We start from the raw sequence: 55,719 nt of genomic DNA, 5'->3' as shown, positions 1-55,719 counted from the left end.
AGGCAGTTTCGTCCTCGAGTGCGATGCGCCTCCATCGTGTGTGCGGGAGAATGGCACGATGATTGATCGGATAATCGCCCGCCTGCTCGGCACGCGGTGGCTGATGCGGTTGCCCATCCCGATCTACCGCGCCGGGCTCGGTCGGCTCCTCGGGCCGCGCTTCGTCATGATCGAGCACCTCGGACGGTCATCGGGTGAGCCGCGCTTCGTCGTCGTGGAGATCGTCGAGCGAGAAGGGCGCGCCCTGCGCGTCGCTTCCGGGTTCGGCACGAAGGCCCAGTGGTATCGCAATCTGCGGGCGAACGGCGTGGCCTACGTCAGCACCGGTGGCGTGCGACGCGCGCGCGTCGCCGTCGAGCTGCTCGACGAAGAGGCGTCTGACGAGGTGCTCGCTCGCTATCGTGACGCCCATCCCGACGCGGCGCAGCGACTCAAAGGCGCGATGGACGTCGTGCAGGGGCATGATGCCCGGATCCCCATCGTCGAGTTCCGGCCACTCGGGTAGCAGTCCATCGTTCGCGAGTGCGGATCCGCCCAACGCCACACCTCGAAGTGAACCGTCTCCGGTGCTGGCACACCCGTAGCGGCGACACGGCGCCGAGCGGCCGGTTACCTCTAGGACGTGGGGAGCACCGGATTCGTCACATCGTTGCGGTCTCGTTGATGTGGACGACGGTGATGCGGATATCTGCTGGTGCGGGGTGCTGTTCTGCGAGGACGGCTCTCGCAGCTGCTTGGACACGTCGGATGGTCTCCACCGCACCTGCATCCTCCTCGACGCCGATCACGATGTCCGCCCGCAGGCCGTCTGAGTCCTGCTCGACACGGATGAGCGGTGCGGATTTGTCGCGGATGCCGATGACCCGCGCACCGACATCGATCGCGTTGGAGGCGAGTGTCCCGGCGCGGAAGAGGGTGGAGACTCCGGGGACCGCTCGGACCGCAACTTCGACATCGGTCGCGAGGGTGTGCTCCTGTGAAGCGGTCATCGGTCCTCCCCGATCCGGTTCGGAAATTGCCGGAGGTCTGTGGCCGTGATGTCGATTCCTGTCACATTCAGTGTGGTGTGTGCGGCGAGACGGGTGCTGATCTCGGCGCGCAGGCGGTCGAGGAGGTCCGGGATCGGCGTCCCGTATGGCACGCTCACGTCCACTCGTACGAGGACAGGCTCGCCGGGAACGGTGACGTCACCGTCGAGCCGGCATCTGCCGACCAGGGCGCCGGGTACGGTGTTCTCCGCCGCGCGGATCACGCCCCGGACGGCTCCTTCCGTGATCCCCGCGTCCGCGTCCGAAGGCTCGACGACGAGAGGGATGCGGCGTCCAGCGCGCGCGTCCAGAGCGATACCCGCCAGGATGCTGTGCACCCAGCTTTCGTCAGCTTCCGGCTCGGCGGCCGTGTCGGCAGCAATCAGCTCCGGCGTGAGCGTCCGCAGACGTTCCAACGCGTCCAGGGCGATCTGACATCCCGCAGATTCGTCAATAGATCGGTCCGCAGGAGAGCGCCCGGAGTCGAGGTAGTCGGAGAGCTCTTCGATGGTGTGTCCGTCGAGGTGCTCCGGCTCCATGCCCAGGGGGCCGGAGGTGTCGTGCGTGTTCATCGCCAGTCCTCCATCCGGACAATGATGTCCTTTCGCGCCCGGGCCAGCAGCCCGCGCACCGTGGCGAGGGGGATGCCGAGCTCCTCGGCGATCTCCTCATACGTGTACCCGCCGATCTCCCGCAACACCCAGCACTCGCGCTGCGACCCCGGCAGCTCCTGCAGCGCGTCGCTCAACGCTGCTACCCCGGCTCGCGCTTCTGCCTGCCTGGCAGGAGCGGACACGTCCGGAGCGGGCGGGTCGATTCCCTCAAGGTCGGCCCGTGGACGTGTCGCGCGGATGCGGTCGATGGCCTTTCGGCTGGTGATTCGCATCAGCCAACTCTTCACCCTGCCGAGGTCGTCGAGTTTCGGCAACTGTCCCCAGGCGGTGATGAACGCATCTTGGACCACATCATCAACATCCGCGGTGCCGGACAGGATTCGGCGGGCGTACGCGCGCATCATCGGCGTATACCTGCGCACGAGCACGGCGAATGCTGCGGCATCGCCGTCGGCCGCGCGGCCAGCAACGATTCTGTCGTCCGCCGATTCCAACGGATCACGGTAGTCGCTCATCCTTCGTCCCCCCTCTGCGAAGGCGCCCTCCCCGAGAAGGGCTAGCGGACAGCGTCGTCGCTGCCCGCTGACTCCAGCTTGTGTCGAGAACCATCAGCACGTCGCTTGGCATTGTGCGAATCGTCAGTGCTTCGCGCGCCGTCGAGTGAGCAGGCCGTAGATCAGCAACACCACGATGGATCCGCCGATGGCGAGCAGCCACGTGGAGAGGTGGAAGAACCCCTGCAGATTGACATCGAAGATCAGCCCGCCTGCCCACCCACCGAGCATGGCACCGACGACACCCAGCAGCAGGGTGACAAACCATCCGCCGCCCTGCTTGCCGGGGAGGATGAGTTTCGCGAGGGCGCCGGCGATCAGACCGAGAAGCAGAAAACTGAAGAAGCCCATGAGAGCAGTCCTTTTGAAGGAATCGGATGAAGATGTGGAGGGGCGGGGTGGGGTGGGCGATGATGCCCACCCCACGGTGGCTACTTCTTGAAGGCGTCCTTGACGTCTTCAACCTTGGCGTTGACCGCACCCTTGGCCTGCTCGGCCTTGCCCTCGGCGACGAGCTTGTCGTTGTCGGTGGCCTTCCCGATGGTCTCCTTGACCTGGCCGGTGGCCTTGTCGGCGGCGGCTTTGATCTTGTTTTCAGCACCCATGGTGTTGTTTCCCTTTCTTTTGTTTCCGCTCATCGCGGTGTTCTCTTCTCTGTGCAAATGAGGGGTCAGTCGACCCGTGACTGATCGGCCGCGAGCCGTGCTCGGACGCTGGAGTGGATCGAGATCAGCGTCGGAGTCTCTCGGCCTGTCAGGGTCGCGAGATTGTCCACCAGTCGGGTCACCGTTGCGGCGACATCGACGGGCGAAGTGTTTCGCCTCGGTGTGACGCTCACATGCAGCACGTCCGTCCCACGCACCCTGCTCGCGCTCACCTGGGACGTGAGGATCTCTCCCCGAGCGGCAAGCGAGCGGGTGATCGCGTCGGATGCGAAACGCTGGCGGATCACTACCGGCCCCTGAGCACCGTCTCCGGTCTCGTCCCGGACCACCACGCTGCTGCGACCACCGCCCAGACTGACGATCACCACCATCGCTCCCACGACGATGACCAGCACGAGAGCCAGCGCGGCGATCGTGACCCCGCTCAACGTCGTCGCCTCAGACACGCGGGACGCGTGAGCTGCGTCCTGCATCCAAGACACCGCGGTCGCCGTCCAGCTTTCCCAGATCCCGGTCGCGACCGACCACACGGACGCCAGAACCGCGCCGCCTCCGGCCACGAGAAGAACCAGTCCGAGACCGAAGAGGACAGTCCGGTTCACGCCCCGATTCGTCGAGTTCATGACACACCGCCCCTCTCCGCGCTTCGCCGTACCCGTGCCCGCGCCTTCAAGCGAGGAGACGACGCGTACCCATCCAGTTCGCGCTCCACGACCGAACGCACACGCGCTCGGTCGACAACCTGGCCGGTCGCCCGACGAACCGTCACATCCGCGGTGCGGTGACCGACCCCCACGTTCACGGCCCCCTTCGGGAGGTCGAGCTCGAGCCGCACCCGCTCGGCGACCGCTGATGCGATCACCCCGTTGTCCACGATCACCGCGTGCCCCGACACCCCCAGAGCATGCTGAGGACGGCGGCCCGGAGCGACCGCGAACCAGAGCAGGATCACACCGGCCACCGCCACCACTCCCGCGCCGAGGATGATTGCCGCGCGCGACTCGGCCGTGGGCAGCGCCGCCAGCCATGCGAGCGCCGCACCTGGCGTGACCAGCAACGGAGCCGCTCGCAATAGATGCAGCACGATCTCGATCCCCGCATAGACGGCTGCCGCCACGACAAGGACGAGGACGACCACCGTCATCACCGTGCGCGGAGAGTGCGCCTCGCGACGCACGACACGCGTCAACACCGGGTTCGTCATCTATCTCACCCGCCTTCGCTCCGGAACCACCGCGCCCGTCACAATGAACGACACTCGCTGAATATCCCGCCCGGACAACCGGCCGAGCTCGCTGGCGAGCTCGGCCTGCATTTCCCGAACTCTCTCGATCACGGGCGTCGCGGCCTGGATGGCTCCGGTGTCGTCCAGTTCTGGGATCGGCAGTCTCGCCGCGACACGCACGGCGAGACCGCCACCCCACTCGGCCACCTCGACGTCCACATCCCCACGTGAGACGCCGATCGTGGCCGCAGACACTTCGCGGAAGGTCTTTTCGAACACCCGCTCTCGCACGTGCACCGAACCCCGAACCACGGGCACGGCCCCCCTGGGCGAATCAGCGATCAGCGTGCTCACGACGAGGTGCGCCGACCTGTGAACGCGCCCGCAAGAGCACGCAGATCCAACTGCCGGGACAGCATCCGTCCGGTGAGAGCACCGATTCCCATCAGCAACGCGACCAGCAGGAATCCCCAGAATCCGAAGATCAGCCCCGTGAATGCCAGGATCGCGCCGACCAGCGCCCCGGTCAGTGTCGCGCTCATGAGACGCGGGACTCGGTGTCGTCGTCAGCGTCGTCGTTGGGCAGGTGCACGTCGTTGACATTGACGTTCACCTCGACGACCTGCAGACCGACCAGGCGGATAATCGCGTCCGTCACGGCCGTGCGGACATCCTCCGCAACGGCCTGAATCGGCGCCAGATACTCCACGACGATGGTGATGTCGGCCGCAGCCTGGGTCTCCCCGACCTCGACCTTCACGCCCTGCGACAGATCCGTCGCGTTTACCGCGTCACGGATCGCGCCCAGAGCCCGCGCGCCGCCCCCACCGAGGGCGTGGACACCGGGCACCTCGCGCGAAGCGATACCCGCAATCTTCGCAACGACGCCCTCGGCGATCGTCGTACGACCCGCCGGCTGAGCTTCGCCGCCTGCAGGGACACGCGCGGTCGAAGGCGCGCGGTCAACCCGCGAAGTGTAGCCCGGAGCTTTCGCGGGCCGCGTCTCCGGCACGGCGTCCTCAGCAGTAACCGCCGTGCTCGTCTCATCCGCAGCCATCTGAACTACCTCCACAATCAATTAGCACGGCTTGGAACCGCACCATCCAACGAGCGAAGGGAAACGCTCTACAACTAGGACGAGGCGACAGGGCCAAACGTCACAAGAAAGCCGGAACGATAAAGGGTCTGATGCAGGAACAGGTGACAGTTCCTGCATCAGACCCCACACCGCCGGGGCGTGGAAAGGCCTACTCGGGGTCAACGCACGCCAGTTATGACCCCCGCGGCCTCGGAAAGTGACCTACTCGCCTGCCTCCGCGATCAGATTCGGCACGAGGTAAAGCAGTTGGAGCGCAAGAAGGATCGTGGTTGGCCGCTCACTCACGGGTTGCGGCAGGAGTTCGTTCGCCTGACCCACCCGGTAGGCGATCGTATTGGGGGCAAGGTGCAGCGCGTTAGCCACCGCGAGGCGACTGTTGCCGCTGCTGAGGTACAGCCGCACGGTCTCACGAATCTCGACGACGCGAGGTTCGGTCGATGCGAGGCCCCCGAGTTCGCGGCGCACAAACCGAGCTGCACGTCCGTGGTCGGCGAGCATCAGCAGGAGGTGTCCGACCTCGTCAGAGAAAAAGACCGTGTCGACCGTGTTGTACGCACGAATGTCGGCGACCTGCACCGCCGCCCCGTAAGTGTCACGAAAGCCTTCGACGCCGCGGGCGGCGGGCCCGACCGCGAGCCGCAGCCAGTCGGGCCGCTCGACTCCGAGGATCGCCTGAACCTCGGGCTTCGACGCTCTCGCCTCGACGTTCCACCACAGGTGCGTGAATCCGTCGCGCTCGAAGATAAACACGTTCGATGCATCGAGCATGGTCGCAACAGCGGCGGTGAACTCGGCAAGCTCGGTATCGTACTTCTTGGCGAACCCAGGGTCTTCGATCCAACTCACGGCATAGACATGCCAGCCGCTCCAGTGCGCGGGAAGCACCCCGTCCGAGTCCGAAGCCGCGTCAGATCCCAACGCCACGGCTTCGGCGATCTGAAACTGTTCCTCACCGCGCCGTCCGCGCCATGCACGCTGCTCGGCGTCGTATGCGGTCGACACATGCCGCACGAAGTCGTTGGCGAAATCGAACGCGGCGTCTCCGACGCTTCGCATGACCTGCGGAAACTCGGTCGGCTCCACCACCTCTCGCAGCGACTCAACGAGGATGTCTTTAGCCATCGAATGCACGCTCCACACCCGGTTCATGAGGGCGTCGAGGGGGATGCCATGGCGCACATCCGCGCGGATGATGTCGACGAATTCCTCCGGCAACCCCGATCGGAATGCCGACTTTCCCTCGCGCATCGACATCAGCATCGTCATGAGTGCTCGTTCGGTGGCCTGCCGGGCACGGCCTGTCGTCGATGCGGGGAGACCGCGCACACGCTCCCGCTCGAAGAAGCTGGTTGACGCGTGACTGCTCGCTTCCACCGCCCACGCGGTCGCTTGCCGACCGAGCGTCTCGAACGCTTGCGCAAGCAAGACGGGAGTGCTGGCGCTGAGTTCGTGTAGCTGATCGTACGACCACTCACCGCCACGGGGCTGTAATCGCGTCAGCCACTGCATGTGTGCTCCATCCCGTTCGTCTTCGTACCGGTGGCGTGGACAGTCTAAGCCTTTGCCCATAGTGATCTCTGCCCACTGTCGCCCGCGACATGAGCATCGAGAAAGTCATGTCGTGGGCACCGTGACACCCCGAAGTCGCGGCTGGTTCACTCAGTGCCGTCGGGCTCCGAACGCGCTCGACGGCACACACTTCAACGACGAGGAGACGGGTGCGATGGTGAGCGCACGAACGCTTCCGGTACGAAACCCCCGCACGGGTACGCCCGACACAACGATCACGGTGGCCACGCCCGATGAGGTCGCAGCCAAGGCCGCAGCGCTTCGCGCGCAGCAGCCCGCGTGGGAGGCCCTCGGCATTGCCGGGCGCGTCGCCGTGATGCGCCGGTGGTTGGGCGAGGTCGCTCAACGTGCGGTTGAGATCGGCGAGCGTGATGCCGCTGATACGGGTGGTGTCTCCACCTCGTGGTCACAGGGGTACATCACGATGACCAACATCGACGGCTGGGTGCAGGATGCCGAAGAGGCGCTGAATCGCGCATCCGTGCACCGGCATTCGGCATCCATGCCCGACGTCGAGGTGCGCACGCAGCTTGTGCCTTACTCGCTCGTCGGAGTGATCTCGCCGTGGAATGCGCCGATGATGCTCGCTCTTCTCGATGCGATTCCCGCCTTGTTCGCGGGCTCGGCCGTGCTGCTGAAGCCCTCGGAGGTCACACCTCGATTCTTGGAGCCGCTGTTCGCGTCGGTGCGCGCGGTGCCCGAGCTGGCGGCCGTCTTTGATTACGTCGAGGGCGATGGGCCGGTCGGTGCGACGCTGATTGAGCACGTCGACATGGTCTGCTTTACCGGGAGCGTCCCGACCGGCCGCAAGGTCGCCGTAGCGTGCGCCGAACGCCTGATTCCGGCGTATCTCGAACTGGGCGGCAAAGATCCCGCAATCGTCACGGCGTCAGCAGACCTCGACCGTGCTGTGATGGCCGTGCTCCGCGGCGGCGTCTACGCCACCGGCCAGGTCTGTTACTCGATCGAGCGCGTCTACGTGCATGAGAGCATCCATGACGAGTTCGTAGCGCTGCTCGCCGAGAAGGCGCGCGCAGTCGCGCTTAACGACGAGGATGTCAAGGTCGGCCACCTCGGCCCGTTCATCTTCGAACGCCAGGCCGAGGTCGTGCAGCGCCACCTCGATGACGCGGTGGCGCGGGGGGCGCGCATCGTTGAGGCCGGTCAGATCGAAACGCTCGGCGGGGGCCTATACCTGCGACCGACGATCCTGGTCGACGTCACTCACGACATGCTGATCATGCGCGATGAGACGTTCGGGCCGACGATCCCGGTCATGGCTTACAGCGACATCGACGAGGCCATCGCGCTCGCAAACGACACCGACTTTGGGTTGACGGCATCCGTCATCGCGGGCGACGAGAGCGAAGCTCTCGCGATTGGGCGACAGATCAATGCAGGGTCACTCTTCTTGCAAGACACGTTTCTCACGTTCGGCAAGATGCGCACGGTCGGCACGAATGCGTTCGGCAACTCGGGGATCGGCGGCGCGCGCACCGGGCCCGACGCGATCCTGCGGTTTCTGCGGCGCAAGGCGCTCATGACCAACCACGGCACGCCCGCCGATATTCAGAACGACCGATTTGGAGTGAAGCAATGACCGCCGATTGGAAGCTGACCGCAGAAGACCGCCTTGAGATCATGGAGCTCTACGCGCGGTACGCGTGGGGCATCGATCTCGCCGATGAAGAGATGGCGCTGTCGGCGTTCGCCGACGACGGTTGGTTTGAGCACCTCTGGCAGGGGCGCGTGCAGGGTCACGATGCGATCCGCGAGAACCTGCGTTCGCTGTGGAACGACCGCCAGCACTGGTGGTACGGACGCCAGCACCTGATGGATCACTTCATCATGGATCCCCTCGATCAGCCTGGCGAGGCGAAGGTGCGGTGCTTCTTTCAGATTCTGCAGTTCAACGTCGACTACGGCACGAACTTTGTTTTCGGCATCGGCACTCGCACCGATCACGTGACCAAGCGCGACGGCCGGTGGCTGTTCCAGTCGCTGACCGTGAACGCGTGGACCTCGCTCGACCAGGTGCCCTGGCAGGGGGAACTGCACCTCAAGGGCCGCCCGAAGTACACGATGCCGCCCGCGAGCGACGTGCATCGCACGGCGTGACACGCGCTCGAACCCGCTCGCTTGACAACCGCACTCAACGATGAGGAGTACCCACTGATGACCGATCGCACTGCCTCGGCTTCGTACCGGCAAGCCGCCTTCCACCCGATTCCGAGCTTTTACGGCAAGAGCCTCCCGACCGTGCGGTTGGAAGCGGATGTCTACGACTGCGAGATCGAGGGCATCGTGCCGGCCGAGCTCAACGGCACGCTCTACCGTCTTGGTGGCGACACCCTGTATCCGGTGCTTGGCGACGACGACAACATCATCAACGGCGACGGGCTGATGCTCAAGTTCCGCATCGAAGACGGGCACGTCGACTTCCGTTCGCGGTACGTCAAGACCGAGCGCTACCTCACCCAGCGCGCTGCGCGCCGCCGCCTTTACAACGAATACCGCAACCCTTACACCGACGAGCCCGACGCCCCGCAGATCGCCGACCGCGACAACACCGGCAACACGTTCGCGCAGTGGTTCAACGGCAGACTCTTCGCGTTGCGTGAAGACTCGCACCCGTACGAGATCGACCCGGACACCCTTGAGACGCTCGAGAAGTTCGACTTCGACGGCAAACTCAAGAGCAAGGCCCTCTCGGCACACACCAAGATCGACCCCGTCACCGGTGAGTGGTGGGCGTTCGGCCTCTTCGCCGACCGCCGTTTCGATGGCGAGGTGGCGCTGATCGTGGCGGATGCCGATGGCAACCTGATCCGCGAAGAGCAATTCCAGGCTCCGTATCCGGGCCTTATGCACGACTTCGCCGTCACTCGCGAGCACGTCATCTTCGACATCCAACCGCTGACGGTTGACATCGAGCGCGCGAAGGCGGGCGGAGATTTCTACGCCTACGATCCCGAGTTGCCGTCGATGTGGGGCATCATGCCGCGCTCTGGAACCGTCGCCGACATCCGTTGGTTCCGCGCCCCCGACGTCGTTGTTGGTCACATCATGAACGCGTACACCGAGGGATCGACCGTCATCGTAGATGCTCCCGTCTCGCCCGGAAACCCATTCCCCTTCTTCACCGGAGTGGACGGCAACCCGACCCCGGTCGACGAAAGCTTCGGTCTCATCACTCGCCTCACCTTTGACCTGGGCGCAGACGGTGACGAACCCACCGTCGAGCCCATCGAGGGTGCAGTGGGCGAGATGCCCCGCATCGATGACCGCTTCGCGATGGAGAAGTACCGCTACGGGTTCTTCAAGAGTGCCGAGGGGATCTCCCGCATCGACTGGGCCACGCGTGAGATCGCGACGTTCCCCATGGCTCCCCCGTCACTCGCGCACGAGCCGATTTTTGTGCCGAGATCGGCCGACGCAGCCGAGGGCGACGGGTTCATCGTGACGGTGGTCAATCACTATCACACCAACCGCGGCGAGCTTTTGATCCTCGATGCGACCGACCTGGCTGCCGGCCCCATCGCACGGGCGAAGATCCCCTTCGCACCGCACTTCACATTCCACGGCAGCTTCGCGCACAACGTGTGAGGCGGGGTGCAGCACCTCTGATCCTTCAGCGGGTGCTGCGCCGGGGGCTCAGGGGCGGTGAAGCTCCACCCCGCTGCCGCCGAACTCAGTGAAGTGAATCTCGACACCGCTCGGGGTGAGGCTGACCTCGTTTCCCGGACAGGTGGTTGGTTGGTCCGGCTGCCAGCGTGAGCTGGCGTCGTTCGTACGATAGCGGGCTGCGGTAGCCGATCGCGGAGTGGCGCCTCTGGGCGTTGTACCAGCCGTCGATCCAGACGTAGGCGCCGCGGCGGGCGGCGTGGATCGATGTCTATGGGTGCCAGGTGGCCGGACTGATTCCGGTGATCCCGTCTGCCTGCATGAGTTTCGCGACGGTCTTACGTGCGATCGCCACCCCGGCAACCTGCAGGTCCGCATGGATCAGGGGAGCCCCAGCTGCCATAACCGTAACGTCTCCGGACTCATCCCCAGCACACCCGCGACGTGCCGGACTGCGCTCATCATGCTCGGATGCTCGGGCCGCGCCTCCACGAGCATCCGCAACGCCCGCTCACGCATCTCCGGCGAATACTTCCTGTTCATCGAGTTCCATCGTTGCTTGAAAACGGAACGAAATTCAGGCCGATTCACCGACCGCACGGTCGGGGCGTTTGTCGCCGCCTACAGCCGCGGGGGCTACAATCGCGGCAGCTTGAACACCCGCTCCGCGATCCCCTGGAAGAACTCGTACCGCTCCTGCTCGCTGTACGACAGCGCATCCATCTGCGCCACCTCGTCCAGCTCGTACTGGTACGGGTAATCCATCGCATACATCACCCGGTCGTTGCCGAGCACCGAGCGCGCAAAGGTAATCGCGGGCTCCCACGGCATCCCACTCGTCGTCAACCAGATGTGCGTGCGCAGGTACTCACTCGGCTTCTGCTGCAGAGGCTTGATCGCCTCATAGCGACCGGATGCCACCTGCTTCTGATGCATGTGATCAATACGCGACAAGAAGTACGGCAACCCCTCACCCAGGTGCCCCACCACGACACGCAGATTCGGCACGCGATCGAACAGGCCGCTCGTGATCATGCGCAGCAGGTGCAGGCCGGTCTCAGCGGCGAAACCCCACACGGCACCGTCGAGACCAGCCTCGACATACGGCGAGATCGCCGCATCAGGAAGCGTCTGAGGATGCAGGTACACCGGCACATCAAGATCGGCGGCCGCCTGCAGAATCGGCAGGTACTGCGGCGCATCGAGGTAGGTGCCCTTGATATGCGAGTTCGCGATGAGGCCCTTCAGGCCAAGCGTTGTCACAGCGCGTTCGAGCTCTTCAACGGCCGACGGCGCGTCTTCGAATCCGACGGCGGCAAGGCCCGAGTAGCGCGTGGGATGTGCCCGCACCGCCTCTGCGATGCGGTCATTCGCGAGTCTCGCAAAGTCGCGGGCGGCATCCACCGACAGCACCTGAGTGCCGGGCGAGGTGAGCGAGAGAATCTGGTGGTCGATGCCCGCAGCATCCATGTCGGCGATGCGTCGCTCGCCGAGATCGGCGAGACGCGACACGACCTGCTGGGGTTGCGGGTGGGACGACTGCAAGAAGTAGCCCATGAGTGATCGAAAGCCGATCTCGACGTTGTCCGTCTTCAACAGACGCAGATATTCATCGATGAGTTCTTGCGGCGCGTAGGCCTCTTCGGTGGCAATCCGGCGGTACGCGCGCGCGGTTGAGCTTTCAGTACTCATTTCTGATCTCCCTTGACCGTGGTTTCTTTCTGGGCGAGCTGCATCCAGCGGTCCAAGCCCGGTAGCGTCCGAGCGGCATCCTCAAACCCGACAATCGCGTGCTCCTGCGTGCAGTGGTGCAGTGAGTACAGGCCGTGCGTGCGCCCGAGCCCCGACTGCTTCACCCCGCCGAATGGTGTACGCGGCACCGAAGCGCCGAGGCGGTGCGCGTTGATGAAGGTGCTCCCGGCCTCAATGCGGCGCGCCACAGCCTCGGCGTGCCTGAGGTCGTCTGACCAGATGCTCGACGCCAGTCCGAACTCCGTGCGGTTGGCCTCTCGCACGGCGTCGTCATCGTCGTCAAACGCAATGATCGGCAAGATCGGCGCGAACTGCTCGTCGAGCACCAGCTCGTGATCGGCGGCGATGTCGGTGACGAGGGTGGGGCGCACGTAGAACCCGTCTTCCCACCGGGCGGTCGCGCCGCGAGTGCCGAGCTCTTCGACTCGCGCTCCGGCATCCCGTGCGGCGGCAAGCAGGCGCAGTGCGTTCTCATACCCGTCACGGGTGGTGAGCGGGCCGATATGTGTGGCTTCGTCGTTGGGGTCGCCCACAACGACTCGCGAGAGCACGTCGCGCAAACCCACCACGACCTCGTCGTAGCGGTCGCGGTGCACATACAGTCGCTTGATGTTGAAGCAGATCTGACCGGTCATCGAGAACGCGCCGGCGATGAGTTCGCTTATCAGCTGCGGCGTGACAGTCGCGGATTCGAGAACGATCGCGGGGTCGTTGCCGCCAAGTTCGAGCGCCACCTTCTTGACCGTGCTCGACGCGGCAGCGGCAATCGAGCGGCCTGTCGCGGTGCCACCGGTGAAGATGACGGCGCGCACGTCGGGATGCTCTGCAAGTCTCTGCCCCACGACGGCACCCCGTCCGGGCACGATGTTGAGCACGCCGGGTGGCAATTCAGCGGCGAGAATGCGCACGAGTGCGGTGAGCGCCAACGGTGCCTCGACGGGCGGCTTCACGACCACGGTGCAGCCCGACGCGAGCGCGGGCGCCACACCATTGAACGTTAAGAAGAGGGGTGTGTTCCACGGCCCGATCACGCTCACGGGGCCCACCGGCACGTGACGGATTCGCACGAGAGTCGCCCCCGACGTGCCGTCTTCGCCCGTGTAGTCCTCGCGCCCAGATTCCTCGTCGACAAGCCGGATGAAGCCGCGAAGCAGCGCGAGCGACCCCGCGACATCGCCGAACGCCTCGTGTCGGATCTTTCCGACCTCGAAGCTGACGGTCGCGGCGAGCTCACCGACCTCCTTCTCGGCCACCGTGATGGCGTGGCGAAGCTGCTGACCGCGCTCCGCCGGGGAGAGGTCTCGCCATGCGGGAAAAGCGGCGACGGCCGCCGCGACGGCGTCGTCGGCGGCATCCGCATCGCCCAACTGAACACGACCGACTTGCTGGCCGGATGCCGGATCAAGCACGGGCACATACGCGCCCTCGTCGCGAGAGATGCCGTTGATGTAGGCGGTTGCATCGCGCCACTGCGGGCGCACCATTGCGCTGGGAATGTGTGTCACCCGCACACTCTCATGCAGCGACCTGCGCCCCGTCACTGTGGGCGGCGCGCAGAAACCGGCGCGACCTCGGGTGTCGACGACAGTGATCGAGTGTCGGAACTCCACCACCATCTCAACCGATGGGCGCCGATGCCTTCCGGTGACCATCGCTCACCGGAAGGAGCCCGCGCATGCTGACCTCAGCTGCCATCGCCGTCGAACCGGGTCAACCCCTTCAGATTGCAGACATCACGCTCGACGACCCGCGCGATGACGAAATACTCGTCGATGTGCGCGCCACCGGCATCTGCCACACCGACATGTCGGCCGCGGCGGGACGCCTGGGGGTCCAGATGCCGGTCGTGCTGGGGCACGAAGGAGCGGGTGTCGTGGTGGCGGTGGGCTCGCTCATCACCAGCGTCGCCCCCGGCGACCGTGTGATTCTCGCGCCCGACTTCTGCGGGCGCTGCGACCAGTGCCGTACCGGCTTCACGACTTACTGCGAGAAGTCGCGCGCACTCATCTTTGCCGGCACGCGCGAAGATGGCTCCACGAAAGCGCACCGCGATGGTGCGCCCGTGCGGGCGGGCTTCTTCGGTCAGTCCTCCTTCTCGCGCTACGCATTGGTCACAGAGCGCAACGTTCTCAAGGTGACAACGGATGCCCCGTGGCACGAGCTCGCCGCACTCGCGTGCGGCGTCAGCACCGGGGCAGCATCGGCCCTTCTCGCCCTCGATGTGCGTCCGGCGCACTCCTTCACGGTCTTCGGTGTAGGGACAGTGGGTCTAGCTGCGATCATGGCCGCACGGATGGCGGGGATGCGGTCGATCATCGCCATCGATCGGCATCCCGAGCGCCTCGAGCTCGCCAAGACACTCGGCGCGACGTCCACCCTCAACACAGACGAGGCGTCCGACATCGCCACGGCACTGAAAGACCTCACTCGTGGAGGCACCGATCGCGCCCTTGATACGACCGGTGTCCCCGCGCTCATCGCGTCAGCCGTCGATGCGCTCGCCATCCGCGGCGTGTGCGGATTCGTCGCAGGGATGGGCGCGCACATCGACATCGATCTCGGCCCGATGCTCGTCAAGGGCGCGCAGCTTCGCGGCATCATGGGCGGCGACGCGACCGGACTCGTCTTTCTCGCCGACCTGGTCGCCGCGTACGAGGCGGGGGACTATCCCATCGACCGCCTGATCACCACCTATCCGCTGGCAAACATCAATGAGGCGTTCGCCGATATGGCATCCGGCCGCACGGTCAAACCCGTGATCACCTTCGCTGACGCCGGGTGAACTCTCGACTGGTGCGCAGACACAACGACTCGCGGCCCCTTGGTGCGAGACACCAGCGAAGCCGCCGCCCGCCGCAGTCATACTGACCACACCCCGATCCCGCACGATACCTCCGGCACGTCGCGATCGCCGAGTTCACACCTCAATGGAGAGGAAGCGATGACCCGCACTTCTGCACCCCCACCTTCGCATCAGGCGAACTGGTGGCGGCGCCAGTGGGCGCTCTACCCCGTGCGCAACATTCAGATCGCGATCGCGATCGTTGCCCTTGCGCTCTTCGCCTCGCCCGTCATCGCCGTTGTCATCAGCGCCTTTCGCACCACCCCGTTCAACGGTGAATGGTCACTCGAACCCATCACTCAGGTCTTCTCCGATTCCGACACCTGGGTCGCTCTCGGCAACTCCGTGTTGCTCACGGTCGCCAGCGTCATCCCCAGCATGATCATCGCGACCTTCTTCGCGGTGCTCGTGACCCGCACCGACTCGCCCCTCAAGTGGGTCGTCACCATCACGATGGCGATTCTGGTGGCAACCCCGCCGATGTTCTATGCCGTGGCGTGGGGCCTGCTCGGCAACAGCACGGTCGGCATCCTCAACGTGATTTTGCGCGGCGGTGAGCCGTGGGGTTCGGGTCCCCTCAACGTCGAATCGTGGTTGGGTCTCATTCTCGTGTCGATCTTCCGCGGCACGGGGTTTATGTACCTGCTGCTGCTCGGGCCATTCAGCCAGATGGATCGCTCCCTCGAAGAGGCAGCGCGCGTGAGCGGCGCCGGCGCCATCCGCACCTTCTTCGGCACGCAGCTGCCTTTGCTTCTGCCGACACTCACGAGCGTGCTCATCATCGCCACGGTGGCATCGATCGAAGCGTTCGACGTTCCGGTTGTGCTCGGGGTTCCCGCGGGCATCTACGTGTTGCCCACTGAAGTCTTCACATATCTGTATGACTCCACGAGGCCTCTCTACGGGCAAGCGAGCAGCGTCGCCGTCATCCTCCTGCTGATTTTGATCGCGCTGCTCATCGTCGAACGAAGACTCCACGGGCGACGGCGCTTCACCACGGTGAGCGGCAAGGGCGCACGCACCGCGCTCTGGAAGCTTGGCGCATGGCGGATGCCGATCGCGATCACCATCATCGTGTTCTCCCTCGTCGTCGTCATCATGCCGACACTGCAGCTCGTGTTGACCTCGCTTGCCCCGTACTTCGGCGCTCAGGGAGTGTTCACCCTCGACAACTTCGCCACTGTGCTCGGCGACCCGGCAATTATCGGCATCCTCGCTTACACGGCGAGCGTCGCTGCGGCCGCCGCCGCCATCGCCGTCGTCGCCGTGATCGTCTTCGGGTGGGCCACGCGGATGCGCCGCGGCCCCCTCGCGACGGTGATCGACACCAGCCAGGTCGCACCGATGATCGTGCCCGGTCTGCTGCTGGGTATCGGACTCATCACCGTGGTGCTGTTCACCCCGCTCGCGAGCGCATACGGCACGTACTGGCTGCTGATGGTCGCTCTCTTTATCGCCATCGTTCCGCTCGCGAGCCGCGCAGTCGCCGGCGCCCTCGCGCAGATACCTGAAGAACTCGAAGAAGCCGCTCGCGTCTCGGGATCATCTCGCGGTCGCGCCCTGGTGGGCGTCGTCTTCCGCCTGTTGCTTCCGAGCGCCCTCAACGGCTGGTTGCTCTGCTTCGTCGTCGTTTCGGGCTCGCTCGCCGTCCCGCTGCTGCTTAGCCCCCGTGGGCAGACCCTGCTCGCGGTCAAGGTGTACGACCTCTACACGTCAGCCAACGTGGTAACCGCCGCCGCCATCTTCGTGCTGTTCGTCGTCGAGATCCTCGTCATCACCCTTCTCGTCGAGATCGCCAAGCGCCTCCTCACCCGCGCGCGCCTCCCCCGGCGACTCCCCTCAGCAGACGTCGACCGCGACTGGACCGGCGCCACCCGCGTCGCCCTTCCCCCGCACGACTCGAAGAGCGCGCTTGCACCCGCGGCTCCTCGAGGTCAGACATCCACCCACACCCGATAACCACCCGGCCACCCCGATGGAGTAGTAATTCACATGAAATCCAAGAAACTGTCTACCGCAGCGCTCTTACTCGGTGCCGCCCTCGTCATCTCTGGATGCGCGGGCACGACAGACGCACCCAGCGACACCAGCACCCCCGATGACACCGACTACATCGTCGATGCCGCGGCCGAAGGCATCACCGAAGAGCAGGCCGCATACCTGACCGAACTGTATGAAGCCGCACAGGACGAGGGTGGCCTCACCATCTACTCCGGCACCCCAGACGACCTCGTCGAGGTCTACGCCCTCTTTGAAGAAACCTTCCCGGGCGTCTCGGTCACCGCCGAGGGCCTGATTGGCGCCCCGCTCGTGCAAGCGCTCTCGACCGAAAATGCATCCAACAATCACGTCGCTGACATCCTGCACAACCCCGACGCGCAGCTCTACGTCAACGAGAACGCGGCGGGCGACTTCGGCGAGCCGTACGAAGTGCAGACGCTCGAGGTGCCGGAGGCACTCGCGGGCTCTGCCGACTCGATCATCGACCCCGAGCACCGGTTCAATGTGCCCTTCCTCGGGTATTTCGGGTTGGGCACCTTCTTGCCGCGGTCGAGCGAAGCCGGTGCGCCACCCGAGTCGTTCGCCGACCTCTCAGACCCGCGATTCACAGGGCTGATCGGCATGGGTGACCCCACCATCCCCGGCCCGCAGCAGGCCGCGCTTCTCTACCTGCTCAACAGCGGTGGGCTGACCGAAGAAGACCTCACAGGTCTCGGCGCAAACGCCAGCCTCAAGGGCGATTACGGTCAGGCGATCGGTGGCCTCATGCAGGGCGAGTTCCCGTTCATGTTCGGAGCTCCTGTATCGGCCGTCGTGAAGGCAGCGGATGCCGGCGCCCCGGTCGAGTTCCGCGTCTTCTCGGAGTACAACCCGCTCATCTCGCACAAGCACGTGCTGCTGCAGGGCGCACCGAACCCAAACACCGCCAAGCTCTACATAGAGTTCATGAACCTGCTCAGCGCGCAAGAACTGCTCGCTGAGGTCGGCTTCATGCCTCTCGACGAACGCGCCGCCGACCCGGCCGCACCGTGGACCTCGATCACCGAGAGCGGAGCGACCGAAATCGTCGACCACACCGTCATCGACGAGTCACGTAGCCGCCTGCTGCCACTCATCGAGCAGGCGTTCAAAAACTAGTCCATCGCTGTCAACGACCACTTCTCCGGAGCAAACAACATGCATGCGCTCAGCATCGAAGGTCTCGCCAAGCACTTTCCGGGCGGCAGCGTCGCCGTCGAAGGCATCAGCCTCAACCTGCAGCCGGGGTCGTTCACGACCCTGCTCGGGCCGAGCGGGTGCGGAAAGACGACAACCCTGCGCTGCTTGGCAGGACTCGAGGTGCCGGATGCCGGGCGCATCACCTTCGGCGACGACGTGTTCGTTGACGTGAAGGCCGGTCACTACACCGCCCCGAACAAGCGTCACCTGGGCATGGTGTTTCAAAGCTATGCACTCTGGCCCAACAAGAGTGTCATGGCGAACGTTGCCTACCCTCTGCGTCTGCGCGGCACCGGCCGCGCCGACGCAGAGGGCAAGGCGCGGGATGCGCTGAGCACGGTAGGGCTCGTCGGATACGAGCACCGCTACCCGCACGAATTGTCGGGCGGCCAGCAACAGCGAGTGGCTCTCGCCCGAGGGCTCGTTTCGGCACAGGGCCTTCTTCTGTTCGATGAGCCTCTCTCCAACCTCGATGCCAAGTTGCGATTGAGCATGCGCACCGAAATCCGTCGCCTGCATGACGCACTCGGCTACAGCTCGGTGTACGTCACGCACGACCAAGAAGAGGCGCTCGCGATTTCCGACTACATCGTCGTGCTCAATCAGGGGCGCGTCGAGCAGGCAGGCAGTCCGCACGAGATCTTCGCAAAGCCGGTCTCACCCTGGGTCGCCGACTTCGTAGGCTTTGACAACATCTTCGAGGTCGACACCGCGAACAGTTCAGAAGAGCGCATCGCTCTCGTGGGCGGTGGAGAACTCGCGGGCGATGTGTCACAGTCAACGCTCCGGCGGCACGGATCCATCGCATTCCGGAGTGCTGACGTGCGGTTTGCCCAAGAGCTGGCGCCTTCGTCGTGCGTCACATTCCGAGGAGTCGTGCGTGCGTCAAGCTACCTCGGTGACGCGTACCGCGTCGAAGTCGAGGTCGCCCCCGACACTCGCGTTATCGCGACGATTCCCGACTCGTCTCGCGAACAGGTGCAGGAGAAGTATCTGGGCGCAACGCACGAGTTCGCCGTGGAGACGACGTCGCTTATCGGCTTGGACTGATCGCCAGCGCTTCGCTGATGAATGTCAGCAGGGGGGGTCCGAGAATGTCATCCGTCGAACCGAGCCGGTACACCGTCGAGAGGTGATTCTCGCCCGGCACGAGATGCAGCGGCGCGAAGGTGCCGTGAGTGTCGGTCCACTGCTGAGCCATTGTGAGCGCGTGCGCGAGAAACTGCGGCTCATCGAACTCCGCAACGGCGAGAAACAGCGGAGTGGTCGTTTCGATGACCGTCGAGAGCGACCCCATGTCGGCCCATCGGCTCAACTCATCGCCCCAGTAGGCGCGGTGCATGGGAAGGTCTGCGGCCGAGCCGACGTCGTACAGGCACGAAATCAGCGCCGCCCCCACGAGCTCGAGTGGCGGGGCAACGCGAGACGCCCGACCGAGGTAGTCGGCCACGTGCATGGCACCGGCCGACTGCCCGATCAAAAACGCTGAGTCGGCGGAGCCGCCGAACGATCCGATTTCATCGCGTACCCATTCCAGCGCCGCCGCGATGTCATCCGCGCCGTCGGGCCACGACGCCTCGGGGGCGAGTCGGTAGTTGATTCCGACCGCGACCAGGCCATGGCGCACAGCCCACACCCCGATGTTCGTGCCGAACGGGGAATCATCGCTTCCCTTGTTGCCCGCGACGAATCCGCCGCCGTGCACAAACACAACCACTGGCCGTCCACCAGGCGAGGCCGGGGGTGCCGGTGAGTACACATCGAGAACGTGGCGCTCGTGCAAGCCGTATGCGATGTCGCGCACAATTGCGACGTCATCAAAGGGGGCCGTCGGCAGCGCTTCGGCGCAAATTTTCTGCGTGCCCACCACCATGTCGGGGCTCAGATTCTGCCCTAGTTGGCGAATTCGTGCGGTGCGCTCTGCGCGCGCCCGGGCGTCATGAACGACATCGGTCATGGTGGGTCTCCTCGACAGATCAGTGGTGCCGCCCACGCTATCGAGCGGCCGCACCCGCCCTGATAGCTCGAACACCACCGTCGGAGACGGGTGACTGACGCTCGCGCCAGCAGAACGGGATGGCCCGGGTGAGCGCCCGTGCGTTCGGCAGGCCATTCTTTCTCTGCGCCGCGGCGAATCCGCGTGATGCCGTGCGTTCGCCTCGATATCGGCGCCAAATGGCCTCCCAAACGCACGACGGTCCGGCGGAAGACGCAGCTTCTTCTTCGATGCGAAGAAGGCGGCCGTTTTTCCCCAGGAACTCGTTGTCCATCCGCAGTTCCTGCACCTCGCGGCGCAACCGTTCCAGCTCCGACCGCTCATCCAGATCCAGCCGCGCGTCAACCCATCCCCGGCGCGGGCACATTCTTGCTGGACCCACCAGCCCAGCAACTGCTTACCGACGCCGATCTCCCGCGCGACCGCCGCGATCGTGCGACCAGTATCGATCACCAAACGCGCAGCCTCACGCCGATACTCCGGCGTATACGTCTTCCTCTTGCTCGTGCCCATCACGGACGACCTCCCCGACAAGCCCGCGAACACGCAGAACCCGCCTGGTCAGTGTCCGGAATTCGGGGTCAACCCCAGAACCTCACTCGCGAACGGACGCGGGGCGGATCCGCACTCGCGAACCCGCCCCACATCGCCGCCACGCCTGCCGCTTACGCGACCTCGCGCCGCGCGGTGCGCCAGAGGCCGAGGGCGAGCGGCACGCCGCACCACAGCGCCGTCGCCGTCGCGAGGCGCGCCCACTCCTCACCGGCCAACGTCCCGGCAAGCAGCGGCATGCTCGCCGTTGACAGATCGATCCACGGGATGACGTCGCTGAGCGCCGGCACGAGGACGAGCACGCTCAGCAGCACCGGGGCGATGATGAACGTGACGATCGCGAGCGGGGTGCTCAGCAGGGCGAGGCCGAGACCGACGCCCATCGTGACGTAGATCGCCATGCCGCCGACGTACCCGAGGGCGGATCCGAGTGACAGCGACCAGGACCCGCCGCCGTCGAACGCCGCGATGCCGACGAGATTCGCGATCGCCGCGGCGCCGAAGGTCGCCACGAGCATCCCGAGACCGAGAATCAGCGACGCGACGAGCTTCGCGATGTTGACGAGCGTGCGTCGCGGTTCGAGCGTGAAGGTGCTCAGCCCCGTGCGCTGCGACCACTCGCTCGTCGCTGCGAGGACGCCGAGGAACGGCAGCAGGAGCGCCCACCCCGCCGAGGCGAAGTCGATCAGCGCGGACCAGGTGAGTCCCTCCGCGGGAAGGATCCAGAGAGGCAGGGCCGACGCGCCCGCCGTGATGATGGCGATCGAGATCAGGATCCACAGCCCGGCACGCGTGTCGACCATCTTGCGCAGCTCGACGCGCACGAGGCGCGCGAACGACGGGCGGGTCCCCTCGAGAGCCGGTGTGTGTGTCGTGGTCATGGTGCTCATGCGGCACTCTCCGCGCGGTCGGTTCCCGCCGTGGCGGTGAAGAACAGGTCCTCGAGTGATCCGTCGGCGGTGAGCTCCTGGTGCGACCCCTGCGTGATCACGCGGCCGTGGCCCATGATCACGATGTCGTCGGCCGTCTGATCGACCTCCGCCAGTTGGTGCGAAGACAGCAGGACGGTTCCGCCTTCGCTCGCGAAGTCGCGCACGATGTCGCGCATCCAGCGGATGCCGGACGGATCCAGACCGTTGGCTGGCTCGTCGAGGATCAGCACGGCCGGGTCTGCGAGCAGCGCTTGCGCGATGCCCAGCCGCTGACGCATGCCGAGCGAGTAGCCGCCGGTACGACGCTTCGCCTCCTTCTGCGACAGCCCGACGCGGTCGAGGGCGCGGTCGACGGCACCGCGCCCGAGGCCCATCGTCATCGCCGCGAGCGTCAGCGTCTCGTGGCCGGTGCGGCCATTGTGCATGGCGGACGCGTCGAGCAGCACGCCGACATGGCGACCGGGATTGGGGACGTCGACGAACGGCACCCCGAGGATCCGGGCTTCGCCCGAGTCCGGTCGGGCGAGACCCACGAGCATGCGCATCGTGGTGGACTTGCCCGCGCCGTTCGGCCCGAGGAATCCCGTGACCCGGTAGGGCTTCGCCGTGAACGACACGTTGTCGACGGCGACGGTGTTTCCATACCTCTTGGTGAGTTGATTCGCTTCGATCATGTCTCCACGTTCCCGCGGAACGACCCCCGGCCACATCGCGCGGCAGGCTGGTTCGTCTCCACCGATGGGCGGAGCGGTTCGAGCCTCGAGGCGGAGGAGACGCGCGCACCACCTCAGTAGGCTCGACGCGTGACGACAGCGGATCCACGATTCGAGTACGCGACAGGCACCCGCCTGCGTGCCTGGTCGCGCGTGTGGCGCTATCTGCTCGTCGTGCTGATGGCCGTGTTCGGCCATGCCATGATGTACGGATCCCTGATCCTGGTCGCGGAAGTCGGTGCGCTCACCGTCAACGCCGAGGACGTTCCCGAGATGGCGATCGTTCTGCTGATGGCGGGCGTCGACGCGCTGGTCTGCGTACTGGCAATCGCTCTCCTCCCGCTGCGGCGGCGGGCGCCGGCGACGATCGCGACGATCATCGCCGCATTGAGCAGCATCTCGTCGGCGACGGGATCCGGGCCGGCGATGCTGGCGGCAGTCTCCAACGCGACGCATCGCCGGTGGGGCCCGATCGTGATCAACGGCGTCGTCTTCGTCGCGGCGCTGATGACCTTCTACGTGCTCTTCCCCTCCCAGGCGTTCGGTCCGACGCCCGACATCCTGATGTTCGTCGGCGCGATCATCACCTTCCTCGTTCCGGCGGGGTTCGGGCTGTTCATCGGCGCGCGCCGCGCGCTGCTGGCCTCCCTGCACGAGCGCGCCGTCAAGGCGGAGCGCGAGCGGGCGCTCGAGGTCCACGCGGCGCAGGCGGGAGAGCGCACGCGGATCGCACGCGAGATGCACGACGTCCTCGCACATCGAATCTCGCTCGTTGCGATGCACGCCGGCGGCCTTGCCTATCGTGACGATCTCTCGCGGGAGGAGACCGCGTCCGCGGCGAGACTCGTCCAGGACAACGCCCGACGCGCGCTCGCCGAACTGCGACAGGTGCTCGGCGTGCTGCGGCCCGATGGGTCGGGCGTTGAGCCGCCGCAGCCCACGCTCGAGGTGCTTCCGGCCCTGATCGCCGAGGTGCGCGAGGCCGGCGTCGACGTCGACCTCGAAGGCTCGCTCGCGGAGGGCGACCCGCCCGACCTCGTCTCCCGCACGGCGTTCCGCCTCGTGCAGGAGGCGCTCACGAACGCGCGCAAGCATGCACCCGGCGCGCCGGTCCGCGTGCGCGTCGATGGGCGACCCGGAGGTCTGCTCGCGATCGAGGTGACGAACGGCTCTGCCGCGCCTGGCGTGCGCCCCGTTGTCGCAGACGGGTCGGGGCTGGGGCTCGCAGGCCTGGCCGAGCGGGTGGACCTCGCGGGCGGCACGATCGACTACGGCCCGGACGGCAAGCACGGCTTCGCCGTGAGAGCCTGGCTGCCATGGGAAGGGGAGACCGATGACTGACGTCACGCGCGTCGTGCTGGTGGACGACGATCCGCTGGTGCGCGCCGGCCTCACGATGATGCTCGGCGGCGGCTCGGGGATTGAGGTCGTCGGCGAGGCTCCGGACGGTCGCGCGGGCGTCGAGCTCGTCGCCCGCCACACACCGCACGTCGCGCTCATGGACATCCGGATGCCGATCATGGACGGCCTCGCCGCGGTGCGCGAGATCGTGGCGGCGGGGTATCCGACGCGCGTCATCGTGCTGACGACGTTCGACACCGACGACATGGTGCTGAACGCGCTCCGGGACGGCGCCGCCGGCTTCCTCCTCAAGGACACGCCCCCGGCCGACCTGGTCGACGCGGTGCATCGGGTCGCGCGGGGCGAGCCGATGCTCTCGCCGAGCGTGACGACCCAGCTCATCGCCGCCGCGACGAATAACGCCCACGTCCCGAACGACGGCGTGCGCGAGGTCGTCGCGTCGCTGACCGAGCGCGAGCGCGAGGTGGCCGCGGCGGTTGCACGCGGCCTGTCCAACAGCGAGATCTCCGCGGAGTTGTTCATCGGCGTCGCGACAGTGAAGACCCACGTCGGCAACCTGTTCACGAAATTCGGAGCGGCGAACCGGGTGCAGCTTGCGCGCCACGTCCACGACGCCGGTCTGCGATAGCCGGTATGGGGGTGGGGTACCGGCCTACGTCACATGTGTGTGCAGGCGATTCAGCGCAATCAGGTCCACGAGCGACGGGTAACGTGAGGAGCGGGCGCTGGCTCTACCTCACCGCATCAGCCTCGCTACGTTGAGGGGCCCGTCGTCGACTCGATTCGATCCAAGAGTCGTGTCTTCGCGCGCTCCAAATGCGCGAGCAATGCCGCTTGCGCTGCTGCAGAGTCTCCTGTGGCGATCGCAGCGAGGATCTGGTCGTGTTCGCTCACGATCGTCTCCGAGGGGCTCGTTCGATGGGCGAGATACTGCCCCATCGTCAATTCCACTTCACCCATAATGAGTTCGTGCATTCTTGCCAGGCGGGTGCTGCCGGAATCGGCGACGAGAGACCGGTGAAAACGCATGTCGGCAGTCACCTGATCGGAGAAGTCGGAGCGTTCCACGGCTGCCTCCAAGTCCGCATGAGCCCGCAATGCGGCACGGGGTGCCATGTTCGAACCCGCCAGGAGACTGACGGCGCAGGATTCGACCGCCTGACGACCCACGAAGATATCGACAACGTCAGCCCCATTCAGCGTTGGCACGGTTGCTGTCTTGTGGGCCGATCGAGTCAGGAGGCCTGTGGCGGCGAGACGTTCCAATCCTGCGCGTGCTGTCGGACGAGCCACGTTGTACTCGGCCGCCAGGCGTGCCTCGGTGACCTTCTCTCCCGGCGCGATGTCGCCTTCGACGATGCGTCGGCGTACGGCGTCATACAGTGCATCCGTTAGCGATGCAGTACTCAGCATGAATCCTGAATCTGCTGCCATTTGCTTACCTTCTCACACTCCAGATTTGATCATTGAATATCTCACGCGGGCAGCCGACCACGACGCTTGCCCACCCGGACACGGCCGCCCTGTGACGAAAGCGACTTGCTTCGCCGGCGCGTGCTGAAGCGGTGTTTAACGCGACTGAAGGTGCTTCGAAAGCGTTGGCGTTGACAAACTGGAGCGTTTCGAGGGCCACGAGAATTCTATCCGCCCCGGTGTCTTCCGAGTCGACGAGGATTGGGTCTTCGCACCCGATCTGAGTCATGGCGAACGCTTTGTGACGTCCGATCGCCTCGAGGGCGCGCTGGGTTGCCGTGATGCCGCGGTGATCTTTGGAGGATGGACTTTGTGCGTGGATCGCCGACCGTACGGGCGCGCCGCGTGCGCGAACCCATGCCCCCATATCACCACCCGCAACGTCGTCGTCATTGAGACCCCAATGTATTGATTGTTATACAAGTGCATTTGCAATACACTCTAACCAATCTGGATGTTCAAGCCAACATTCCCAGCCGTCATGATTGGAGAACGTGTGCTTCCACGGATCGGGTTCATTGGTGCTGGCGTGATGGGTGCGCCGATGATCGCCAACCTCACCAAGGCAGGGGTCGAGGTGGTGACTCTGCCGCGTTCCGACAGGTCGCGAGAACGCGCCGCCGAGGCTGGGGCGATGGAGGTACACGGAGTTGTCGAATTTGCTCAGCAATCCGACGTCGTCATCACGATGCTTCCCGACAGTCCGGACGTGCACGACGCCGTGATTGATTCTGGCCTCATCGACCATTTGCGCCGAGGCACGATTGTCGTGGATATGAGCACGATACGGCCAGATATGGCGCGGCAGATCCACGCTGCGCTTGCGCCCGCATCAGTTGGAATGCTGGATGCCCCGGTCAGCGGCGGCGAGGCCGCCGCGATCGATGGAACTCTGAGCATCATGGTTGGTGGCGATGCTGGCCTACTCGATCAGGTCCGGCCGATCTTGACGTCTTTAGGGACAACTATCACTCATGTCGGTGGCCCCGGAGCAGGACAAGCGACGAAAGCCGCGAATCAGCTTGTCGTCGCCGCGAACCTTCAGGCTCTGGCCGAGGCGATCGTCTTGCTCGAGGCGACCGGTGTCGATGTGGAAGCCGCTCTCACGGCGATCGGTGGAGGGCTGGCCGGTTCGACTGCGCTGGAGCGCAAGAAGAAGGCATTCCTCTCGGATGACTTCAGGCCGGGGTTTCGAATTGCGCTTCATGACAAGGATCTTGCGATCGTCGAATCCACCGCGCGAAGCGCAGGAATCGCACTGCCGCTCTTCGCGGTTGTGAGTCAGATCGTGGCCTCTCTCAAAGCCACCGGGCGGGGCGACCTCGATCATGGAGCTCTCCTTCTTCTGGCCCGTGAGCTAAACGGGACTACGCGATGAAGCAGCGGAAAGTGGGCGACCGCCTCGTCGGGCCGATTGGTCTCGGGACGCAGAACTTATCGGTCGCGGGTCGACCAGACCGAGAGACGGCCGTTGCGACGATCCACGCGGCGCTCGACTCCGGTATCAGCCTGCTCGATACATCCGACGCCTATACGACAGAGGCTGATGGCCAGGGGCACAATGAGTTGCTGATCGCCGAAGCACTTGCATCGTATTCCGGCGACTCTTCGCACGTATTGGTCGCAACCAAAGGCGGACTCATCTTCCGAGATGAAGGGCCGTGGATTCGGGACGGGTCACCAGCGCATCTCATCGATGCCGCAGGGGCGTCCCGCCATCGTCTCGGCGTCGACACTATTGACCTTTACCACTTCCACCGTCCGGATCCCGATCGCGACTTCAGTGCCTCAGTCGATGCACTGGCGTACCTCGTCGCGAACGGCACGGTGAGGAGGGTGGGCCTTTCGAACGTCACCGTGGCGCAGATCGAGATCGCTCAGTCGGTTCTCGGTGAGCACCTGGTGTCGATCGAGAATCAGTACTCACCTTTGGCACGTGTTGATGAGGCGGAGTTACGGTATGCGGACAGCCGAGGCCTCGCCTACCTCTTGTGGGCACCGCTTGGCGGCGTCGGACAGGCTGCTGTTCTCGGCGAAGCTGCGCGCGCGTTCCGGTCGGTTGCCGAGGAACTGGGCGTGAGCCCGCAGCGCGTCGCGCTGGCGTGGGAGTTGACGGTGAGCGGCACGACAATACCGATACCAGGAGCAACGACACCGGAGCAGGCCATCGATTGCGCGGCTGCCGTTGACTTGGTCCTCAGTGCGGAACAGCTTGCGCGCCTCACCGCGCCGTGAAGTGAACTTAGTCCTTTCCTCGTGCGAGGAGACCATTGCGGGACCAATTCTCGAGGACCTGGCGAGTCGACGCATCCGCCTCGTCGTGAAGGGCATCTGCCAGAGCCTCGTTGAGCAGGTCCGCGATGATCACGCGCTCCCCCGTCTCCGACGCGCGGACGGCGGCTTCGACCATGAGTAAGCTCTGGATGTTTTCGCCGATCTCGCCGCGCGTCGCCTTGCCGGTTCGAAGGGTTCGGACGAATTCGATCAGGGAGCCGTGGATGCTCTCGCCCGGTACGTCGGGAACTTCGGCCACTTGCTCGGGCCCGTCGTCATATTGAATTCGAGGGGCTCCCTCGCCATCCCAGAGCGTCGTGCCACGCTGTCCGCTGAGCCGCCACTCGCCGTTCCACGACGTCTCGAGTCCCGGACTACACCAGCTCGCGGTATAGGCGAGCCGTGCGCCGTTCGACATCGTGAACGTGGCCACGACCGATGCGTCGCCGGCGTACCAGCTCCAGGACGGGTTGAACTCCTCGCACACCACGGAGACGGGTTCGGCGTCGAGGAGATAGCGTGCGGTGTCGAACGGATGGATTGCCATGTCCAGCAGGAGCGGGTGCGACATCGACTCCCTGAATCCGCCGAAGTGCGGTGCGCGGAAGAATTGGACTGAGATGATGCCCACCTCCCCGACCGCACGCGCGGTCCCGCGGAGCGCGTGCACGTTCCGGTTATAGCGACGCGACTGGCTGACGACGAACAGGGTTCCGCTGTCTCGCGCCGTCGCGGCGAGCGAGAGAGCTTGCGCCGCGGTCGCGGCCGCTGGTTTCTCGCCGAGCACCGGAATGTGTGCACGCAGTGCCTTCCAGGTGACAGCGTGATGAGCAGTTGGGACGGTAGCGTCCACAATCGCATGCGCTCCTAGTTCCGTGGCCAGTTCCGTTGCGTCCGAGCCAACGCGTGCTTCCACGCCGAGTTCGGTGAGCGCGCGTTCTGCTACTTCCGGGACCAGATCTGCCACTCCGACGAGGTCGACTTCGCGGTTGCGCGCAATCGCATCGATCCACCGCTTTCCCATCGGGCCGGCGCCCGCGACGACGAGTCGTAGCGGGCCGTCATCGACCACGGGTGAGAATTTACCGGGCTCGTCCAGCTTCAACGACGTCACGCGTCCACCTGCGACTCGAACCAGCCCTCGGAGAAGCGGGCGAGCGTCGGCACGTCCCTTTCGCGCGAATCGGGACGCGCCCACCTCACCGCGTTGGCGAGAACCTGCCGGACATTCGAGTGAAAGTACACAGGGTAGGCCTGGTCGCCGGGGCTGAAAAAGAAGATCCTCCCCTTCCCGCGGCGAAATGTGCACCCACTGCGGAACACCTCGCCTCCCGAAAATGAACTGATGAAGACAAGTTCATCCGGGGTGGGGATGTCGAAGAACTCACCATACATTTCCTGCTCTGGAAGGACGATGGGGCTCGGCACTCCTTGAGTGATGGGGTGACTGGGGTCGACCGTCCATACGAGTTCTCGGTCGGCTTCGTTGCGCCACTTGAGCGTGCACGTCGTGCCCATGAGCGACATGAAGATCTTCGACCAATGCCCAGAATGGAGCACGATGAGTCCCATTCCTCCGAGGACGTGTCTTTTCACCCTCGCGACGACTTCGTCGGACACCTCATGATGAGCTTTGTGGCCCCACCACAGCACAACATCCGCGTTGGCGAGGGCACTTTCGCTGAGCCCATGTTCAGGTTCGTCGATCGAGGCCGTGCGGATCGAGATCGGACCATCGAAATGATTCTCAAGGCCCTCGGCGATCGCGGCTGCCATGCCGTCAGGGTAGAGCTGCTGCACGATGGCATCGGTCTGCTCATGGCGCCCCTCCACCCAGACGATGACGTTGGTGGTCGTGCGTGTTGAAGTGGTCAACATTACGTGCCTTTCGGTTGTGAGGTCACTTCAGCGCGCCCGAGGACGTGCCAGCCGCGATGTATTTCTGGGCGAAAAGGAGGAATGCCAGAGCGGGGATGGAGGCAAGTGTCGCTGTTGCCATCACCGCATTCCACTCGATGTAGTCGGAACTGATGTAGTTGTACAAGCTCAGCGTCACCGGTCGCACGTCGTCGGTCGTGGTCAGTGTGAGCGCGAAAAGGAAATCGCCCCATGCATCCATGAAGGTGAAGATGGCGGCTGTCATGATCGCGTTCTTGCTGACCGGTAGCACGATGGACACGAACGCGCGAAAGTAACTGGCTCCGTCGACGCGGGCGGCTTCGATCAGCTCTCTGGGAAGGGCCTGCATATAAGCGCTCATGACAAGCACGGCGAACGGAATGCTCGTGGTCGCGTTCGCGAGGACGAGCCCCGGTATGGAATTGAGCAGACCCCACGAGTTGTAGAGGGTGTACAGGGAGTTGGCGACGATGATGCCCGGGATCATCTGCGTGATCAGGATGAACCCGAGGATGAGTCGTATGCCTCGTAATCGGAAGTGCGCCACGGCGAACGCGGCCGGTGCGGAGATGGCCAGGCATAGCACGACCGAACTCACCGCGATCGTGGCGCTGGTCGCGAGCGCCTTTCCCTGCTGGGAGAACGCCTTGATATAACCGTCGAAGGTCGGCTCGAGCGGAATGATGCTGCGGGTCAACGTGGTGCCGGTAGGGGCGAATGAACTGTTGACCATCCAGTAGAACGGGAACAGCATCGCTACCACGAGGGCGAAACCAAGGACAGTGTTGCCGATGCGCCTTGCCTGGCGCGGACTGAGTCGGCTGCGCCGATCAAGGGACGGTGACGTTCTCGCATGCGCCATGGTGGTGGTCATGAGTTCATCGCCTTCCGATTCAGACGCAGATAGACAGCCGCGAAGATGAGTGAGATCACGATGAGGACGTTGCCGAACGCCGCACCCAGGCCGAAGTTGAAGTTGACGAAGGACGCTTCGTACGCCTGCAGCGCCAGTGTCTGGGTTGCGTTCGCCGGGCCTCCGCCAGTCAATGCCAGGACGATATCCAATACCTTGACCGTGTAGATCACACCCAGCAGCAGGACCACCATCACGACCGGACGAAGCATCGGAAGCGTGATCCACCAGAATGTCTGCGCGCGTGATGAGCCATCCAAAGAGGCGGCCTCGTACAACTCGGTCGGAATGTCTTGGAGCCCCGAATAGAGGATGACGACGTTGAATGGGATGCCGATCCAGACGTTGACCAGGATCACCGCCAGCAGCGCGACATCTGGGTTCGTCAACCAAGGTATGGCAGACAGCCCGAGTGATTCGAGCGCCGCGTTGAAGATGCCGCTGTCGGTGTCGAGAATGCCGCGCCAGACAGTGCTCGAAACCAGCAAGGGTAGCAGCCAAGGCAGCAGGAGCAGAGAGCGCAGGATGATGCTGAGCGGAAACCGGCGATTAAAGAACAGCGCCAGCCCCAATCCGATGCAGAACTGCAGGGCGATGCTGCCGACGGTGAATAGGAAGGTATTCATCAGAGCCCGAGGAAATACGGGGGCGGTGAAGGCGTCGATATAGTTCTGAAGGCCGATGAAGGGCGCTTCACCCGTAAAGAAGGTTCGCGTCGTGTACTCCTGGAAGCTCATGGCCGCGTTCTGCACGATCGGATACCCGAAGAAGATCGCGACGAAAATCATTGCGGGCAGGAGGAAGGCCCATTTCACTGACCTGTCGCGCACGATCGCGCGCCGGCGTAGTGAAATGACGGAAGGATCGCTCATTGTCGACCTCAGCGGATCGTGCTGGCGGCAGAGTTGAGAGCTTCCTCAGCGGTCTGCTGCCCTGTAAGAGCGGATTGGAGTGCCGTGTGGATGGCGGTCGCTGTCGCAGGCCAATCGACGCCGAGTTCGCGGGTGCGGGCGCGAACATGCTTAACCGCTTCAACGGACGTTTCGATGTAATCCAACTCATTTTGCTTGGCGAATTCCGCCGCAACGGAGACGTTCGACGGAATCGCACCGTTAGATTCTGCGTTCGCCGTCTGGTTCTCGTCGGAGTTCAGGCATTCGAGAATCTTCGCCGCGGCCGCTGCCTTCTCAGGGTCGCCGGTGACAGGCAGAGTCCAGACTTTTCCGCCCAGTGGGGTGGCGAGATTACCGCCGTCGGGCGTGGGGAATGTCGACACACCCCAGTTGAGGTCCTCCACAGCGTTCAGCGTTTTGAAGGTCCAAATTCCACCCTCGACCAAGGGAACTTCACCAGCGGTGAACTGGTCAAGCACATCGCCTTGACCCCAGCCGACGACGCTTTGGGACATCGATCCGTCCTTCATGAGGTCAACTACGAATTCGAGCGCCTCCACGGTCTCTGGGCTTGTGATGTCCTTCTCGTCGCCGCCATTCGACCAGATGTAGGGGAGGAATTGCCAAGTTCCCTCATAGCTTGCCGTTGCAGACATCGAGAAGCCATACCTGTCCGCCGTGGTGAGAGCGGCCGCGGCGTCGCGAAGCTCATCCCATGTAGCCGGAACATCAACGCCCGCTTCGGCGAGGAGATCCTTGTTGTAGAAGAGCACGAGAGTGTTGATGCTGGGCGCCAAACCGTAGACGTCCCCGTCCAGCGTCGAGGCTCCGAGCATTCCCTCGTTGTATGCCTCGAGATCAATGCCGAAGTCAGCGAGAGGGTGTAGGGCGTCGATGTCGGCAAACTGCACGACGTCGGGGTTATCGAGTTGCAAGAGGTCGGGGAGCGTCTGTGACGACGCGCGCTGTAGGACCTTCTGAACGACTTCCGAAGATGGCACTTGTTCTCGGGCAATGGTGATGCCTTCGGGTTCGCCGCATGCATCGAGCATTGCCGCGAGGTCTGTACTTCCCGGTTCGCTCGTGATGGAGTCCACCACGCTGATGGTTACGCCGGCGGTATCGGTCGCTTCCGATGCCGCACAGCCGCTGACACCGATGGTCAGTGCGGCGATGCCGAGGAACGTGACGGGTCGAGATAGCTTGCTGCGTGTCATTTCGTGTCCGCTTCTTCATTGAATCGTGGCCGTATCAACCATAGTGCTACGAGAGTACTGGTACGTCAAGCATTCTTGTCATACAATCGTGCTTGTGATGCAGATATCAGCGAATACGTCGATGCTTTTCGGCGATCTCCCCATACCGGAACGATTCAATGCGGCAGCGCGCGCGGGTTTCGCGAACGTTGAATCTTGGTGGCCGTGGCCTGATGCGAACCCCAGTGACGCGGAGATCGACCGATTCGTTACCGCCTTGAGGGACTCCGGGGTCTCGCTTCGTGCCCTCAACTTCTGGGCGGGAGACATGGCAGCGGGCGACCGTGGCGTCATGGACGATGTAGAGCAGTTGTCGGATTTTCGGGAGAATATCGCCATCGTGATCGGCATTGCGCGGCGGACAGGCTGCCGCACCTTCAACGCACTCTATGGGAAGGGCCGGTCTGGAGCATCGGAGACCCAGCGCAGGGAAGTCGCCGTCGCCAACTACCGTGAAGCAGCGCGAGCCGCCGCAAGCGTCGGAGGAACCGTGGTGATCGAGCCCCTCAAGTACCCTGACAACGGCCACTATCCCGTACTCACGCTCGATGACGCGGATGATCTGCGCTCTGAGATCGGTGAACCCAATGTCGAGCTGCTCGTGGATACATTTCACCTCTCGGCGAACGGAGTGGACGTGCCGGCTGCAATCGCCGCTCATGCGAATCACGTCGGTCACGTGCAGATCGCTGACTTTCCTGGTCGTGGGAGGCCGGGAACAGGCGATATCGACTTCGTCGCGATTGGGACCGCTCTTCGTGGGATCGCCTACGAGGGCTATGTGGGAGCGGAGTTCGTCGCCGAGGGGTCGATTCCGACACCCGGGGAGCTGGCAGCGGCATTGGAGACGGCCCGATGACAGGCGCGCGGCTGCCATGGTGGGAACGCGCGACACGTTGGGCGCAGCTCACACTTGTCGACGATGACACTCGACCCGATAGCGGGTACTCGACACGAGAGTGGATTGACTATATTCGGGATATCAGGGCTGATGCGGCGTGCTTGTCCGCCGGTGGATATCTGGCCTTTTACCCGACCGAGGTAGCCGATCACCGGCGAAGCACGCATCTCGGCGCGAGCGACCCGTTCGGAGATCTTGTTCGCGGGTGTCGAGAGCTCGACATGGTCGTCATGGCGCGCGTCGATCCGCACGCCATCCACGACGAGGTGTTTCAGAAGCATCCGGAGTGGGTCGCACGTGATGCGGCCGGGGATCCGGTGCCGCATTGGTCTGCGCCCGGCGTGTGGCTCACGTGCCCATTCGGGCCTTGGAATCAGTTCATCTCCGACGTCAATCGCGAGATCTTGACCTCATATGATGTCGACGCGATCTTCGCAAACCGTTGGGCGGGGAGCGTGCGATGTTTCTGTGCCTGGTGCCGCGACGGCTTTCGTGAGGCGACGGGCCTGGGTATTCCCGAGTCTTCCGATGTGCCCGCTCGCGGCGGCCGACTCCCTGCGGACGAGCGGGCGTATCGTGAATGGCGCGAGATCTCCCTTCTGGAGATCGCGCAGCGCTGGGATCGAGAAGCCCGCGAGATCCGACCGGAAGCGCGATTTGTACCGAACTCAGGCGGTGGCGTTCTCAGCGAACTCGACATGAGCAGTCTTGCCGCGCAGGTCGAGACTCTCTTCGCTGACAAGCAGGCACGAAGCGGTCTGAGCCCGTCATGGACGGCGGGACGACACGGTAAAGAGTTTCTCGCTGTTATGGGGAACAAGCCTGTCGGCGGAATCGTCAGTGTGGGCATCGAAGAGCGCGCGCGGTGGAAGGACTCCGTGCAGACTGCAGAAGAGATCCGAATGTGGATCGCGTCTGCGACCGCGAACGGCCTCCGGCCATGGTTCACGAAGTTCGGTGGGGTGCTTGTCGACCGACGGTGGCTTCCCGTGATTGAGTCGATGTACCACTGGCACGCGGACAACGAACGATACCTGCGCAACACCGCGCCGATTGCCGATGTGGGCCTGGTCTATTCGCAGAGAACAGCCAGCATCTACTCGCGGGATGAGGCGATTGAGCGTGTGGAGGCTCCGATTTCGGGGTGGTATCAGTCACTCACCGAAGCTCGTGTTCCATTCCGGATGATTCACGATCGACGGTTGGATGCTGACGGTCTCGAAGGCCTTCGTGCTCTCATCCTGCCGAACATCGCGGTACTGGACGACCAACAGGTGGAACAGCTGGGGGACTTCGTGGCATCCGGCGGCGCGCTCGTCGCCACAGCGGAGACATCGCTTTATCGCGAGGACGGCAGCCGCCGAGAGGACTTCGCCCTTGGCGATCTGTTCGGCGCCCGCGTCACCGGTGACCTCCGTGAGGGCGTCATGAACTCCTATCTACAGTTGCATCACGATCGGGATGACGGAGTCCGCCCGATTCTGCGTGGTCTCAGCTCGACCCGTCGGATCATCAACGCCGAGGTTCTCGTGCCGACTGCTCCCCGTCCAGATACCGATGCGCTCGCGCCCGTGACGCTGGTGGACAGCTTTCCTGATCTGCCCATGGAAGAGGTATTCATCCGCGACCGAACGGAAGGGTCGCCGCAGGTCTATCTGAGCGAGCACGGACGTGGTCGCGTCGCGTATCTTCCCGCGGCGCTCGACAGGGCTTTCCACAGCGTGTTGGCGCGCGATCACTTTCTGCTGATGACGGGCGTTGTGGAGTGGGCGCGTGCGCGTGAGCGTGACGTCGTTGTCAACGGTGCGGGCGTCATCGAAGTCACTGGATGGCATCAACGTGATTCAATGACCGTGTTCCTCGTGAATCACACGAACCCGATGTACTTGAAGGGGCCGTTTCACGAACTCCTGCCCAGCCCACCCCAGGATGTGCGCATTCGGATCCCGCAGGGCTCGCGGGTCGAGATGGTCCGATGCCTGCGCGCGTCTGCGACACCTGATTACGAGATCATCGACGATCAGATTCTGATGACCGTCGAGGGGATCACCGATTTCGAAGTCATCGCTGTTGACCTTGTCGCGACCGCGGGCAACGCGCGAGCGTGACCTGCTGTGTGGCGGCGGGGAGGGCGCGGATCGAACCTGGTCGGTGCACGTGGGCAGGTCTAGACGCGGACGGTATCGCCCGCGAGGGCTGCGAGGAGGCCGATATCGTGTCGTCCAGACGGAACCTAAACAGGGTGCGTCGTGACGATTCGCGACATCACCGAGGGCGGATCCGTAAGAGCGCCCACGGTGATGTCGCGATTGAACGGCTGGTCCACAGCCGCCGCGGCGCGACACGATGATCCGGTGACGTGTCAGCCTGTGGCAGCCCGCGCACGCGAACCGGCGTGAGACGCCCAGTTCCGGGACATACCGACTAGGTCTGTCGCGCGCGGAGGCTGCCGGCCAGGAGGAACGAAGCGTTCGTTGCCCCCGCACGTAAGCCGGGAGGGGTTAGCGTGAGTGCTATGGCATCCGCTTACCTTCGGTATCCGCACGTTCACGGCGACTACGTCACCTTCACCGCGGCAGATGACATCTGGTTGGCCCCGGTGACGGGCGGCCGCGCGTGGCGGCTCACGAGCGATGGCGCCCCCGTGCGGCAGCCGCGATTCTCTCCTGATGGCGCGCACATCGCCTTCGTCTCTCACCGAGACGGCCAGCCCGAGGGGATGGTCGCGAGCATCGCGACGGGCGCGGTGCGCCGCCTCACCTACTGGGGCAGCACGATGCTGCAGGTCTTCGGCTGGCGCGACGAGAACACGGTGCTGGTCGGGTCGAGCGCCGGAGAATCCGAGATGCGACACACGGTCGTGAAGGCCGTCGCCCTCGATGGCGCCGCCGAGCGCCTCGATCTCGGGATGGCGTCGGGCGTCGCGCGACACCCGGACGGGCGCGACGCGCTCGTCACACCCGGCAGCCGCCCGCCGGCATGGTGGAAGCGCTATCGAGGCGGCACCGCCCCGCGACTGTGGATCCGCTCGCAGGGCGGCGACTGGGCCCGCCTGCTCGCGGACGACACGGCCTCGATCGTCGACCCGATGTGGATCGGCGACCGCTTCTGCTTCGTGTCCGACCGCGCCGCGCGCTTCCCCGACACGGCTGACGAGCAGGCGAACGTGTGGATCTGGGACCAGCCCGGAACCGGCGCGCCCACCCAGCTCACCTTCCAGACCGCGGCCGAGGGCTACGTGCGCGACGCCACGACCGACGGCCAGCGGATCGTGTGGCACAGTCGCGGCCAGCTGCGGATCCTTGACGCGCTCGACGCCGAGCCACGCACGATCGAGATCGACGTGCCCGGCGTCACCCCCGAGCCCGTCGCGCTGGACCCGAACGAGAACCTCACGCAGGTTGCCCCCGACGCGGGCGCCGACGGCAGCGTGGCGATCTGGCGGGGCAAGCCGTTCTGGCTCACGCACCGGTCGGGTCCGGCGCGCGCCCTGCCCGGCGCCGATTCGGGCGTGCGCACGCGCGAGCCCGTCGTCCTCGGCACGACCGGCCGCGTGGCCTACGTGACCGACGTGGAGGGCGAGGATGGGATCCAGGTGGCCGCAGTCGACGGATCCGACGCGCCGCTGCCGGTCCTCACGGGCCAGCTCGGGCGAGTTCTGCACCTCGCGGCGGATCCGAAGGGCGAGCGCCTCGCGGCGATCTCGCACGACGGTGCGGTTCGCCTGATCGACGTCGAGGCCGCGACCGCGCGCGATGTCGCGCGGAGCACGCAGGGCGAGGCCCTCTCGCCGCGATTCTCGCCGGACGGCCGTTACCTCGTCTGGTCGCAGCCGACAGACGGCGAGGGCGAACTCCACGCGCTGTGGATCGTCGAGGCGGCGTCCGACGACGCCCCCGTGAAGCTCACCGACGGGCGCTTCCACGACCACGACCCCGACTTCACGCGTGACGGCAAGCACCTCGTGTTCCTGTCGAATCGCACCTTCGACCCCGCCTACAACGGGCAGGCGTTCGACCTGTCGTTCACGGGGGTCACCCGGCCGTGGCTCCTGCCGCTGTCGGCGACGGAGCCCGCGCCGTTCGGCCCGTCGTCGGACGGCTGGCGACTGTCCACGCCCAAGAAGCCGACCAAGCGCGTTCCCTCCTCGGCGGACCTCGACGTCGAGGGCGCGGAGCAGCGCATCGTTCCCTTTCCCGTCGTCTCGGATGACTACCGCGACCTGTCGGCGACCGCCGGTGGGGTCGTATGGATCGCGGAGGGCGGCGACGTCGGCACCCTCGGCTCGCGTCGGGCAGGTGTGCCGGGCGAGAAGCAGCCGAATCGTCTCGTGCGCTGGTCGTTCGACGACCGCGAGGGCTGGACGGTCGTCGAGGGCATCGACTCGTTCGACGTGTCCGGCGACGGAGAGCGCATCGTCGTGCGCAAGGACGACGACGTCTCGATCGTGCGCGCGACGCGGAAGGCCGACGGGGGAGACGACCCCGTGCAGGTCGACCTCGCACGCCTGCGCTTCCAGCTGGATCCCGTTGCCGAGTGGCACCAGATGTTCGACGAGAACGCCCGCCTGATGCGCGACCACTTCTGGCGCGAGGACATGGACGGCATCGACTGGGACCGGGTCACCGCCCGCTGGCGCGAAGTCGTCTCCCGCGTGCGCACGCACGACGACCTCGTCGACCTCATGTGGGAGCACGTCGGCGAGCTCAACACGTCGCACGCGTACGTGATGCCCGCCTCGCCGCTCGGCGATCCGTCGCGCGCGATCGGGTTCCTGGGCGCCGACCTGTCTCCCGCCGCAGAAGGGTGGCGCATCGATCGGATCCTGCCGGGCGAGTCGAGCGACCCCGGGGCGCGTTCGCCGCTGCGCGCGGCCGGAGTCGGCGCGCAGGAGGGCGACCTCGTCACGGAGATCGACGGGGCGCCCGTGGATCCGGCGTACGGGCCCGGCGCGTCGCTCATCGGCGCCGCCGACAAGCCCGTGGAACTCACGCTGCGTCGCGATGGCGAGGACCGACGGGTCGTCGTCGTGCCACTCGCGGATGAGAACGCGCTGCGCTACCAGGACTGGGTGCACTCGCGCCGCGACTACGTCGCCGCGAAGTCGGGCGGCCGGCTGGGCTACGTGCACGTTCCGGACATGGGGGCGCCCGGCTGGGCGCAGTTGCACCGCGACCTGCGCACCGCGAGCACCGCCGAGGGAGTGGTCGCGGACGTGCGGTACAACCGCGGCGGTCACACGAGCCAGCTCGTGATCGAACGCCTCGCCGCGCGCGTGGTGGCGTGGACGAAGGCGCGCCAGTTCGATGATCTCGTCCCGGATCCGGATCGCGCTCGCCGCGGGCCCGTCGTGTTCGTCGCGAACGAGTTCTCGGGATCCGACGGCGATATCGTCAACGCCCGCGCGCAGGCGCTCGGGCTCGGGCCCGTCGTCGGAGCGCGCACGTGGGGAGGCGTCGTCGGCATCGACGGCCGCTTCGACCTCGTCGACGGCACGCGCGTCACGCAGCCGCGCTACGGCTACTGGCTCGAGGGCAAGGGCTGGGGCGTGGAGAATCACGGCGTCGACCCCGACATCGAGGTGATCCACGATCCGTCGGCGCTGTTCTCCGACGCGGATCCGCAGCTCGATCGCGCGATCGCGGAGGCCCTGGCACACCTCGAGGAGGTGCCCGCCGCGACCGCTCCGGAGCTCGCCCCGCCCAAGGGTCGCTGACGCACCGCGCCTCGGAAGGAGATTTCGCCTTCGGAAGGGTCAGAACCCTGCATCCGGCCCGGCGAGGCGCAATGCTCCTGTCGAGGCGCAGCCGCGCTCGCGGGCCGACCTAGGATGGGAGGACATAAGCCTTCGCGCATGGCATGCGCATGAGTGTGATGGAGTGATGTACGAATGGCGAAGGTACTGCTTGCGGGCGAGTCCTGGGTGAGCGCGACGGTCGACCACAAGGGATTCGACCCGTTCCCCCATACCCAGGTCGAGATCGGGTGTGCCGAGCTCCTCGAGGCCCTCGACGGGGCGGGGCACGAGGTCACGCACATGCTCTCCCACGACGTGGCCGAGAAGTTTCCCCTCACCCTCGAGGAGCTCGACGCGTACGACGTGGTGCTGCTCTCGGATGTCGGCGCGAACACCCTGCTGCTCCCGCCGTCCGTGTTCACGCACGGGCGCCCGACGCCGAACCGCCTCAAGCTCCTGCGCGAGTGGGTGCAGCGCGGCGGTGGCCTGATGATGGCCGGCGGCTACCTGAGCTTCCAGGGGTTCCAGGCGAAGGCCAACTACGCGGGCACGCCCCTCGAGGACGTCCTGCCCGTGACCATCTCTCGGTACGACGACCGCGTCGAGACCCCGGAGGGCGTCACGGGCGCTCTCACCGACGTCGAACACGACGTCACGCGCGGGCTCGACGCCGATTGGCCGATCCTGCTCGGATATCAGCGCCTCGAGGCGCGAGACGACGCGACGGTCCTCGCGACCGTCGAGGGCGACCCGCTGGTCGCCGTCCGCGAGGTCGGCGATGGCCGGACGCTGGCGTTCGCCTCGGACGTATCGCCGCACTGGGCGCCGACGGAGTTCATGGAGTGGTCGGGATACGCGACGCTCTTCGGCAACGCGGTGAGCTGGCTCGCCCGCTCCTGATGGGGTGAGCGCCGCCCGTCAGCGAACGGCATCGGAGAAGGCGTCGCGGTCGCCCTCGGCGAGCAGCTGCGCAGAGATGAACATCAGGTTCAGACCCTCGAGCGGCTCGCCGTCGGACCGTTCGGCTTCCTCGCGCGCCCGGACCTGGCCGTCGTCATCGTTACTGAGATCCGTCAGCGTCGCGTACAGCAGGGTGGGCGAGGGGCTCGAGATCCCGGCGGTCCCGTACCGCTGGGCGACATACTCCCAGACGGTCTGTTCGCGTGGATCCGCACTGCCGTACAGCGACTCGAGTGCGCGCGGATCGATGGAGCCGTCCGGCTCGTTCAGTGGATACAGCGCGTAGTACTCGCCCGCGACCGCGAGCTCCCGGTCGATCGCGGCCATCACCTCGATCTTCTGGTCGTGCTCGCGGATCGGCTGGTCGGTTCGCCACGTCGACGAGGTGTACTGCTGCAGCATCGATTCGCCGCCGTACCCGTTGCGCTCCGGCCTTTCGCTCGCGTCGGCGATGCGCGTCCACGTGAAGCCGAACTCCGCGCTGAGACGCTCGCGGATCCGCTCTGACAGCTCGTTCGTGTGGTCCTGGACGTCTTCAAGTGACGGCGCCCGGAGCACGGACTGCGGGTCGACGTCCTTGATGCCCGCGTAGTCGCCGTCGGCGGTGCCCTCGGTCGTCGTTCCCGCGGACGGCGGGACCGGCGGATCGCCGAACAGCGCGCCCACGGCGCCGACGGTGCCGACATTGACAAGCAGCGAGACGGTCAGCGCGATCGCCGCGCCCAGGCGGGCGCGGCGGATGCACAGGGCCGCGACGACGAGGGCCACCACCACGACCTGCAGCACGAGCATCGACGTGCCGAGCGCGCTGTGCGCCTCCCCGGCCGCGGCGAGGGCGAGGAGCAGTGCGGAGAATAGCCCGGCGGCGAGCAGCGCGATCCAGCCGACCGGGTGGAGGCGAGGGCCGGATCGCGGCGGCGGCGCCTGCGCGAGGAAGTGGCCCGCGACGGGGTGCTCCGGGAAGCGGCGCTCGCCGCGGTAGCCGCCGGGAGGGGGCACGGGCGGCGCGCCCGCGTGCCCCCCTGTGTAGCCGCGTCCGGTTCCGGGGATCCTCACCATGGTCGCCCTCCGGTGCCGGTGCCCTCGTCGGGCGCCCGATCCTCGCGCAGCTCGTCGCGCGAGCGCTGACCGTTCTGCAGACGCTCTTCGATCTCGTCGAGGCTGTCGCCGTCGGGGCGCGCGTCCCCGTCGTCCTGCCCGCCCCCGTCCTCCGGCGCTGGCTCCTGCTGCAGCTTCCCGCGGAGCCGCTCCATGAGCTCGTCGAGCGTCTCTGCGGGATCCCGCTCGGGATCCGGCGACTGCTGGCGAGCCTCGTCGGTGCGGCAGTGAGCCGGGGTGTCCGCGGATACCTCGAGGGCGTCGGCGTAGTGCTGCGCGGCGCCCGCCGGGTCGGAGGCCCGCGCGCGGTCGCCCATACGCTCGATGACGAGGGCGAGGTTGATGTGCACGGAGCACGCGTCGACGCCCTCGACCAGCGGGAGCGCGCGCTCGAACTCGCCGCGCGATTCCGCGAGCAGCCCGGCGCCGGCAAAGGCGACGCCGAGGTTGTATGGCGCCTTCCACGGCTCGAACCAGTTCGCAGGCTGCAGTGCCTCGGCGGCGCGGATCGCGCCTGTGGGGTCGTCGCGCGCGTGCGCCGCGATCGTCGTCTGTGCGAGCAGGTACATCGACAGCAGCTTCACGACCAGGACGAGCGCGATGAGCGCGACGGGGAGCGAGCCGGCAGCAACCCAGGTTCGCGTACGCGGCGTCACGACGCGCCTCCCGTCCGCGGCACGTTCGCCGTGCGTCGCAGCAGCCGCACCGCCCGGCCGAGGTCGATCAGCGCGAGGGCGCCGACGGCGAGCGCGACCGCCCAGGACAGCTCGGTCCGCGCGCCGAGCGACTCGGCCTCGGCTGCCCGGGTGGCCGCGGGCGGCGGATCCGGCACGGTCGGCGCGCTCGCCGCGGCGCGGTGCTCGTACGGCACGCCCAGCTCCTCCGCCACGGCGCGCAGATTGTCTTCGTCGATCATCGAGAGGGCGTCGGAGCCCTCATACGTGAGGTACTCCGTCACCCCGTCGAAACCGTCGACGACGCGCATCCGACCGCCGTCGGCCGTGCCGTAGCCGTACACCGCGCCGCCGTCGATCGAACCGGCCGCGTCAGCGAAGGATCCGGGCTCGCCTTCGGCCGTCTGCTCGCCGTCGCCGAAGTAGAACACGATGCGGGGGCGGTCCGGATCGCGGTCCGCCGCGCGCTCCGCGACCTCGGCGACGAGCGGGGCGGCTTCGGCGATGTCGGATCCGCGCGCATACGAGGTGGTGGGCGGACGCAGCACGTCAAGGGAGGAGAACACCGCGTTGACGTCCGTCGTCAGGGGGAGGCGCTGCGTGGCGTGGTTGTCGAACGTGATGAGAGAGAAACGCGCGCCGGGGTATGCGTCGACGATGTGCTCGACGTCGGCGCGCACGCCCTCGAGGCGTGGCGAAGACTCTCCCCAGTCCTCCGCCGTGATGCTCGTGGTGCTGTCGACGACGATCAGCACGTCGAGGTCGGTGACAACGGCGTTCGCCGACCCGGACGGGATACCGGGGCGCAGCGCGAGCAGCCCGCACGCGATGACCAGGCCGATGCGGATCCCCCACGTCAGGCGCTCGCCGGACTCCGCGCGCACGAGCGACCAGATGGCGAAGACGAGGGCCGCGAACGCGATCGGCACAAGCAGCCAGAGCGGGAGGACGGGAAGGAACGTCATGCGCGGATCCTCCCGGCGATGACGACCGTCGCGACCGAGGCGATGATCGCGATGAGAATCCACGGCTCGGGGGCGTCGCTGACGACGACCTCTGGTCGGGCGTCGAGCGCGGTCGCCTCCTCCCGCTCGACCTCGGCGATGATGTCGGCCACCGTCGTCTCGCCGCGCAGGGCGTAGGCGTGGCCGCCCGTGGCGGAGGCGGCGCGGCTGAGCCGCTCGCTGGGCTCCGAGGCGGAGTCCTGCACCGGGTTCAGTGCGAACACGCGGATCCCCTTCTCGGCGCTGTGCGCGGCGGCCTCATCGAGGGTGACGATGCTCTCGCCGAAGTCCTCGTTGTCGGTCGCGAGGATGATCGATCGCGACCGATCCGTGTCGGCGTGGTCGAACCGCAGCGTGCACGCCGCGAGCCCGTCGCCGATGAGTGACGACCCCGGTCCGTCGAGCGTGCCGGCCCAATGCTCCGGGATGCCGCCGGAGGCGGTGCCCTCCTCCATGCCGGTGCGCAGGCTCTCGATCGCGTCGTGGATGAACGGATAGTCGTCCGTCAGGGGGAACACCTGCACGGGCGAAGAGTTGAAGATCGTGAGGCCGATGCGCTCGCCGTCGAAGCCGTCGGCGAGTGCGTCGAAGACCTCGAGGATCTCGATGTCGACGTCGGTCATGGATCCCGAGACATCGAGGCAGAGCATGATGTCGCGGCTGTGCGCGCTCGGCTCGATCACCTGCGCGGCCATCGGCCGGGCGGCGACGACGCCCGCGGCCACGACGGAGATCGCCCCGAGGGTCGCGGCGCCGATCAGCGCGACCACGCGGAGCTGCGCCGCCCGCCGTACGGCGGGCAGCCGGCGCAGACGCTCGGCGCGCGCGACGAGGGATCCGGAGCCCGGTGCCGCGCGCCCGCGCCAGACGAGCGCCGCGACGATCACCGCGATGACGGCCGCCACCGCCGCGATCGCGACCCACGTATTGGTCAGTGCCATCCGGTCACCACCTGTCGGGCGGCGGCGATGCCGGCGGCCGGATCCGCGGGAACGTCGCGTTCAAAGACGCTCGGATAGAAGTGGCGACGCACCGCGGCGACCAGCTCGGGGCTGGCGCCGCGCGCCTCGAGGTCTTCGAGCGGGAGGACGGGAGTCTCGATCCCCGTGAACGCGTTCACAAATGATCGCGAGATCGCGCTCAGCTCCGCGTTCGCGATGCGGGGGGACATCGTGCCGTCCGCGTAGGCACGTTCGACGCGGTCGATCCGCTCGAGGTGGTGCGCGCGGAGGGAGTCGAGTTGCACGCTGAGCGGGGCCGGCTCCGGCGCGCGCTCCCGGCGCGGACGCACCGCGGCCCACATGATCCACGCGGCGGCCGCGAGGAGGACGAGGATGCCCAACGCGAGCGCGAGCCACCACCCCTCGTACTGCACGGGCGGGTAGAGACCATCAGGAGCTGACACGGGGCCTCCCCGCGAGCATGCCGAGGATCGCGGCGGTGGCGGTGTCTGCGTGCTCGAGCGCGGCGTGGCTGATGCCGAGCGCGTCGAGCGTCCGGGCGCGTTCGGCGTCGGCGCGGTCGCGCTCGTCGGCCAGCTCGCTGGCGACGCGGTCGTTTCCGCGGAGGAAGGCGGGAACCCGCCATCCGCTGTCGGCGTCGGCGCGCGTGCCGGGTCCGGTCGGATCCGCATCACGGATCGCGAGCCACAGCACGTCGTGCTGCGCGCGCAGGCGCCGCACGAGACGCTCCTCGTCCGCCGTGATCGGATCCTCGCCCGTCACGATCACGAGGATCGCGCGACGCGACACGGTGCGGGCGATGTCGCCGAGCAGCTGCGTGCGCGAGCTCGCGACCGCCTCGGTGGTCGCGTCTCGGATCGTGCGCAGCGCGTGCTCGATCGCGCCCTCGGAGCGTCGCCCAGGGATCCGCCTCGTGCCGTTCGCGTCGCCGTAGACGACGGAGACCGCGTCGCCGTGGCGCAGGGCGAGCAGAGCGAGGACGCCCGTCGCGAGCACCGCGAGGTCTCGCTTCGGACGTTCGTCGGGCGAGAGCGCCGCCATTCCGCGTCCCGTGTCGACCGCCACGAGGAGGGTGTGCATGCGTCGCGCACGCGAGCGCCGGACGAAGATCTCGCCCTGGCGCGCGGTCGCGTTCCAGTCGATGTCGCGCACGTCGTCGCCGTACTCGTACTCGCGCAGATCTTCGAAATCGTCGCTGCGGCCGCGCTGAAGCGACGCGTAGGCGCCGTCGAGCGGATCCGCCGACGCCAGTCGCGTGCGCACGAACAGGCGTGACGCGACGGCCGGGAGCAGCGACGACATGAGGGTCAGGGCGTCGCGACGGCGCCGAAGATCTCGTCGATCAGGTCCTCGCTGCGCACGCCGTCGGCTTCGGCCTCGAACGTGAGCAGCACGCGGTGGCGCAGGACGACGTGTCGCAGATCCCGGACATCCTCGGGCAGCACGTGCGCGCGGCCCTTGAGCAGCGCGAGCGCGCGCGACGCCTGCAGAAAGCCGATCGACGCACGAGGGCTCGCCCCGTATTTGATGTAGCGCGCGCGGTCGCCGCCGAGGTACGGCTCGGGGTTCCGCGTGACATATGCCAACCCGACGATATAGTTGCGGATCGCCTCGCTGACGTGGATCCGCGCCGCGGTGCGCTGCAGCAGCTCGACGTCGGCGAGGCTCGCGGCGGCCTCGACGTGATGGTCCGGATCCAGGGCGCCCGAGTCGATGCGGGTGAGGACTTCGGCCTCTTCCTGGGGGCTGGGATACGTGACGATCTCCTTCAAGAGGAACCGGTCGAGCTGCGCCTCGGGGAGCTCGTAGGTGCCCTCCTGCTCGATCGGGTTCTGCGTCGCGATGACGAGGAACGGACGCGGCAGGCGGTGTGCCTCACCGCCGATCGTCGTCTGGCGCTCCTGCATCGACTCCAGCATCGCCGACTGCGTCTTGGCGCTGGAGCGGTTGATCTCGTCCAGCAGGACGACGTTCGCGTGCACCGGGCCGAGCACCGTGCGGAACGCGCCGGTCGTCGCGTCGTAGACCTGCGTGCCGGTGATGTCGCTCGGCATGAGGTCCGGCGTGCACTGGATGCGGCGGAACGACCCCTGCACGGTGTCGGCCAGGGTGGCCGCGGCGGTCGTCTTCGCCAGACCCGGCACGGATTCGAGCAGGATGTGCCCGCCGGCGATGAGGGCGATGAGCAGGCTCGTGCGCAGTCTGTCCTGGCCCACCATCTTCGCCGCGTAGGCCGTGGAGATGCGGTCGATGATGTCGCGCGCGGGCGCGAGTCCTGCATCGTCCAGGGGCGTGGTCGCGTCGGTCATCCGGATCCTTCCGTCCTGCGTCCACGCTATCCCGCCGCGCGGCGATGCACGGACCGCGTCGGTACGATTCAGGAATGAGCGATGCGCCCGAGGATCCCCTGGCCGAGCTGCTGCGCCTGCGCGCGAGCATCGACAACATCGATGCGGCGCTGACCTACATGCTTGCCGAGCGCTTCCGCTGCACGAAGCAGGTCGGCGCGCTCAAGGCCGCGCACGACCTGCCTCCGAGCGATCCGGCGCGCGAGGAGCGACAGACGGCCCGGCTGCGCCAGCTTGCGCACGACGCGGACCTGGATCCGGAGTTCTCGGAGAAGTGGTTCAACTTCGTCGTCGCCGAGGTCATCCAGCACCACAAGCGCGCCCGCGACGAGTAGCGCGCCGGAGGGCGTCTCACGGTTGCTCGCGACGGCTCCAGGTTTAGCAACGCACCCTGAGTCGACAAGTCTCCGACGAGTCCGGCGCGAATCGCGCCGGACTCGTCGGAGACTTGCGGACTTGTGTCGGGTTGCGGTTCAGACCACGGTGCGGCGCAGCGTCAGGTAGGAGCCGACGGCGACCACTGCCGTGACGAGCAGTCCGTAGACCGCGAACAGCCCGGGGCCGGTCGTCGCGAACCACGTGACCACGGCCGGCCACAGCTCGAGGCGCGTGACGATGAACACCGCGAGGATCAGCAGCAGCGACAGCCCGATGATGACGGCGGTCAGCATCAGAGGTCCCCAGCGCTTGAAGACCGTGGCGAACCAGAACCCCGCGACGAATGCGAACAGCGTAAACATGAAGAACGCCAGCCAGGCCTGCGCCCAGCCGTCGGCGAAGAACCACGGCAGGTGGGCGATGTACCCGATGCCGCCATAGCCGTTCGTCAGCTGTTCGATTCCGGCGATGATGAGGAAGACCGTCGCGAGACCGGCCGCGCTGATGGCGGCGGCGGCGATCGTGCCGATGTAGAACTCGCGGCGCGTGACACTCATCGCCTGCGAGAACGGCAGCGAGAGCGTGAGCGCCTGAATCCCTACCGTGAGGAACACCCACATCGGCGCCTGGGCGCCACCGCCGTAGAGCGGCTCATCAATCGGAATGATCAGATAGATCAGCAGCGAGCAGATGATCGCGCCCGCGAGCACGAGCAGCGGAACCCAGATGAAGGTCTGCGTATTGATGAACTGCAGTCGGATCACGCTGAAGATCCGGCTTCCCGTCTGACGCTCACGCGTCGCGAGGGAAGAGAGGGGGTGTGCGGTGGTCATCGCAGGGCTCCTTCCTGCTGGTCGGCCTCGGAGGCCATGTCGTTGAGGTTGTGCGAGTCACCTGCGGAAGCATGTTGCGTGCGGCGCACGATGAGCTGCTGAAGCGACACGGGCGCGAGCTCGAGACCTGCTTCCGCGACGGCAGACGCCTCCGTCGGGGAGAGCTTCCCGAGGAACGTCACAGACGTCACGCGGCCGAGACTCTCGCGGTGCAGGACTTCGCGTCCCTTCACGAAGCGTTCGACGACCTCGGCGTCGCCGACGATGCTCGTTGCCTTCTCACGGGCGTCGTCGGCCGATTCGTCCATGATGATCCGCCCCTTGTCGATCACGAGGACGCGCTCGATGAGGTTCGCGATCTCGTCGATAAGGTGGCTCGAGAGCAGGATCGTGCGCGGATGCTCCGCGTAGTCGGCGAGCAGGCGGTCATAGAAGATCTGACGCGCGACGGCGTCGAGGCCGAGGTACGGCTCGTCGAAGAACGTGATCTCTGCCCGCGCCGCGAGCCCGATGATCACGCCCACTGCAGAAAGCTGTCCGCGCGAGAGCTTCTTGATCGTCTGCTTCACCGGCACCTGGAACTCGGTGATCAGCTCATCGCAGAGCTCCTGGCTCCAGTTCGGGAAGAACAGTCGCGCGGTGCGAAACGCGTGCGTCGGCGTCGCATCGTCGGGGTACTTCTGGCTCTCGCGGACGAAGCAGACCCGTCGCAGGACTCGCGCGTTCTCGTACGGGTCCTCGCCGAAGACCTTCACGGATCCGCTCGTCGCGAAGTTCTGTGCCGTGAGGATCGACATGGCCGTCGTCTTGCCGGCGCCGTTGCGGCCGAGGAAGCCGTAGATCGCGTCTCGCTCGATGTCGAAGCTCACGCTGTCGAGCGCCGTGGTCTCCTTGTACTTCTTCGTGAGGTCGCGGACCTGAATCACGGGGTCCATCTGGTTCTCCTTGAACGGGCGGCGTGCGCCGCGGGTCACGATGTCTGGGGCGTCGCGTGCTCGTTGATGAGCTGTGCGACATCGTCCGGGCCGAGCCCGAGCTTGCGGGCCTCGGCGAACAGGGGGGCGATGTAGCTGTCGGCGAAAGCGGCCTTGCGCTCGGCGAGGACGCGCTCGCGGGCCCCCGGCGAGACGAACATGCCGATGCCCCGACGCTTATAGAGGATTCCCTTTTCAGCGAGCATGTTCACTCCTTTCGCCGCGGTCGCGGGATTGATGCGTGAGAAGGCGGCGATCTCGTTGGTCGAAGGTGCCTTCTCGTCCTCGGAGAGAGTCCCGTCGACGATCTGGTCCTCGACGAGATCAGCGATCTGCATGAAGAGAGGCCTGCCCTCGTCCATCGCGCCCTCCCGGGTTGTCTGGTTAGTTACTCGACTAATGAACCACATAACCCAGCAATGTGTCAACCACCTCTCCGATCCTCGGTTCGCATGCGCCTCGCGTCGTAGGCTGTGCACATGGACGCCCTGTTCGGCTTTCTCGGCAGTTACTGGTGGCTCGCTCTCGTCTTCGGCGGCGCCATCGCGAGCGGGTTCAGCGCGCTCGGGAGTTGGTGGTCGAAGCAGTCGAAGCAGCGCCACAAACAGCGACTCGAGGTCATGCGCGCCAAGGCCGAGATCGCGCAGGCGAACCAGTCCATGGATCCCGAGGCGATCGCCCAGGCGGATGCCGCCAGCCGCGCGGACCGTCTCGAACGCCTCATGGAGACGCACGACGACGTCTCGCGTCGCTGGCTCGACTACGAGCTCGACGCGGCGAAGCTCATCGCCTTCCCGACGATGAGCGACGGCAGGGACCGGCACACCGCCGCGTTCCTCCGAGCGAAGAAGGTCGCCGACGGGTTGCGCCCGGCATCCGCGCACGCGCGCGTCGACGCTGAAGCCTACGCGGAGTATCGCGACGCGGTGCACGACTACGAGGTTGCTTTCGACGTCGCCGAGCAGGAGGCCCGGCGCGTGCGGGATACCGGTTTCAGTGAGGCGGAGCGGCAGCGGCTGACGCGCGCGCAGCACATGCTCAACGTCGCGGTGGACACCTCGGCGACCGCGGCGGAGCGGCAGACGGCGTATCGACGCATCCGCGAGGAACTCGACGGCCTCCTCGTGCTCTCGGACGCCGCCGAGACCGAACTCAAGCGCCGCGTCGCGGGTGAGCTCAGCGCCTGATAGTCAGCGCGCGGGCAATGTGCCGCCCGCATCTCGGCTGGGTGGGGTTCCGCGTGCGCGGTCTCCCCACGCGTGAGGGTCGCCAGAGTTTGCAGCCGCGGCTTGCCGCAGGCTGCAAACTCTGGCGACCCATCGGTGCCCGGCCCTGTGGGTCGCCACACATTGCAGCGGGGGAGCGCACGAACGTGCAATGTCTGGCGACCCATTCGTGTTTCGTCCGTGGATCCGGGCGCCCCGCTGGTGACCCGCACGCCGTAGTGTGGAGGAAATGACCGAGACTCCCGAGACCGCCGACCTCGTCGGCGCGCGTAAGATCCGCGAGCGTGCGACGCCGCTCGCCACCCTGGACGAAGCCTTCCAGCGGTACCGCACGCCATTCGCCAACCAGCAGCTCATCCGCCGCATCGTCGAGAACACGGACGCCTCGGACCTCGTGGGCTACGGCTCGTACTTCCGGGTGAATCGCCGCGGTGGCGGGCCAGCACTCGAGGTGCACGTGGGGTACACGACCGGTTTCCGCTCCGAGGAGGACGCGATCCGGCGAGCGGGCAACGTCGAGCGCTGGCCGAGCCGTCGGTTCCACGGGGCGTGGGGCGTCACCCATCCCGAGGATCGCGTCCGCACGCCGACGCGTACGGCCCCGCGCCGACCCGCGCGCCCGTCGGCGCCAGAGAAGCCCGAACCGGTCTGCATGACCTGCTTCATGGTGCTGCCCGCGACGGGCATCTGCGCGACCTGCGACGAGTAGCGCGCATCACAACGGCGGCGGTGGGCCAGGCCCGCCGCCCCGAATGTGGGTTCTCGTCCGCGGAAGCGGCAGACCCCCGCGGATCCGGAGCGGCCGGCGCCCACCCTAGGGGCGTCAGCCGAAGAGGGTCAGCAGGACCGTGGATCCGCCTCCGGCGATGATGAGCGAGACGACGACGACCCAGGCGACCACGCGGATCCGCCGGTTGCGGCGTTCGAGGCGATTGTCGCCGTCGTCGTCGGCGAACTCGAGCTCGGGGGGAATGGAACTCACACGGCCTCCGCGACGGTCTCGCCGAAGTGCGCTGGCAGCGTCGCCGCCGACAGCGCGCGCAGCTCGGCCACCGGGTAGGTGAACACGTCCTGCACCTCGAGGTCGGGTTGGGTGTCGGTCACGCCGATGCGCAGCACGGGATAGCCGCGCCCCTCGCACAGGCCGCGGAACTTCACGTCCTCCTCGCGGGGCACGGTCACGATGACGCGGCCCGTCGACTCCGAGAACAGGGCGCTGGTGAGGTCGACGCCGTCGCGAGACATCAGCTCGGAGAGCCACACGCGCGCGCCAACACCGAACCGCATCGCGCCCTCCGCGACGGCGACCGCGAGACCGCCCTCGGACAGGTCGTGCGCGCTCGAGATGAGCCACTCGTCCCGCGCCGCCTGCAGCAACTCGGCAAGGCGCTTCTCGCCGTCGAGGTCGACAGCGGGCGGCCGGCCGCCGAGGTGATCGTGGATGACGTCGCTCCACGCGGATCCGTCCAGCTCGTCGGCCGTCGTGCCGAGCAGGTAGATGTTCTCGCCCGCGTCCTGCCAACCGCTCGGGATGCGGCGCGAGACGTCGTCGATGATGCCGAGCACGCCGACGACGGGCGTGGGATGGATCGGGATGTCGCCCGTCTGGTTGTAGAACGACACGTTGCCGCCCGTCACCGGAACCGACAGCGCCTGGCACGCGTCCGCGAGACCGTCGACGGCCTGTGAGAACTGCCACATGACCTCGGGGTTCTCGGGGCTGCCGAAGTTGAGGCAGTCGGTGACGGCAGTGGGAACGGCTCCCGTCACGGCGACGTTGCGGTACGCCTCGGCGAGTGCGAGCTGGGCGCCAGCGTACGGGTCCAGCTGGCAATAGCGGCCGTTGGCGTCGGTCGCGATCGCGAAACCGAGGCCGGACTCCTCGTCCACCCGAATCATGCCGGCGTCGTCGGGGAACGACAGCGCTGTGTTGCCGAGTACGTAGTAGTCGTACTGGTTCGTGATCCAGCTCGTGTCGGCGATGTTCGGGCTCGCGATCAGCTGCGCGAACTGCTCCTTCAGCTCCTCCGGCTTGGTGAGCCGCGGGAGGCGGGCCGCCGAGTCGGCCTGCAGCGCATCGATCCACGACGGGTAGGCGACCGGGCGGTCGTAGACGGGGCCATCGACCGCGACGGTCGTGGGGTCGACGTCGACGATCGTCTCGCCGTCCCCGGTGATGATGAGTCGCCCGTCGCCGGTGACGTCGCCGAGGACGCTCGTCTCGACCTCCCACTTGCCGGTGACCTCGAGGAACTTCTCGAGCTTCTCGGGAGCGACGATCGCCATCATGCGCTCCTGGGACTCGCTCATGAGGATCTCCTCGGGCGTGAGCGAGGGATCGCGCAGCAGCACCTCGGTGAGCTCGACGTTCATCCCGGATCCGCCGTTCGCGGCGAGCTCGCTCGTCGCGCAGGAGATGCCGGCGGCGCCGAGATCCTGGATCGCCTCGACGAGTTCGTCGCGGTAGAGCTCGAGACAGCACTCGATGAGCACCTTCTCGGCAAACGGGTCGCCGACCTGCACGGCCGGCCGCTTGGTCGGTCCGCCGTCGCTGAACGAGTCGGACGCGAGGATCGAGGCGCCGCCGATGCCGTCGCCGCCCGTGCGCGCGCCGAAGAGCACGACCTTGTTGCCGGCTCCGGTCGCGTTGGCGAGGCGGATGTCCTCGTGACGCATCACGCCGACGGCCAGCGCGTTGACGAGCGGGTTCTTCTGGTAGCAGGAGTCGAAGACGGTCTCGCCACCGATGTTCGGCAGGCCGAGGCTGTTGCCGTAGGACGAGATGCCCGCCGTGACGCCGTGCACCACGCGCGCCGTGTCGGGGTCATCGATCGCACCGAAGCGCAGCTGGTCCATCACGGCAACCGGACGCGCGCCCATCGAGATGATGTCGCGCACGATGCCGCCGACGCCGGTGGCCGCGCCCTGGAACGGCTCGATGTAGGACGGGTGGTTGTGGCTCTCGACCTTGAAGGTCACGGCCCAGCCTTCGCCGACGTCGACGACGCCAGCGTTCTGCCCCATGCCCACCATCAACCGCTCGGTCATCTCTTCGGTGACCTTTTCTCCGAAGCGGCGCAGGTACTTCTTGCTCGACTTGTACGAGCAGTGCTCGCTCCACATCACCGAGTACATCGCCAGCTCGCCCGAGGTGGGGCGGCGCCCGAGCAACTCGCGGATCTGTGCGTACTCGTCGGCCTTGAGGCCCAGCGTCTCGTAGGGCTGGTCGCGCTCCGGCGTGGCAGCGGCATTCGAGACGGTGTCAGCGACGGGCGAAGTTGTCACGCGGAGGCTCCAGGAGTCAGGCGGGGCGGGATCCTCCCAGTCTAGGCGGGCGGGGGACAGCGGGGTCACGTCGCCGCTTCACAGCGTTCGCTGCACGGCCCGCCACGCGAGGTGCTTCACGAGCGTCATGACGGCGTAGGCGGCGCCGCCGATGGTCGCGGCCGCGAGCGCGCTGGGCACCAGCAGTGAGGCGATCGCCATCGCCGCGAGCGCGACCACGGCGCGGGCGGCGCGCAGGCTGCGCACGAGGTGTCGCATCCGTCGCCGTGCCACCGATGCGCGCGGATCCGGCGTGCGTTCTCCGCCCGCGCCTGTGATCCACCGCTCGATCTCGGTCAGAACCTCCGCGCGGTTGTCGAAGTAGAGCATGTGGTCGAGCAGCGACGCCGACTGGGTGATCGTGGCGACGCGTCGCGACGATCCGAGCACAGCGAACGGGTGCGAGACGCCGTCGAAGCGCGCGCACAGGTCGATGCCGAGCACTCCCGCATCCAAGAGGCCGCGGATGTCGCGCACGATGGGCGCCAGCAGTCGCGCGTAGACGAGCACGGTGACGGCGACCACGGGGATTGCGATCAGCACGACGAACAGCTGCGGCGAGAGGGCGAGCGACTCCACCGCCGCGACGATTCCCGCGCCGGCCGCCGCGACGTGATCGGGGGCCGCGCCCGGATCCGTCGCCGCGCGGACGAGGAGCGCGAGCCCGCGCACGACCGCCGCGGTCAGCTCGATCGCGCCGAGCAGCAGGGTGCGCATGATGACGAGCGCGGCCGCGACATAGGCGATCATCGCGCCGACGAGGGCGGCGAACGATGTCCACGGGATGCCGCGGGATGCGCGGAGCGGAATGAGGAGCGCCTGACCGTTGCCCATGGTCACGAGGGTCGTCGTCGCCGGCTCCAGCACGTGGCACGCGTTCGTCGCGATGGCGCCGCCCTGCGAATGCCCGATCAGCACGGTGTGCCGTGCCCGGGTCGCGACCACGCGAGACGTCACACGCGCGATCACCTTCTCGCGCGTCTCCGGATCGCTCGTCCAACCGAGTGCGTCGGTTGCGAGGATCCGTGCCCGGGGAACGAGCGCGACCGCGAGGGTGAGCGGCACGGCGAGCGCGATCGTGAGCGCGCCGAGCAGCAGGATCCACGTCATCGCGCGCAGCGCGCGCCACACGTAGCGCGGCAGTCCGGCGACGGATGGCGCGCTCAACAGCACCTGACCGTTCACGAGCAGGTGGACGGCGCACAGCACGAACAGTGCGCGCAGGAACCACCACGCGGCGCGCCATCGCGACGGGGTGCGGATCTCGTCGAACCACGTGATCGGATCCACGACGAGGCTCCTGTCGCCGTCGTCGACGAGGTGCACGTGGCCGATCGCGAAGCCGTCGCACGTCGTCGGGCATGAATCGCGACGCCAGCTCGCACGTTCGAGATGCCGGGCGACGCGGCGCACCGAGTCCTCCGCGAACTCCTTGTGGTCGCGCACCCCGATGCCGTGCACGACGGGTGCATAGACATCGAGCACGCCGCTACACGATGCCCGCGGTGGGCTCCCACTTCGGCGCCGGCCGCTGCCAGGCCCGCAGCTTCTCGAGCAGATCCTGCGGCTCGCTCGACACGATGAGCCCGTTGCGGAAGTGCTCCCGAACGAATCCCTGGTCCGCGAGCCGGTCGATCATCTCGAGCAGCGGATCCCAGAACCCGCCGACGTCGTACAGCGCGATCGGCTTGTCGTGGATCCCGAGCTGCTGCCACGTCCACGCTTCGAAGAACTCCTCGAGCGTGCCGATGCCGCCGGGGAGCATCACGAACGCGTCGCTGAGATCAGCCATGCGCTGCTTGCGCTCGTGCATGTCGGCGACGATCTCGAGTCGCGTGAGGTCCGGGTGCGCCATCTCCTTGTCGACGAGCGCCTCGGGCAGCACCCCGACGACCGCGCCGCCCGCGTCGCGCCCCGCCGTCGCGACCGCGCCCATGAGGCCCACGTTGCCGCCGCCGTAGACGAGCCCGATCCCCGCCTTCGCCAACGCCGTGCCGACCGCGACGGCGGCGTCGGCGAACGCGGGTTCCGCTCCGGGGCTGGATCCGGTGAACACGGTGACACAGGAGATCTCGCGCATGCTTCCAGGGTATGCGGCTGCGACAGAGCGAGCCGGCGCAGCCGCGCGCAGGGGGCGAAAAGGACCTCGATAGACTTCCGCGTATGGGGGAGCGCGGGGTGGAGGACTTGAGCGCCGCCCTTCGCGCGGCGAACATGAGGGCCGCGTCTCGCGCAGCATCCGCGCTCGTCGACGCGGGGCGCGCCGACGACGCGCTCGATGTCCTCGCGAGGCATGCTGCCGACAGCTCGGCGGCCTTGGAGCTCCTGGTCGAGACGCTGGACTCATCGGGCGTCGTACACCGGTTCGCCGGATCCATGTTGCTTGACCGCGACGCGATCGACGATGTCGCGCAGGATGCGCTGATCTCGATCGTCGGCTCCATCGGCTCGTATCGGCGCGGAAGCAGGTTCACGAGCTGGGTGCACCCGATCGTCAGGCGGCGCGTCGCCGACCACCTCCGCCGCCAGCGCGACACATCGACGATCGACGAGAACCTGCTCCCGGCGGCCCGGATGAGTTCGCTGATCGCGACGCGAGTGACGGTGCGACAGGCCCTCGCAGACCTGCCCGAGCTCTATCGCATCCCTGTCACCCTCCGCGACATCGAGGGGATGTCGTACGCCGAGATCGCGGCGCACCTCGAGCGCAGCGTCGGCACGGTGAAATCGCAGGTGAGTCGCGGACGCGCGCTGATCGCCGGAACCCTTCGGGAACTCGACGGGGCGGAGGTGGATCCGTGAACTGGCGGCTGTCCCACTACCGCGTCGAAGACCCGATCGGCATC

General features: G+C 66.5%; 57 protein-coding genes and 1 pseudogene (1 of these 58 running past the window's edge). 21 read left to right on the top strand and 37 right to left on the bottom strand.

All coding sequences use genetic code 11. The features are described 5' to 3' along the window. Positions 1-58 precede the first annotated feature (58 nt). Positions 59-505: a nitroreductase family deazaflavin-dependent oxidoreductase gene (locus IEW87_RS01915; RefSeq protein WP_188710629.1), complete on the top strand. Its 447-nt coding sequence runs from the start codon at positions 59-61 to the stop codon at positions 503-505. Between the two features lie 136 nt (positions 506-641). Here IEW87_RS01915 and IEW87_RS01910 read toward each other — a convergent pair whose 3' ends face one another. From IEW87_RS01910 to IEW87_RS01860, 11 genes are all read right to left on the bottom strand, one after another. After that, positions 642-989, bottom strand: a complete 348-nt coding sequence (locus tag IEW87_RS01910; protein ID WP_188710628.1) for a hypothetical protein — start codon at positions 987-989, stop codon at positions 642-644. Then, positions 986-1,600, bottom strand: coding sequence for an Asp23/Gls24 family envelope stress response protein (locus tag IEW87_RS01905; protein WP_188710627.1), 615 nt, complete (start codon positions 1,598-1,600; stop codon positions 986-988). Before IEW87_RS01905 ends, IEW87_RS01910 begins: the two co-directional genes overlap by 4 nt. Next, positions 1,597-2,157, bottom strand: coding sequence for an RNA polymerase sigma factor (locus IEW87_RS01900; protein WP_188710626.1), 561 nt, complete (start codon positions 2,155-2,157; stop codon positions 1,597-1,599). Before IEW87_RS01900 ends, IEW87_RS01905 begins: the two co-directional genes overlap by 4 nt. A 123-nt stretch (positions 2,158-2,280) precedes the next feature. After that, entirely contained in the window at positions 2,281-2,547 is a 267-nt protein-coding gene (locus IEW87_RS01895) for a GlsB/YeaQ/YmgE family stress response membrane protein (RefSeq protein ID WP_188710625.1), read from the bottom strand. A gap of 80 nt (positions 2,548-2,627) precedes the next feature. Next, a complete protein-coding gene (locus IEW87_RS01890; RefSeq protein WP_373285082.1) occupies positions 2,628-2,834 on the bottom strand; it encodes a CsbD family protein in 207 nt (68 codons plus the stop codon). Between the two features lie 32 nt (positions 2,835-2,866). Then, complete coding sequence (locus tag IEW87_RS01885; protein WP_229730845.1) at positions 2,867-3,463, bottom strand: hypothetical protein; 597 nt, start codon at positions 3,461-3,463, stop codon at positions 2,867-2,869. A gap of 17 nt (positions 3,464-3,480) precedes the next feature. Next, positions 3,481-4,065: a DNA/RNA endonuclease G gene (locus tag IEW87_RS01880; RefSeq protein ID WP_188710623.1), complete on the bottom strand. Its 585-nt coding sequence runs from the start codon at positions 4,063-4,065 to the stop codon at positions 3,481-3,483. Continuing rightward, entirely contained in the window at positions 4,066-4,440 is a 375-nt protein-coding gene (locus tag IEW87_RS01875) for an NTP pyrophosphohydrolase (RefSeq protein ID WP_188710622.1), read from the bottom strand. After that, a complete protein-coding gene (locus IEW87_RS01870; protein WP_188710621.1) occupies positions 4,437-4,628 on the bottom strand; it encodes a DUF2273 domain-containing protein in 192 nt (63 codons plus the stop codon). Before IEW87_RS01870 ends, IEW87_RS01875 begins: the two co-directional genes overlap by 4 nt. Beyond that, positions 4,625-5,143, bottom strand: coding sequence for an Asp23/Gls24 family envelope stress response protein (locus tag IEW87_RS01865; protein ID WP_188710620.1), 519 nt, complete (start codon positions 5,141-5,143; stop codon positions 4,625-4,627). The genes IEW87_RS01870 and IEW87_RS01865 overlap by 4 nt, the downstream gene beginning before the upstream one ends. A gap of 243 nt (positions 5,144-5,386) precedes the next feature. Beyond that, on the bottom strand, positions 5,387-6,694 hold the full coding sequence (locus IEW87_RS01860; protein WP_505712080.1) for an RsbRD N-terminal domain-containing protein: 1,308 nt from the start codon (positions 6,692-6,694) through the stop codon (positions 5,387-5,389). A gap of 112 nt (positions 6,695-6,806) precedes the next feature. On the opposite strand from IEW87_RS01860, the gene IEW87_RS01855 reads away from it, so the two are divergent. Genes IEW87_RS01855 through IEW87_RS01845 form a run of 3 tightly spaced genes read left to right on the top strand, consistent with a single transcriptional unit; the run spans position 6,807 to position 10,360 of the window. Then, positions 6,807-8,354, top strand: coding sequence for an aldehyde dehydrogenase family protein (locus IEW87_RS01855; RefSeq protein ID WP_229730843.1), 1,548 nt, complete (start codon positions 6,807-6,809; stop codon positions 8,352-8,354). Next, positions 8,351-8,872 carry a nuclear transport factor 2 family protein gene (locus tag IEW87_RS01850; protein ID WP_188710618.1) on the top strand — a complete coding sequence of 174 codons (522 nt, stop codon included), beginning with the start codon at positions 8,351-8,353 and terminating at the stop codon, positions 8,870-8,872. Before IEW87_RS01855 ends, IEW87_RS01850 begins: the two co-directional genes overlap by 4 nt. Positions 8,873-8,929: 57 nt before the next feature. Further along, entirely contained in the window at positions 8,930-10,360 is a 1,431-nt protein-coding gene (locus IEW87_RS01845; protein ID WP_188710617.1) for a carotenoid oxygenase family protein, read from the top strand. Positions 10,361-11,014: 654 nt separating this feature from the next. Here the strand turns inward: IEW87_RS01845 and IEW87_RS01840 are convergent. Next, on the bottom strand, positions 11,015-12,070 hold the full coding sequence (locus IEW87_RS01840; protein ID WP_188710616.1) for an amidohydrolase family protein: 1,056 nt from the start codon (positions 12,068-12,070) through the stop codon (positions 11,015-11,017). Further along, the gene (locus IEW87_RS01835; RefSeq protein WP_188710615.1) at positions 12,067-13,635 is read right to left on the bottom strand and encodes an aldehyde dehydrogenase family protein; all 1,569 of its coding nucleotides are present in this window, start codon (positions 13,633-13,635) and stop codon (positions 12,067-12,069) included. The genes IEW87_RS01840 and IEW87_RS01835 overlap by 4 nt, the downstream gene beginning before the upstream one ends. A 170-nt stretch (positions 13,636-13,805) precedes the next feature. On the opposite strand from IEW87_RS01835, the gene IEW87_RS01830 reads away from it, so the two are divergent. The 4 genes from IEW87_RS01830 to IEW87_RS01815 all read left to right on the top strand — a co-directional run bounded on the left by IEW87_RS01830 (position 13,806) and on the right by IEW87_RS01815 (position 19,241). Next, complete coding sequence (locus IEW87_RS01830) at positions 13,806-14,912, top strand: NAD(P)-dependent alcohol dehydrogenase (protein WP_188710614.1); 1,107 nt, start codon at positions 13,806-13,808, stop codon at positions 14,910-14,912. A gap of 159 nt (positions 14,913-15,071) precedes the next feature. Then, entirely contained in the window at positions 15,072-16,931 is a 1,860-nt protein-coding gene (locus tag IEW87_RS01825; RefSeq protein ID WP_188710613.1) for an ABC transporter permease, read from the top strand. A gap of 33 nt (positions 16,932-16,964) precedes the next feature. After that, positions 16,965-18,110, top strand: a complete 1,146-nt coding sequence (locus IEW87_RS01820; protein WP_188710612.1) for an ABC transporter substrate-binding protein — start codon at positions 16,965-16,967, stop codon at positions 18,108-18,110. A gap of 39 nt (positions 18,111-18,149) precedes the next feature. Further along, positions 18,150-19,241 carry an ABC transporter ATP-binding protein gene (locus IEW87_RS01815; RefSeq protein ID WP_188710611.1) on the top strand — a complete coding sequence of 364 codons (1,092 nt, stop codon included), beginning with the start codon at positions 18,150-18,152 and terminating at the stop codon, positions 19,239-19,241. Here the strand turns inward: IEW87_RS01815 and IEW87_RS01810 are convergent. The 4 genes and pseudogenes from IEW87_RS01810 to IEW87_RS01790 all read right to left on the bottom strand — a co-directional run bounded on the left by IEW87_RS01810 (position 19,225) and on the right by IEW87_RS01790 (position 22,345). Further along, entirely contained in the window at positions 19,225-20,304 is a 1,080-nt protein-coding gene (locus IEW87_RS01810; RefSeq protein ID WP_373285081.1) for an alpha/beta hydrolase, read from the bottom strand. The genes IEW87_RS01815 and IEW87_RS01810 overlap by 17 nt on opposite strands. Before the next feature lie 109 nt (positions 20,305-20,413). Next, a pseudogene (locus IEW87_RS14975) lies at positions 20,414-20,700 on the bottom strand (transposase); the annotation flags it as partial. Between the two features lie 152 nt (positions 20,701-20,852). After that, positions 20,853-21,629, bottom strand: coding sequence for an ABC transporter permease (locus tag IEW87_RS01795; RefSeq protein ID WP_188710609.1), 777 nt, complete (start codon positions 21,627-21,629; stop codon positions 20,853-20,855). Continuing rightward, the gene (locus IEW87_RS01790) at positions 21,626-22,345 is read right to left on the bottom strand and encodes an ABC transporter ATP-binding protein (RefSeq protein WP_188710608.1); all 720 of its coding nucleotides are present in this window, start codon (positions 22,343-22,345) and stop codon (positions 21,626-21,628) included. The genes IEW87_RS01795 and IEW87_RS01790 overlap by 4 nt, the downstream gene beginning before the upstream one ends. 129 nt (positions 22,346-22,474) lie before the next feature. Between IEW87_RS01790 and IEW87_RS01785 the strand changes: the two genes are divergently transcribed. Both IEW87_RS01785 and IEW87_RS01780 read left to right on the top strand, forming a co-directional pair. After that, positions 22,475-23,725: a sensor histidine kinase gene (locus IEW87_RS01785; RefSeq protein WP_229730841.1), complete on the top strand. Its 1,251-nt coding sequence runs from the start codon at positions 22,475-22,477 to the stop codon at positions 23,723-23,725. Next, positions 23,718-24,374: a response regulator gene (locus tag IEW87_RS01780; protein WP_188710607.1), complete on the top strand. Its 657-nt coding sequence runs from the start codon at positions 23,718-23,720 to the stop codon at positions 24,372-24,374. The genes IEW87_RS01785 and IEW87_RS01780 overlap by 8 nt, the downstream gene beginning before the upstream one ends. Positions 24,375-24,499: 125 nt before the next feature. Here the strand turns inward: IEW87_RS01780 and IEW87_RS01775 are convergent, their stop codons facing one another. Then, positions 24,500-25,180, bottom strand: a complete 681-nt coding sequence (locus tag IEW87_RS01775; RefSeq protein ID WP_188710606.1) for a GntR family transcriptional regulator — start codon at positions 25,178-25,180, stop codon at positions 24,500-24,502. A gap of 493 nt (positions 25,181-25,673) precedes the next feature. On the opposite strand from IEW87_RS01775, the gene IEW87_RS01770 reads away from it, so the two are divergent. Together IEW87_RS01770 and IEW87_RS01765 are read left to right on the top strand one after the other, a co-directional pair. Then, a complete protein-coding gene (locus IEW87_RS01770) occupies positions 25,674-26,597 on the top strand; it encodes an NAD(P)-dependent oxidoreductase (RefSeq protein ID WP_229730839.1) in 924 nt (307 codons plus the stop codon). Continuing rightward, positions 26,594-27,454, top strand: a complete 861-nt coding sequence (locus IEW87_RS01765) for an aldo/keto reductase (RefSeq protein WP_188710605.1) — start codon at positions 26,594-26,596, stop codon at positions 27,452-27,454. Before IEW87_RS01770 ends, IEW87_RS01765 begins: the two co-directional genes overlap by 4 nt. Positions 27,455-27,461: 7 nt before the next feature. On the opposite strand, the gene IEW87_RS01760 is transcribed toward IEW87_RS01765, so the two are convergent. The 5 genes from IEW87_RS01760 to IEW87_RS01740 are packed head-to-tail and all read right to left on the bottom strand — an operon-like array spanning position 27,462 to position 32,415. Further along, complete coding sequence (locus tag IEW87_RS01760) at positions 27,462-28,607, bottom strand: Gfo/Idh/MocA family protein (RefSeq protein WP_229730837.1); 1,146 nt, start codon at positions 28,605-28,607, stop codon at positions 27,462-27,464. Continuing rightward, entirely contained in the window at positions 28,604-29,371 is a 768-nt protein-coding gene (locus IEW87_RS01755) for a ThuA domain-containing protein (protein WP_188710604.1), read from the bottom strand. The genes IEW87_RS01760 and IEW87_RS01755 overlap by 4 nt, the downstream gene beginning before the upstream one ends. 22 nt (positions 29,372-29,393) lie before the next feature. Continuing rightward, the gene (locus IEW87_RS01750; protein WP_188710603.1) at positions 29,394-30,266 is read right to left on the bottom strand and encodes a carbohydrate ABC transporter permease; all 873 of its coding nucleotides are present in this window, start codon (positions 30,264-30,266) and stop codon (positions 29,394-29,396) included. Further along, complete coding sequence (locus tag IEW87_RS01745) at positions 30,263-31,177, bottom strand: carbohydrate ABC transporter permease (RefSeq protein ID WP_188710602.1); 915 nt, start codon at positions 31,175-31,177, stop codon at positions 30,263-30,265. The genes IEW87_RS01750 and IEW87_RS01745 overlap by 4 nt, the downstream gene beginning before the upstream one ends. A gap of 8 nt (positions 31,178-31,185) precedes the next feature. Continuing rightward, positions 31,186-32,415 carry a sugar ABC transporter substrate-binding protein gene (locus tag IEW87_RS01740; RefSeq protein WP_188710601.1) on the bottom strand — a complete coding sequence of 410 codons (1,230 nt, stop codon included), beginning with the start codon at positions 32,413-32,415 and terminating at the stop codon, positions 31,186-31,188. Between the two features lie 97 nt (positions 32,416-32,512). Here IEW87_RS01740 and IEW87_RS01735 point away from each other — a divergent pair, with 97 nt between their 5' ends. The 4 genes from IEW87_RS01735 to IEW87_RS01720 all read left to right on the top strand — a co-directional run bounded on the left by IEW87_RS01735 (position 32,513) and on the right by IEW87_RS01720 (position 39,992). Continuing rightward, positions 32,513-33,313, top strand: a complete 801-nt coding sequence (locus tag IEW87_RS01735; protein WP_188710600.1) for a hydroxypyruvate isomerase family protein — start codon at positions 32,513-32,515, stop codon at positions 33,311-33,313. Then, positions 33,310-35,463, top strand: coding sequence for an alpha-amylase family protein (locus tag IEW87_RS01730; RefSeq protein ID WP_188710599.1), 2,154 nt, complete (start codon positions 33,310-33,312; stop codon positions 35,461-35,463). Before IEW87_RS01735 ends, IEW87_RS01730 begins: the two co-directional genes overlap by 4 nt. Positions 35,464-35,870: 407 nt before the next feature. Then, positions 35,871-39,071, top strand: a complete 3,201-nt coding sequence (locus tag IEW87_RS01725; protein WP_188710598.1) for a S41 family peptidase — start codon at positions 35,871-35,873, stop codon at positions 39,069-39,071. A gap of 174 nt (positions 39,072-39,245) precedes the next feature. Further along, a complete protein-coding gene (locus tag IEW87_RS01720; RefSeq protein WP_188710597.1) occupies positions 39,246-39,992 on the top strand; it encodes a glutamine amidotransferase in 747 nt (248 codons plus the stop codon). 18 nt (positions 39,993-40,010) lie between these two features. Here IEW87_RS01720 and IEW87_RS01715 read toward each other — a convergent pair whose 3' ends face one another. The 7 genes from IEW87_RS01715 to IEW87_RS01685 are packed head-to-tail and all read right to left on the bottom strand — an operon-like array spanning position 40,011 to position 46,105. Further along, positions 40,011-41,111: a hypothetical protein gene (locus tag IEW87_RS01715; RefSeq protein ID WP_188710596.1), complete on the bottom strand. Its 1,101-nt coding sequence runs from the start codon at positions 41,109-41,111 to the stop codon at positions 40,011-40,013. Then, positions 41,105-41,806 carry a hypothetical protein gene (locus tag IEW87_RS01710; RefSeq protein WP_188710595.1) on the bottom strand — a complete coding sequence of 234 codons (702 nt, stop codon included), beginning with the start codon at positions 41,804-41,806 and terminating at the stop codon, positions 41,105-41,107. The genes IEW87_RS01715 and IEW87_RS01710 overlap by 7 nt, the downstream gene beginning before the upstream one ends. Next, positions 41,803-42,789, bottom strand: coding sequence for a vWA domain-containing protein (locus tag IEW87_RS01705; RefSeq protein ID WP_188710594.1), 987 nt, complete (start codon positions 42,787-42,789; stop codon positions 41,803-41,805). Before IEW87_RS01705 ends, IEW87_RS01710 begins: the two co-directional genes overlap by 4 nt. Next, positions 42,786-43,769, bottom strand: a complete 984-nt coding sequence (locus IEW87_RS01700) for a vWA domain-containing protein (RefSeq protein ID WP_188710593.1) — start codon at positions 43,767-43,769, stop codon at positions 42,786-42,788. The genes IEW87_RS01705 and IEW87_RS01700 overlap by 4 nt, the downstream gene beginning before the upstream one ends. Further along, positions 43,760-44,233: a hypothetical protein gene (locus tag IEW87_RS01695; RefSeq protein WP_188710592.1), complete on the bottom strand. Its 474-nt coding sequence runs from the start codon at positions 44,231-44,233 to the stop codon at positions 43,760-43,762. Before IEW87_RS01695 ends, IEW87_RS01700 begins: the two co-directional genes overlap by 10 nt. Further along, positions 44,220-45,092 carry a DUF58 domain-containing protein gene (locus IEW87_RS01690; protein ID WP_188710591.1) on the bottom strand — a complete coding sequence of 291 codons (873 nt, stop codon included), beginning with the start codon at positions 45,090-45,092 and terminating at the stop codon, positions 44,220-44,222. Before IEW87_RS01690 ends, IEW87_RS01695 begins: the two co-directional genes overlap by 14 nt. Before the next feature lie 5 nt (positions 45,093-45,097). Then, positions 45,098-46,105 (bottom strand): AAA family ATPase, encoded by a 1,008-nt coding sequence (locus IEW87_RS01685; RefSeq protein ID WP_373285125.1) that lies wholly within the window; start codon positions 46,103-46,105, stop codon positions 45,098-45,100. A gap of 68 nt (positions 46,106-46,173) precedes the next feature. Here IEW87_RS01685 and IEW87_RS01680 point away from each other — a divergent pair, with 68 nt between their 5' ends. Next, complete coding sequence (locus tag IEW87_RS01680; RefSeq protein WP_188710589.1) at positions 46,174-46,473, top strand: chorismate mutase; 300 nt, start codon at positions 46,174-46,176, stop codon at positions 46,471-46,473. Positions 46,474-46,611: 138 nt separating this feature from the next. On the opposite strand, the gene IEW87_RS01675 is transcribed toward IEW87_RS01680, so the two are convergent. From IEW87_RS01675 to IEW87_RS01665, 3 genes are read right to left on the bottom strand one after another with little or no spacing between them, the layout of a single operon-like run. Further along, a complete protein-coding gene (locus tag IEW87_RS01675; RefSeq protein WP_229730835.1) occupies positions 46,612-47,349 on the bottom strand; it encodes a hypothetical protein in 738 nt (245 codons plus the stop codon). Continuing rightward, positions 47,346-48,284 (bottom strand): ABC transporter ATP-binding protein, encoded by a 939-nt coding sequence (locus IEW87_RS01670; protein WP_188710588.1) that lies wholly within the window; start codon positions 48,282-48,284, stop codon positions 47,346-47,348. Before IEW87_RS01670 ends, IEW87_RS01675 begins: the two co-directional genes overlap by 4 nt. 35 nt (positions 48,285-48,319) lie before the next feature. Continuing rightward, positions 48,320-48,661: a GntR family transcriptional regulator gene (locus IEW87_RS01665; RefSeq protein WP_229730833.1), complete on the bottom strand. Its 342-nt coding sequence runs from the start codon at positions 48,659-48,661 to the stop codon at positions 48,320-48,322. A gap of 141 nt (positions 48,662-48,802) precedes the next feature. On the opposite strand from IEW87_RS01665, the gene IEW87_RS01660 reads away from it, so the two are divergent. Both IEW87_RS01660 and IEW87_RS01655 read left to right on the top strand, forming a co-directional pair. Further along, complete coding sequence (locus IEW87_RS01660) at positions 48,803-49,510, top strand: hypothetical protein (protein WP_188710586.1); 708 nt, start codon at positions 48,803-48,805, stop codon at positions 49,508-49,510. Between the two features lie 268 nt (positions 49,511-49,778). Further along, entirely contained in the window at positions 49,779-50,258 is a 480-nt protein-coding gene (locus IEW87_RS01655) for a hypothetical protein (protein ID WP_188710585.1), read from the top strand. Between the two features lie 114 nt (positions 50,259-50,372). Here IEW87_RS01655 and IEW87_RS01650 read toward each other — a convergent pair whose 3' ends face one another. From IEW87_RS01650 to IEW87_RS01635, 4 genes are all read right to left on the bottom strand, one after another. Next, positions 50,373-50,531, bottom strand: a complete 159-nt coding sequence (locus IEW87_RS01650; RefSeq protein ID WP_188710584.1) for a hypothetical protein — start codon at positions 50,529-50,531, stop codon at positions 50,373-50,375. Further along, on the bottom strand, positions 50,528-52,834 hold the full coding sequence (gene purL, locus IEW87_RS01645; protein ID WP_188710583.1) for a phosphoribosylformylglycinamidine synthase subunit PurL: 2,307 nt from the start codon (positions 52,832-52,834) through the stop codon (positions 50,528-50,530). Before purL ends, IEW87_RS01650 begins: the two co-directional genes overlap by 4 nt. Before the next feature lie 78 nt (positions 52,835-52,912). Next, positions 52,913-54,358, bottom strand: a complete 1,446-nt coding sequence (locus IEW87_RS01640) for a hypothetical protein (protein ID WP_188710582.1) — start codon at positions 54,356-54,358, stop codon at positions 52,913-52,915. A 4-nt stretch (positions 54,359-54,362) separates the two neighbouring features. Next, positions 54,363-54,953: an LOG family protein gene (locus IEW87_RS01635; protein ID WP_188710581.1), complete on the bottom strand. Its 591-nt coding sequence runs from the start codon at positions 54,951-54,953 to the stop codon at positions 54,363-54,365. A gap of 83 nt (positions 54,954-55,036) precedes the next feature. Here IEW87_RS01635 and IEW87_RS01630 point away from each other — a divergent pair, with 83 nt between their 5' ends. Then, positions 55,037-55,675 (top strand): RNA polymerase sigma factor, encoded by a 639-nt coding sequence (locus IEW87_RS01630; RefSeq protein WP_188710580.1) that lies wholly within the window; start codon positions 55,037-55,039, stop codon positions 55,673-55,675. Then, on the top strand, positions 55,672-55,719 hold the beginning of the coding sequence (locus tag IEW87_RS01625; RefSeq protein ID WP_188710579.1) for a serine/threonine-protein kinase. The gene runs 1,164 nt beyond the window's last position; only the first 48 of its 1,212 coding nucleotides appear in the window; it begins with the start codon at positions 55,672-55,674; the stop codon falls past the right edge of the window. The genes IEW87_RS01630 and IEW87_RS01625 overlap by 4 nt, the downstream gene beginning before the upstream one ends.

This window comes from Microbacterium faecale (genome assembly GCF_014640975.1).
GTDB classification, from domain to species: Bacteria; Actinomycetota; Actinomycetes; order Actinomycetales; family Microbacteriaceae; genus Microbacterium; species Microbacterium faecale.
Note: the sequence above shows the minus strand (reverse complement) of the source record. Positions and strands in the feature narration are given on the sequence as shown.

What these genes read in the sequence shown, in the direction of transcription:
- IEW87_RS01915 (WP_188710629.1), top strand. Translation starts at nt 59, where the DNA reads ATGATTGATCGGATAATCGCCCGCCTGCTCGGCACGCGGTGGCTGATG.
- IEW87_RS01910 (WP_188710628.1), bottom strand. Translation starts at nt 989, where the DNA reads ATGACCGCTTCACAGGAGCACACCCTCGCGACCGATGTCGAAGTTGCG.
- IEW87_RS01905 (WP_188710627.1), bottom strand. Translation starts at nt 1,600, where the DNA reads ATGAACACGCACGACACCTCCGGCCCCCTGGGCATGGAGCCGGAGCAC.
- IEW87_RS01900 (WP_188710626.1), bottom strand. Translation starts at nt 2,157, where the DNA reads ATGAGCGACTACCGTGATCCGTTGGAATCGGCGGACGACAGAATCGTT.
- IEW87_RS01895 (WP_188710625.1), bottom strand. Translation starts at nt 2,547, where the DNA reads ATGGGCTTCTTCAGTTTTCTGCTTCTCGGTCTGATCGCCGGCGCCCTC.
- IEW87_RS01890 (WP_373285082.1), bottom strand. Translation starts at nt 2,834, where the DNA reads ATGAGCGGAAACAAAAGAAAGGGAAACAACACCATGGGTGCTGAAAAC.
- IEW87_RS01880 (WP_188710623.1), bottom strand. Translation starts at nt 4,065, where the DNA reads ATGACGAACCCGGTGTTGACGCGTGTCGTGCGTCGCGAGGCGCACTCT.
- IEW87_RS01870 (WP_188710621.1), bottom strand. Translation starts at nt 4,628, where the DNA reads ATGAGCGCGACACTGACCGGGGCGCTGGTCGGCGCGATCCTGGCATTC.
- IEW87_RS01865 (WP_188710620.1), bottom strand. Translation starts at nt 5,143, where the DNA reads ATGGCTGCGGATGAGACGAGCACGGCGGTTACTGCTGAGGACGCCGTG.
- IEW87_RS01860 (WP_505712080.1), bottom strand. Translation starts at nt 6,694, where the DNA reads ATGCAGTGGCTGACGCGATTACAGCCCCGTGGCGGTGAGTGGTCGTAC.
- IEW87_RS01850 (WP_188710618.1), top strand. Translation starts at nt 8,351, where the DNA reads ATGACCGCCGATTGGAAGCTGACCGCAGAAGACCGCCTTGAGATCATG.
- IEW87_RS01845 (WP_188710617.1), top strand. Translation starts at nt 8,930, where the DNA reads ATGACCGATCGCACTGCCTCGGCTTCGTACCGGCAAGCCGCCTTCCAC.
- IEW87_RS01840 (WP_188710616.1), bottom strand. Translation starts at nt 12,070, where the DNA reads ATGAGTACTGAAAGCTCAACCGCGCGCGCGTACCGCCGGATTGCCACC.
- IEW87_RS01830 (WP_188710614.1), top strand. Translation starts at nt 13,806, where the DNA reads ATGCTGACCTCAGCTGCCATCGCCGTCGAACCGGGTCAACCCCTTCAG.
- IEW87_RS01825 (WP_188710613.1), top strand. Translation starts at nt 15,072, where the DNA reads ATGACCCGCACTTCTGCACCCCCACCTTCGCATCAGGCGAACTGGTGG.
- IEW87_RS01820 (WP_188710612.1), top strand. Translation starts at nt 16,965, where the DNA reads ATGAAATCCAAGAAACTGTCTACCGCAGCGCTCTTACTCGGTGCCGCC.
- IEW87_RS01815 (WP_188710611.1), top strand. Translation starts at nt 18,150, where the DNA reads ATGCATGCGCTCAGCATCGAAGGTCTCGCCAAGCACTTTCCGGGCGGC.
- IEW87_RS01810 (WP_373285081.1), bottom strand. Translation starts at nt 20,304, where the DNA reads ATGGCCTGCCGAACGCACGGGCGCTCACCCGGGCCATCCCGTTCTGCT.
- IEW87_RS01795 (WP_188710609.1), bottom strand. Translation starts at nt 21,629, where the DNA reads ATGAGCACCATGACCACGACACACACACCGGCTCTCGAGGGGACCCGC.
- IEW87_RS01790 (WP_188710608.1), bottom strand. Translation starts at nt 22,345, where the DNA reads ATGATCGAAGCGAATCAACTCACCAAGAGGTATGGAAACACCGTCGCC.
- IEW87_RS01780 (WP_188710607.1), top strand. Translation starts at nt 23,718, where the DNA reads ATGACTGACGTCACGCGCGTCGTGCTGGTGGACGACGATCCGCTGGTG.
- IEW87_RS01775 (WP_188710606.1), bottom strand. Translation starts at nt 25,180, where the DNA reads ATGGCAGCAGATTCAGGATTCATGCTGAGTACTGCATCGCTAACGGAT.
- IEW87_RS01770 (WP_229730839.1), top strand. Translation starts at nt 25,674, where the DNA reads ATGTTCAAGCCAACATTCCCAGCCGTCATGATTGGAGAACGTGTGCTT.
- IEW87_RS01765 (WP_188710605.1), top strand. Translation starts at nt 26,594, where the DNA reads ATGAAGCAGCGGAAAGTGGGCGACCGCCTCGTCGGGCCGATTGGTCTC.
- IEW87_RS01755 (WP_188710604.1), bottom strand. Translation starts at nt 29,371, where the DNA reads ATGTTGACCACTTCAACACGCACGACCACCAACGTCATCGTCTGGGTG.
- IEW87_RS01750 (WP_188710603.1), bottom strand. Translation starts at nt 30,266, where the DNA reads ATGACCACCACCATGGCGCATGCGAGAACGTCACCGTCCCTTGATCGG.
- IEW87_RS01745 (WP_188710602.1), bottom strand. Translation starts at nt 31,177, where the DNA reads ATGAGCGATCCTTCCGTCATTTCACTACGCCGGCGCGCGATCGTGCGC.
- IEW87_RS01740 (WP_188710601.1), bottom strand. Translation starts at nt 32,415, where the DNA reads ATGACACGCAGCAAGCTATCTCGACCCGTCACGTTCCTCGGCATCGCC.
- IEW87_RS01735 (WP_188710600.1), top strand. Translation starts at nt 32,513, where the DNA reads ATGCAGATATCAGCGAATACGTCGATGCTTTTCGGCGATCTCCCCATA.
- IEW87_RS01730 (WP_188710599.1), top strand. Translation starts at nt 33,310, where the DNA reads ATGACAGGCGCGCGGCTGCCATGGTGGGAACGCGCGACACGTTGGGCG.
- IEW87_RS01725 (WP_188710598.1), top strand. Translation starts at nt 35,871, where the DNA reads ATGGCATCCGCTTACCTTCGGTATCCGCACGTTCACGGCGACTACGTC.
- IEW87_RS01720 (WP_188710597.1), top strand. Translation starts at nt 39,246, where the DNA reads ATGGCGAAGGTACTGCTTGCGGGCGAGTCCTGGGTGAGCGCGACGGTC.
- IEW87_RS01715 (WP_188710596.1), bottom strand. Translation starts at nt 41,111, where the DNA reads ATGGTGAGGATCCCCGGAACCGGACGCGGCTACACAGGGGGGCACGCG.
- IEW87_RS01705 (WP_188710594.1), bottom strand. Translation starts at nt 42,789, where the DNA reads ATGACGTTCCTTCCCGTCCTCCCGCTCTGGCTGCTTGTGCCGATCGCG.
- IEW87_RS01700 (WP_188710593.1), bottom strand. Translation starts at nt 43,769, where the DNA reads ATGGCACTGACCAATACGTGGGTCGCGATCGCGGCGGTGGCGGCCGTC.
- IEW87_RS01690 (WP_188710591.1), bottom strand. Translation starts at nt 45,092, where the DNA reads ATGTCGTCGCTGCTCCCGGCCGTCGCGTCACGCCTGTTCGTGCGCACG.
- IEW87_RS01680 (WP_188710589.1), top strand. Translation starts at nt 46,174, where the DNA reads ATGAGCGATGCGCCCGAGGATCCCCTGGCCGAGCTGCTGCGCCTGCGC.
- IEW87_RS01675 (WP_229730835.1), bottom strand. Translation starts at nt 47,349, where the DNA reads ATGACCACCGCACACCCCCTCTCTTCCCTCGCGACGCGTGAGCGTCAG.
- IEW87_RS01670 (WP_188710588.1), bottom strand. Translation starts at nt 48,284, where the DNA reads ATGGACCCCGTGATTCAGGTCCGCGACCTCACGAAGAAGTACAAGGAG.
- IEW87_RS01665 (WP_229730833.1), bottom strand. Translation starts at nt 48,661, where the DNA reads ATGCAGATCGCTGATCTCGTCGAGGACCAGATCGTCGACGGGACTCTC.
- IEW87_RS01660 (WP_188710586.1), top strand. Translation starts at nt 48,803, where the DNA reads ATGGACGCCCTGTTCGGCTTTCTCGGCAGTTACTGGTGGCTCGCTCTC.
- IEW87_RS01655 (WP_188710585.1), top strand. Translation starts at nt 49,779, where the DNA reads ATGACCGAGACTCCCGAGACCGCCGACCTCGTCGGCGCGCGTAAGATC.
- IEW87_RS01635 (WP_188710581.1), bottom strand. Translation starts at nt 54,953, where the DNA reads ATGCGCGAGATCTCCTGTGTCACCGTGTTCACCGGATCCAGCCCCGGA.
- IEW87_RS01630 (WP_188710580.1), top strand. Translation starts at nt 55,037, where the DNA reads ATGGGGGAGCGCGGGGTGGAGGACTTGAGCGCCGCCCTTCGCGCGGCG.